50 protein-coding genes (1 of these 50 running past the window's edge) are annotated in these 57671 nt (G+C 65.8%); 23 read left to right on the forward strand and 27 right to left on the reverse strand.

Features of this window, described 5'->3' with window-relative positions:
* Window positions 1–111: 111 nt before the first annotated feature.
* Together ACZ60G_RS04545 and ACZ60G_RS04550 are read left to right on the forward strand one after the other, a co-directional pair.
* A complete protein-coding gene (locus ACZ60G_RS04545) occupies window positions 112–1401 on the forward strand; it encodes a sulfate adenylyltransferase subunit 1 (protein WP_465807249.1) in 1290 nt (429 codons plus the stop codon).
* A gap of 106 nt (window positions 1402–1507) precedes the next feature.
* Window positions 1508–2308 (forward strand): sirohydrochlorin chelatase, encoded by an 801-nt coding sequence (locus ACZ60G_RS04550; RefSeq protein WP_465807617.1) that lies wholly within the window; start codon window positions 1508–1510, stop codon window positions 2306–2308.
* Window positions 2309–2615: 307 nt separating this feature from the next.
* Here the strand turns inward: ACZ60G_RS04550 and ACZ60G_RS04555 are convergent, their stop codons facing one another.
* A complete protein-coding gene (locus tag ACZ60G_RS04555; RefSeq protein WP_465807251.1) occupies window positions 2616–3209 on the reverse strand; it encodes a PadR family transcriptional regulator in 594 nt (197 codons plus the stop codon).
* A gap of 114 nt (window positions 3210–3323) precedes the next feature.
* Between ACZ60G_RS04555 and ACZ60G_RS04560 the strand changes: the two genes are divergently transcribed.
* Genes ACZ60G_RS04560 through ACZ60G_RS04570 form a run of 3 tightly spaced genes read left to right on the forward strand, consistent with a single transcriptional unit; the run spans window position 3324 to window position 6373 of the window.
* On the forward strand, window positions 3324–3740 hold the full coding sequence (locus tag ACZ60G_RS04560) for a nuclear transport factor 2 family protein (RefSeq protein ID WP_465807253.1): 417 nt from the start codon (window positions 3324–3326) through the stop codon (window positions 3738–3740).
* Complete coding sequence (locus tag ACZ60G_RS04565; RefSeq protein WP_465807254.1) at window positions 3737–5224, forward strand: phytoene desaturase family protein; 1488 nt, start codon at window positions 3737–3739, stop codon at window positions 5222–5224. The genes ACZ60G_RS04560 and ACZ60G_RS04565 overlap by 4 nt, the downstream gene beginning before the upstream one ends.
* Window positions 5225–5236: 12 nt before the next feature.
* Window positions 5237–6373 carry a 2Fe-2S iron-sulfur cluster-binding protein gene (locus ACZ60G_RS04570; RefSeq protein WP_465807255.1) on the forward strand — a complete coding sequence of 379 codons (1137 nt, stop codon included), beginning with the start codon at window positions 5237–5239 and terminating at the stop codon, window positions 6371–6373.
* Between the two features lie 2 nt (window positions 6374–6375).
* Here ACZ60G_RS04570 and ACZ60G_RS04575 read toward each other — a convergent pair whose 3' ends face one another.
* Window positions 6376–7032, reverse strand: coding sequence for a TetR/AcrR family transcriptional regulator (locus ACZ60G_RS04575; RefSeq protein ID WP_465807256.1), 657 nt, complete (start codon window positions 7030–7032; stop codon window positions 6376–6378).
* Window positions 7033–7158: 126 nt separating this feature from the next.
* On the opposite strand from ACZ60G_RS04575, the gene ACZ60G_RS04580 reads away from it, so the two are divergent.
* The 4 genes from ACZ60G_RS04580 to mhpA are packed head-to-tail and all read left to right on the forward strand — an operon-like array spanning window position 7159 to window position 12662.
* A complete protein-coding gene (locus ACZ60G_RS04580) occupies window positions 7159–8292 on the forward strand; it encodes a VOC family protein (RefSeq protein WP_465807257.1) in 1134 nt (377 codons plus the stop codon).
* Window positions 8289–9227: a fumarylacetoacetate hydrolase family protein gene (locus ACZ60G_RS04585; protein WP_465807259.1), complete on the forward strand. Its 939-nt coding sequence runs from the start codon at window positions 8289–8291 to the stop codon at window positions 9225–9227. The genes ACZ60G_RS04580 and ACZ60G_RS04585 overlap by 4 nt, the downstream gene beginning before the upstream one ends.
* 2 nt (window positions 9228–9229) lie before the next feature.
* Complete coding sequence (locus tag ACZ60G_RS04590; RefSeq protein ID WP_465807261.1) at window positions 9230–11107, forward strand: acyl-CoA synthetase; 1878 nt, start codon at window positions 9230–9232, stop codon at window positions 11105–11107.
* 22 nt (window positions 11108–11129) lie between these two features.
* Window positions 11130–12662 (forward strand): bifunctional 3-(3-hydroxy-phenyl)propionate/3-hydroxycinnamic acid hydroxylase MhpA, encoded by a 1533-nt coding sequence (gene mhpA / locus ACZ60G_RS04595; protein ID WP_465807263.1) that lies wholly within the window; start codon window positions 11130–11132, stop codon window positions 12660–12662.
* A gap of 10 nt (window positions 12663–12672) precedes the next feature.
* Here mhpA and ACZ60G_RS04600 read toward each other — a convergent pair whose 3' ends face one another.
* Complete coding sequence (locus tag ACZ60G_RS04600) at window positions 12673–13287, reverse strand: TetR/AcrR family transcriptional regulator (RefSeq protein ID WP_465807265.1); 615 nt, start codon at window positions 13285–13287, stop codon at window positions 12673–12675.
* A gap of 104 nt (window positions 13288–13391) precedes the next feature.
* On the opposite strand from ACZ60G_RS04600, the gene ACZ60G_RS04605 reads away from it, so the two are divergent.
* Window positions 13392–14807: an MFS transporter gene (locus tag ACZ60G_RS04605; protein WP_465807267.1), complete on the forward strand. Its 1416-nt coding sequence runs from the start codon at window positions 13392–13394 to the stop codon at window positions 14805–14807.
* A gap of 8 nt (window positions 14808–14815) precedes the next feature.
* On the forward strand, window positions 14816–15502 hold the full coding sequence (locus tag ACZ60G_RS04610) for an SGNH/GDSL hydrolase family protein (protein ID WP_465807269.1): 687 nt from the start codon (window positions 14816–14818) through the stop codon (window positions 15500–15502).
* Between the two features lie 239 nt (window positions 15503–15741).
* Here the strand turns inward: ACZ60G_RS04610 and ACZ60G_RS04615 are convergent, their stop codons facing one another.
* Window positions 15742–16683 carry a helix-turn-helix transcriptional regulator gene (locus tag ACZ60G_RS04615; protein ID WP_465807271.1) on the reverse strand — a complete coding sequence of 314 codons (942 nt, stop codon included), beginning with the start codon at window positions 16681–16683 and terminating at the stop codon, window positions 15742–15744.
* Between the two features lie 98 nt (window positions 16684–16781).
* Between ACZ60G_RS04615 and ACZ60G_RS04620 the strand changes: the two genes are divergently transcribed.
* Window positions 16782–17180, forward strand: a complete 399-nt coding sequence (locus tag ACZ60G_RS04620) for a VOC family protein (RefSeq protein WP_465807273.1) — start codon at window positions 16782–16784, stop codon at window positions 17178–17180.
* A 647-nt stretch (window positions 17181–17827) separates the two neighbouring features.
* Here ACZ60G_RS04620 and ACZ60G_RS04625 read toward each other — a convergent pair.
* Both ACZ60G_RS04625 and ACZ60G_RS04630 read right to left on the reverse strand, forming a co-directional pair.
* Window positions 17828–18622: an HAD family hydrolase gene (locus ACZ60G_RS04625; RefSeq protein ID WP_465807274.1), complete on the reverse strand. Its 795-nt coding sequence runs from the start codon at window positions 18620–18622 to the stop codon at window positions 17828–17830.
* A 1484-nt stretch (window positions 18623–20106) separates the two neighbouring features.
* Entirely contained in the window at window positions 20107–22272 is a 2166-nt protein-coding gene (locus ACZ60G_RS04630; RefSeq protein WP_465807276.1) for an Hsp70 family protein, read from the reverse strand.
* 589 nt (window positions 22273–22861) lie between these two features.
* Between ACZ60G_RS04630 and ACZ60G_RS04635 the strand changes: the two genes are divergently transcribed.
* Window positions 22862–23623, forward strand: a complete 762-nt coding sequence (locus ACZ60G_RS04635) for an SDR family NAD(P)-dependent oxidoreductase (protein WP_465807277.1) — start codon at window positions 22862–22864, stop codon at window positions 23621–23623.
* Window positions 23624–23779: 156 nt separating this feature from the next.
* On the opposite strand, the gene ACZ60G_RS04640 is transcribed toward ACZ60G_RS04635, so the two are convergent.
* The 9 genes from ACZ60G_RS04640 to ACZ60G_RS04680 form a co-directional block, all read right to left on the reverse strand.
* Complete coding sequence (locus tag ACZ60G_RS04640; protein ID WP_465807279.1) at window positions 23780–25363, reverse strand: FAD-dependent oxidoreductase; 1584 nt, start codon at window positions 25361–25363, stop codon at window positions 23780–23782.
* 1 nt (window position 25364) lies between these two features.
* Entirely contained in the window at window positions 25365–26369 is a 1005-nt protein-coding gene (locus ACZ60G_RS04645; protein WP_465807281.1) for an AurF N-oxygenase family protein, read from the reverse strand.
* Between the two features lie 127 nt (window positions 26370–26496).
* The gene (locus tag ACZ60G_RS04650; protein WP_465807283.1) at window positions 26497–27609 is read right to left on the reverse strand and encodes an Hsp70 family protein; all 1113 of its coding nucleotides are present in this window, start codon (window positions 27607–27609) and stop codon (window positions 26497–26499) included.
* A 501-nt stretch (window positions 27610–28110) separates the two neighbouring features.
* A complete protein-coding gene (locus ACZ60G_RS04655; RefSeq protein WP_465807285.1) occupies window positions 28111–28821 on the reverse strand; it encodes a hypothetical protein in 711 nt (236 codons plus the stop codon).
* A 225-nt stretch (window positions 28822–29046) separates the two neighbouring features.
* Window positions 29047–30042 carry a sulfate/molybdate ABC transporter ATP-binding protein gene (locus ACZ60G_RS04660; RefSeq protein ID WP_387290903.1) on the reverse strand — a complete coding sequence of 332 codons (996 nt, stop codon included), beginning with the start codon at window positions 30040–30042 and terminating at the stop codon, window positions 29047–29049.
* Complete coding sequence (gene cysW / locus ACZ60G_RS04665) at window positions 30039–30845, reverse strand: sulfate ABC transporter permease subunit CysW (RefSeq protein WP_062991326.1); 807 nt, start codon at window positions 30843–30845, stop codon at window positions 30039–30041. The genes ACZ60G_RS04660 and cysW overlap by 4 nt, the downstream gene beginning before the upstream one ends.
* Window positions 30842–31642 (reverse strand): sulfate ABC transporter permease subunit CysT, encoded by an 801-nt coding sequence (cysT, locus tag ACZ60G_RS04670; RefSeq protein WP_157124980.1) that lies wholly within the window; start codon window positions 31640–31642, stop codon window positions 30842–30844. Before cysT ends, cysW begins: the two co-directional genes overlap by 4 nt.
* Before the next feature lie 208 nt (window positions 31643–31850).
* A complete protein-coding gene (locus ACZ60G_RS04675) occupies window positions 31851–32909 on the reverse strand; it encodes a sulfate ABC transporter substrate-binding protein (RefSeq protein WP_465807287.1) in 1059 nt (352 codons plus the stop codon).
* 164 nt (window positions 32910–33073) lie between these two features.
* Window positions 33074–33163: an Ms4533A family Cys-rich leader peptide gene (locus ACZ60G_RS04680; RefSeq protein ID WP_373864843.1), complete on the reverse strand. Its 90-nt coding sequence runs from the start codon at window positions 33161–33163 to the stop codon at window positions 33074–33076.
* Between the two features lie 72 nt (window positions 33164–33235).
* On the opposite strand from ACZ60G_RS04680, the gene ACZ60G_RS04685 reads away from it, so the two are divergent.
* A complete protein-coding gene (locus ACZ60G_RS04685) occupies window positions 33236–34306 on the forward strand; it encodes a M48 family metallopeptidase (protein ID WP_465807289.1) in 1071 nt (356 codons plus the stop codon).
* Window positions 34307–34324: 18 nt separating this feature from the next.
* On the opposite strand, the gene ACZ60G_RS04690 is transcribed toward ACZ60G_RS04685, so the two are convergent.
* Window positions 34325–36313 (reverse strand): glycoside hydrolase family 15 protein, encoded by a 1989-nt coding sequence (locus tag ACZ60G_RS04690; RefSeq protein ID WP_465807291.1) that lies wholly within the window; start codon window positions 36311–36313, stop codon window positions 34325–34327.
* 106 nt (window positions 36314–36419) lie between these two features.
* On the opposite strand from ACZ60G_RS04690, the gene ACZ60G_RS04695 reads away from it, so the two are divergent.
* Complete coding sequence (locus tag ACZ60G_RS04695) at window positions 36420–36707, forward strand: hypothetical protein (RefSeq protein WP_465807293.1); 288 nt, start codon at window positions 36420–36422, stop codon at window positions 36705–36707.
* 256 nt (window positions 36708–36963) lie between these two features.
* Here the strand turns inward: ACZ60G_RS04695 and ACZ60G_RS04700 are convergent, their stop codons facing one another.
* Together ACZ60G_RS04700 and ACZ60G_RS04705 are read right to left on the reverse strand one after the other, a co-directional pair.
* Window positions 36964–38763, reverse strand: a complete 1800-nt coding sequence (locus tag ACZ60G_RS04700; RefSeq protein WP_465807295.1) for a P-loop NTPase family protein — start codon at window positions 38761–38763, stop codon at window positions 36964–36966.
* Between the two features lie 85 nt (window positions 38764–38848).
* The gene (locus tag ACZ60G_RS04705; protein ID WP_465807297.1) at window positions 38849–41092 is read right to left on the reverse strand and encodes a hypothetical protein; all 2244 of its coding nucleotides are present in this window, start codon (window positions 41090–41092) and stop codon (window positions 38849–38851) included.
* Window positions 41093–41507: 415 nt separating this feature from the next.
* Between ACZ60G_RS04705 and ACZ60G_RS04710 the strand changes: the two genes are divergently transcribed.
* From ACZ60G_RS04710 to ACZ60G_RS04720, 3 genes are all read left to right on the forward strand, one after another.
* Window positions 41508–41885, forward strand: a complete 378-nt coding sequence (locus ACZ60G_RS04710) for a hypothetical protein (RefSeq protein ID WP_465807299.1) — start codon at window positions 41508–41510, stop codon at window positions 41883–41885.
* A 26-nt stretch (window positions 41886–41911) separates the two neighbouring features.
* Window positions 41912–42607: a response regulator transcription factor gene (locus ACZ60G_RS04715; protein ID WP_465807300.1), complete on the forward strand. Its 696-nt coding sequence runs from the start codon at window positions 41912–41914 to the stop codon at window positions 42605–42607.
* 109 nt (window positions 42608–42716) lie between these two features.
* The gene (locus ACZ60G_RS04720; RefSeq protein ID WP_465807302.1) at window positions 42717–44309 is read left to right on the forward strand and encodes a sensor histidine kinase; all 1593 of its coding nucleotides are present in this window, start codon (window positions 42717–42719) and stop codon (window positions 44307–44309) included.
* A 3-nt stretch (window positions 44310–44312) separates the two neighbouring features.
* Here the strand turns inward: ACZ60G_RS04720 and ACZ60G_RS04725 are convergent, their stop codons facing one another.
* From ACZ60G_RS04725 to ACZ60G_RS04735, 3 genes are all read right to left on the reverse strand, one after another.
* Window positions 44313–44921, reverse strand: a complete 609-nt coding sequence (locus tag ACZ60G_RS04725; protein WP_465807304.1) for a Uma2 family endonuclease — start codon at window positions 44919–44921, stop codon at window positions 44313–44315.
* A gap of 106 nt (window positions 44922–45027) precedes the next feature.
* On the reverse strand, window positions 45028–46890 hold the full coding sequence (gene lepA, locus ACZ60G_RS04730; protein WP_465807306.1) for a translation elongation factor 4: 1863 nt from the start codon (window positions 46888–46890) through the stop codon (window positions 45028–45030).
* A gap of 86 nt (window positions 46891–46976) precedes the next feature.
* On the reverse strand, window positions 46977–47630 hold the full coding sequence (locus ACZ60G_RS04735) for a DUF6304 family protein (protein ID WP_465807307.1): 654 nt from the start codon (window positions 47628–47630) through the stop codon (window positions 46977–46979).
* A gap of 65 nt (window positions 47631–47695) precedes the next feature.
* Between ACZ60G_RS04735 and ACZ60G_RS04740 the strand changes: the two genes are divergently transcribed.
* Window positions 47696–48424 (forward strand): hypothetical protein, encoded by a 729-nt coding sequence (locus ACZ60G_RS04740; protein ID WP_465807309.1) that lies wholly within the window; start codon window positions 47696–47698, stop codon window positions 48422–48424.
* A 72-nt stretch (window positions 48425–48496) separates the two neighbouring features.
* Entirely contained in the window at window positions 48497–49075 is a 579-nt protein-coding gene (locus ACZ60G_RS04745; protein ID WP_387290927.1) for a type II toxin-antitoxin system PemK/MazF family toxin, read from the forward strand.
* A gap of 6 nt (window positions 49076–49081) precedes the next feature.
* Here the strand turns inward: ACZ60G_RS04745 and ACZ60G_RS04750 are convergent, their stop codons facing one another.
* From ACZ60G_RS04750 to ACZ60G_RS04765, 4 genes are all read right to left on the reverse strand, one after another.
* Complete coding sequence (locus ACZ60G_RS04750) at window positions 49082–49870, reverse strand: aquaporin (protein WP_063046804.1); 789 nt, start codon at window positions 49868–49870, stop codon at window positions 49082–49084.
* A 165-nt stretch (window positions 49871–50035) separates the two neighbouring features.
* Window positions 50036–50878, reverse strand: coding sequence for a transglutaminase family protein (locus ACZ60G_RS04755; RefSeq protein ID WP_465807312.1), 843 nt, complete (start codon window positions 50876–50878; stop codon window positions 50036–50038).
* Window positions 50875–51849 (reverse strand): alpha-E domain-containing protein, encoded by a 975-nt coding sequence (locus ACZ60G_RS04760; RefSeq protein ID WP_465807314.1) that lies wholly within the window; start codon window positions 51847–51849, stop codon window positions 50875–50877. The genes ACZ60G_RS04755 and ACZ60G_RS04760 overlap by 4 nt, the downstream gene beginning before the upstream one ends.
* Window positions 51849–53435 carry a circularly permuted type 2 ATP-grasp protein gene (locus ACZ60G_RS04765; protein WP_465807620.1) on the reverse strand — a complete coding sequence of 529 codons (1587 nt, stop codon included), beginning with the start codon at window positions 53433–53435 and terminating at the stop codon, window positions 51849–51851. Before ACZ60G_RS04765 ends, ACZ60G_RS04760 begins: the two co-directional genes overlap by 1 nt.
* A 432-nt stretch (window positions 53436–53867) precedes the next feature.
* Here ACZ60G_RS04765 and rpsT point away from each other — a divergent pair, with 432 nt between their 5' ends.
* Both rpsT and ACZ60G_RS04775 read left to right on the forward strand, forming a co-directional pair.
* Window positions 53868–54128: a 30S ribosomal protein S20 gene (gene rpsT, locus ACZ60G_RS04770; protein WP_040687883.1), complete on the forward strand. Its 261-nt coding sequence runs from the start codon at window positions 53868–53870 to the stop codon at window positions 54126–54128.
* Window positions 54129–54490: 362 nt separating this feature from the next.
* Window positions 54491–54736, forward strand: a complete 246-nt coding sequence (locus ACZ60G_RS04775; protein WP_040687907.1) for a hypothetical protein — start codon at window positions 54491–54493, stop codon at window positions 54734–54736.
* A 49-nt stretch (window positions 54737–54785) separates the two neighbouring features.
* Here the strand turns inward: ACZ60G_RS04775 and ACZ60G_RS04780 are convergent, their stop codons facing one another.
* Window positions 54786–55640, reverse strand: coding sequence for a helix-turn-helix domain-containing protein (locus ACZ60G_RS04780; protein WP_465807316.1), 855 nt, complete (start codon window positions 55638–55640; stop codon window positions 54786–54788).
* 180 nt (window positions 55641–55820) lie between these two features.
* On the opposite strand from ACZ60G_RS04780, the gene ACZ60G_RS04785 reads away from it, so the two are divergent.
* Window positions 55821–56891 carry an aldo/keto reductase gene (locus ACZ60G_RS04785; RefSeq protein WP_465807318.1) on the forward strand — a complete coding sequence of 357 codons (1071 nt, stop codon included), beginning with the start codon at window positions 55821–55823 and terminating at the stop codon, window positions 56889–56891.
* Between the two features lie 272 nt (window positions 56892–57163).
* Here ACZ60G_RS04785 and holA read toward each other — a convergent pair whose 3' ends face one another.
* Window positions 57164–57671, reverse strand: partial view of a DNA polymerase III subunit delta gene (gene holA, locus ACZ60G_RS04790; RefSeq protein WP_465807320.1) — the 3' portion only. 464 nt of this gene lie beyond the right edge of the window; only the last 508 of its 972 coding nucleotides appear in the window; its start codon lies beyond the right edge, outside the window; the stop codon is at window positions 57164–57166.

Below are 57671 nucleotides of genomic sequence, written 5' to 3' on the forward strand. Positions count from 1 at the left end.
CCGAGTTACTCGCCGGACCGAGCGCGGCGCACAGTGTCCAATCCTGGGCGGGTGACGACCGAGTGTCCGAGGCCGCGATGGAAGACCGCAAACGAGAGGGATATTTCTGATATGTCCGACCTACTGAGGCTGGCCACCGCCGGTTCTGTCGACGACGGTAAGTCCACCCTGGTCGGACGCCTGCTCTACGATACGAAATCCGTACTGGCCGACCAGATCGACGCCGTCACCCGCGCGTCGGTGGACAAAGGTCTTGCCACGCCGGATCTTTCGCTGCTCGTGGACGGGCTGCGCGCGGAACGCGAGCAGGGCATCACCATCGATGTCGCCTACCGCTACTTCGCGACGCCCAAGCGGTCTTTCGTGCTCGCGGATACGCCCGGGCATGTGCAGTACACCCGCAACACCGTTTCCGGCGCGTCTACCGCGCAGCTGGTGATCCTGCTCGTCGACGCGCGCAAGGGCGTCATCGAGCAGACCCGTCGGCATGCCGCGGTACTCGCGCTGCTCGGCGTGCCGAAGCTGGTGCTCGCGGTGAACAAGATCGACCTGGTCGATGACCCGGCGACCGTATTCGCGTCGATCTCGGCCGAATTCAACACCCTCACCAGCACGCTCGGCTGGGCCGCAGAGGATGTGCTGGAGATCCCGGTCTCCGCACTGCACGGTGACAATATCGCCTCGCGCTCGGCGAACACCCCGTACTACGACGGGCCATCGCTGATCGAGCACCTCGAATCGGTGCCGGTGGACGCCGACAGCTCGGGCGAGCACGCGATCGGCCTGCGCTTCCCGGTGCAGTACGTGATCCGTCCGCGCACTGCCGAATACCCGGATTACCGTGGCTACGCGGGTCAGATCGCGGCGGGCTCGGTCTCGCCGGGCGACGAAATCGTGGTGCTGCCGTCGGGCATTCGTTCCACCGTCGAGCGGGTCGATACCCCCGATGGTGAGCTCGCCGTCGCACAGGTCGGCCGCAGCGTCACGCTGATCCTGGCCGACGATGTGGACATCTCGCGCGGTGACATCATCGCCTCCCCCGCCGATGCGCCGGAGCCGATCGACTCCTTCGACGCGACCGTCTGCTGGCTCGGCGATAAGCCGCTGCGTCCAGGCGCGCGACTGCTGCTCAAGCACGGCACCCGCACCACGCAGGCGATCGTCGGCGCGCTCGTCGAGCGGTTCGACGAGCAGAACCTGACCGCGCAGGCGAGCCCGGAGTCGTTGGCGCTCAACGATATCGGCCGCATCTCGGTGCGCGTCGCCGAGCCGATCGCGGCCGACGACTACCGCGTCAACCGGCACACCGGCAGCTTCCTGCTCATCGATCCGGCGGGCGGCAATACCCTCGCCGCCGGTCTGGTCGGTGACGTGCTGACCGCGGTCGAGGTCGGAGTCTGAGGTGAATTCGCCCGGTGGTATCGGCTCGGTGGCACGGCTACCGGGCGGATCCATGTGGGCGGAGCTGGAGCGATTGTCGGACCACGGACGCGGACCGAATAGACCGATGTTCGGGCCCGTCCGGGTCACAGCTGCCACACCGATCGGCGTATACGCGGAGCCCAGGCCTGCGCTCATCGCGGTGGCGCACGGCAGTCGGGATCCGCGCTCGGCCGCGACGATGTCGGCGGTCGTCGCCGATATCGCCGCCGCCCGGCCGGATATCGATGTGCGGCTGGCGTTCCTCGATCTGAATGCGCCGTCGGTCGAGAAGGTCGTGAATGCCGTTGCCGCGCAAGGGCACACGCATGCGGTCGTAGCGCCGTTGCTGTTGGGCAGCGCTTATCACGCGCGGGTCGATCTACCGGGACTGCTGGCTGCCGCCCGCGCGGCCCACCCCCAACTCATGCTGACGCAAGCCGACGTTCTCGGGCCGGACCCGCGACTCATCACCACCCTCCTCGACCGCAGCCTGGCCGCGCTGAGTCCGGCTGCGGGTGATGTACGGCCGCGGCAACGACTGGGGGTCGTCGTAGCCGCAGTTGGGGCGGCATCGACGGCGGCGAATGCGCGGACCAGCGCGGTTGCGCGACAACTCGCGGCGATGACCGGCTGGCTCACCGAGGTCTGCTTCGCCACCACCGAACCTTCTGTCACCCAGGCGATTTCGCGTCTGCGCGCCAGGGGTGCGGATCGGATACTCGTGGCGCCGTGGTTCCTCGCGCCGGGGCTGTTGACCGACCGCCTGGTGGCCGCCGCACCCGAGGTGGTGCATGCGCAGGTCATCGGGCCGGATACGGCATTGACCGAAATCGTTTGGGACCGCTACGACACCGCACTCTCCGGCGCCTTGAGCCTGTCTGCCTGATCTGCGGACGGCCTCCGAACAGTTCCACGCCTGAGGCGATTACCTGCCGAACGACCTAGCACCTCAGGTTGATCCGCTGCGCAGGCGGTTGGCAGCTCGGTGCGCCGTACCGGGCAATGTTCTGCAGGGCCACTACATTTCATTGATCGAAATTCGCCGCATAGCGCCTGCCGATATCGCTGCCCACCGCAACGTCGATCACGGGACTGCGCACCCGCGAATTCTGGCACACCGCGCCATGCGGGGAGGCCGCATCAGACTCGGGGGACGGACTGGGACGCGCTCACCGAATACGGTCCGGCGATCCTCACCGCGGGGTGATCGAGTCGGCCGCGGTCGTGGATCCGGAAGCGATGCGCCGGTCGATGGCGGCCAGTGCGAACTCCCCCCAGCGAATGTTCTCCTGCTCGAAGGAGATTCCGCGCAGCAAGGTCAGGTAGGGACCGATGCGCTCGGTCTCGGCCAGATACGCCTGCTCGCTGCGCTCGTCGAGCAGCCGGGCGCGCAAGCGTTCGTAGCGGGCTAGTTTCGCCCTGGACCAGTCCAGCTTCTCGGCCACCGCGGCGCGTACGGTCGGCGCATCGTCGGCGTCCATGCCCTGCACCTTGACCATCAATTCGTCGCGGACGGCGGTCGGCTTGGCGGGCTCGGCGATGAACGCGCGCAGCGCGGCTCGCCCAGCCGCGGTGATCGCGTGCAGGCGCTTGTTCGGACGACGTTCCTGCTGCACGACCCGGGTCTCGATCAGGCCTTCGGCGGCCATCCGCTCGAGTTCCTTGTACAGCTGCTGGGGCGTGGCCATCCAGAAGTTGGCCACCGAGGCATCGAAGCCTTTGGCCAGGTCATAGCCGGACGCCTCCCCTTCCAGCAGAGCGGCCAGTACCGCGTCACGTAACGCCACCCGCTCAGGCTACCAGTCTCGATGACTATTCAACTTCTTGTCTAGTCGACTATGGACACTCGGGTACATACACGGATAACGTTAGACAAATAATTGACTATGAAAGGTGGAGCCATGCATCCCTTCCGTGCAGCCGTGGAGGCCCGCGACGAGGCCGCAATCGAGGCGCTGCTGGCCGACGACGTGGTGTTCACCAGTCCGGTCGCGTTCAAGCCGTATCCGGGCAAGGCGATCACCGCGGCCATCCTGCGCGGGGTGATCCGCGTATTCGAGAACTTCCGCTACGTACGCGAGATCGCCGACGCGAATGGCCGCGACCACGCCTTCGTCTTCGAGGCCACCGTCGACGGAAAGCAGCTCACCGGATGCGACTTCCTGCATTTCGACGAGCACGGCAAGATCGACGACCTCATGGTGATGGTGCGTCCGCTCTCGGCCGCGCAGGCGTTGGCCGCGCGCATGGGCGAACAGTTCGAGCAGATCAAGGCCGAGGCCACCGAGCAGATTCAGCGTGCGGCGGCGCAGGCGTGACCGATTACGACGCCATCGTCATCGGCGCGGGCAATGCCGGGCTGACGGCCGCGGCCACCTTGCAGCGCGCGGGTGCGCGAACTCTGTTGCTTGAACGGCACAACGTTCCGGGCGGCTGCGGAACTTCTTTCCGCCGTGGACGTTTCGAATTCGAGGTTGCGCTGCATCAACTTTCGGGTGTCGGTGCCGAAGGGCAGCCGATGTCGTTGCGGGAAGGGCTGTTCCAGCAGCTCGGTATCGCCGGCAAGCTGGAATTCGTACAGGAGCACGACCTGTACCGCGCGGTGATTCCCGGGCAACTCGACCTCACGCTGCCCGCCGACTGGGATGCCGCGATCGACGCTATCGAAGCCGAGTTCCCCGGCAACCGCGACCGGACGGCGAAGTTCTTCGAATTGCTCAAACAGGTGACGTTCTGGCAGATCGCCGCCATGCGTGGGATGCCGGTCGAGCAGATCGATCCGGTGCTGTTCGAATACGGGCTGCGGCCGCTGAAGGCGGTGCTCGACGAGTTCTTCGACGACGACCGGATCAAGGTCGCGCTCGGCATGTACTGGACCTATCTCGGGCAGCCGCCGTCGAAGCTGCGGTTCCAGGATCTGGCGCTGACCTTGTTCGCCTACTTCGAATTCAAGCCATGGCATCTGCGCGGCGGCTCGCAAGCCATGTCCACCGCCATCCTCGACGCCTTCCTGCAGGCAGGCGGTGAGGTGCGGTTCAACACCGCGGTCGAGGCCATCCTCACCGATGCGGGCCAGATACTGGGCGTCCGGCTCGATGACGGCACCGAGGTCACCGCACGCGACGTGGTGTCCAACGCCTCGCTGCCGACCACCTACGGCATGCTCGAAGGCATCGATCTGCCCGCTGCGCTACGAGATGATCTGGCCACCAGGCGAATCGGCGTATCCGGTTTCGTGCTGCACATGGGCCTGGACGCCACCCCGGCCGAACTCGGGTTCACCACCAGCACAACCTTCGTCAATATGGACACCGACGACGACCGCACCTACGACGCGTGGCGCTCCTTCCAGCCCGCGCGCGGAATATGCGTCAGTTCTTACGATGTCGCGCCGATCGGATTCGCACCCACCGGCACCACCCATGTCAGCCTGATGACCCTGCAGTACGGCTATATCTGGCGCAATGTGGCACCGTCGGAATACGCGCGCACCAAGTTCGCCTATGCCCAAACGCTGCTCGACCTGTGCGAAACCATCACCCCCGGCATCCGGGATGCGATCGAAGAGGTCGATGTCGCAACACCGTTGACCATGATGCGCTACCTCGGCCACCCCGGCGGCACGATCTACGGCTACGACCAAGACGCCACCGAGAACTGGCTGTTCCGCAACAGCGAACGCGAAACCCACATTCCTGGACTGCATCTGGCCGGTTCGTGGGCAGGCATGGGCGGATTCCAGCCCACTCTCGAAGCCGGCGCACGCGTCGCGCGCCGGCTGCTGCGCGCCAAGTCCGCCTGAACGGAGCACATCATGAAACATCACCTCGCAGAACGCTTCGACGGCGCGGCACAGATCCTCGTCGAAATCGATTCCCGCATCCCCGACACCCGCGACCACCCCGCCGAAACCCGCGCCGCCATCGACGCCTACCACCCCCAGCGGCTGCGGCTGATCGTCAGCGAGATCATCGACGAGACCGCGACCACCAAAACCTTCCGGCTCCAGGGTGTCGACCAACTCGAACTGCCGCCGTTCCTGGCGGGACAGTACGTCAATGTCTTCGTCGACGGCACCAGCCGCCCGTACGCCATCTCCTCGAGCCCCACCATGCTCGAGCATTACGACCTGACCGTGCGGCGCGTTACAGGCGGACGCATCAGCAATCTGCTCATCGACGCGGTGCAGGTCGGGCAGGTCCTCACCACGACCGGGCCGATGGGCACCTTCCACCACAACCCGCTCTTCCATGGCGACGACCTGGTATTCCTCGCGGGCGGTTCCGGTGTCGCCCCGGCGATGAGCATGATCCGCGAGATCGTCGACCACGATCTGGACCGCACGGTCCACCTCGTCTACGGCTCCCGCTCCGCCGACGACATCATCTTCCGCGCCGAACTCGACGCACTCGCCACCCGATATCCCGGTGTCGTCGTCGACCACGTCATCACCGAACCCGACACCGACTGGACCGGGCCCACCGGATTCCTGACCGCCGACACGATCCGGGCTTCGACCGGCGAACTCGACGGCCGCATGGTCTACGTCTGCGGCCCGCAGGCGCTCTACCCGTACGCGCTCGGACAACTCCGCGCACTCGGCCAGCCACGCAAGCGAATCCGCTTCGAAGCCAATGGCGCACCGAGCGACCCGGCCGCCCAACCCCATTGGCCCGCCGACGTGGATCCCGCCGAGGAGGTGACCGTCACCATCGGCGGCACCAGCTTCCGTACGCCACGCAACCGGCCACTGCTGGATGCGTTGGAGGACAACGGTATTCGGCCCGAGGCCGCATGCCGATCCGGTGAGTGCAGCCTGTGCCGGGTGCGGATCGTCAAAGGCGAGGTACACACCGCCGAGGAAGCGAAACTACGACTGTCCGACGAGCAGTTCGGCTACACCCACTCCTGCGTGGCCTACCCGATCAGCGATGTGGAAATCGATCTGTGAACTCAGGCGGCAGTGTCCGGCAACGTGTCGATCGGCGGCAGCGGTCGCTCGCAGATCTCGCGCGCCTCGTCCGGCGGAATACCGAACATGCGCAGCAGATCCTCGGTGACCTCGTCCGCGGCCGCGGCATCGTCGCGTTCGGGATTGTCGTGCAGGAGCTGACCGAGGCATAGCGAGGCGCCGGCGACGATGGTCATCGCCAGCTCCACATCGCGGACCTGGAACCGTCCCGCGCGCACTGCGGCATCGATATCGCGGCGCGCGCGGGGCGCGAGGCCCTTCGTGGAGCTGACGAGGGCCAGACCGTGATTGAGCAGCACCTTGCTCAACGTGGGATTTTTGCGGTGCAGACGACCGGTCAACCGGAAGCTCTGCGCGAAGATATGCGCTGGATCGTCCATGCCCTCGGTCAGCACGTCGAGGGTTGAGCCATGTCGATCGAGCGCCTCCTCGATCGCGGCGCGGAACAAATCCTCACGACTTTCGAAGTGGTTGTAGAACGATCCCATCCCGACATCGGCGGCCTGGGTGATCTCCAGGATCGGCACATTCGGTTTCCCGGCGGCGAGGAAAGACTGGGCCGCGCTGACCAGCGCTGCCCGGGTACGTGCTTTTCGCCGCTCCAAACGATTGGGTTCGGCACCGGTTTGCTCGCTCATCACCTCTCCCTGGTCCATCTCGCAATCCTAACCTGTCGACTCAGTAATGACGAATTCCTCAGAAAATCTTGACTGAAGGCACCCTCGTAAGTGACGATATATTCAGTTACTTGAAGGGAGAGGCCGATGATCGACCAGCACGACCCGCACGCGGATCTGCACAGCGAGTTCGGCGCCGAGGCGGGTGAGCATCCAGGACGTGCCCGGAATCCGATCATCAAGGTGCACGATCTGGCGTGGCTGGAGTTCGAGAAGCCCGACCTGGCCGCCGCCGAAATCTTCGCTTGCGCTTTCGGTTTCACGACCGTGCTGCGCACCGCCGACGAATTGCAGCTGCGTGGCACAGACCCGGGCGCACCGTGTGTGGTCATTCGCCGGGGTTCGCGGTCGAGGTTCATCGGCCCCGCATTCCAGGCGGCGGCATCCACGGATCTGCTCCGGCTCGCGCAGGCCACCGGACCCGAGCCAGCGCCGCTGCCGGAGAGTATCGGCGGTTTCTCCGTCGACCTGTCCGACCCGAGCGGTTTGCGGGTGCGAGTGGTCGCTGATACGCATGTGCTCGCCGCCCTGCCCGCCCAGCGGCCACACACCCTCAATTTCGGCCACGAAACGCCGCGCATGAACCGGACCCAACGCCCGCCGCGGGAACCGGCACAGGTGCAGCGGCTCGGGCATGTGGTGGTCCAGACGACCCGCTATCGGAAGACGCTCGACTGGTATCTGAAACACCTGGGTCTGATCGTCAGCGATTTCCACTACTACTCGGGTCAACGCGACCGCGGCCCGGTCATGAGCTTCATCCGTTGCGACCGCGGCCGCACCCCCGCCGACCACCACACGCTGGCGCTGTCGCTCGGCCCGGTCAACCGGTATATGCACTCCGCCTATCAGGTCGCCGACCTCGATGCCCTGGCCGCGGGTGGTGAATATCTGCTCGACCACGGTTACCAGCGGTCATGGGGCATCGGCAGGCATATCAAGGGCAGCCAGATCTTCGACTACTGGCGCGATCCGGACGGGTTCTTGGTCGAGCACTTCAGCGATGGCGACATGTTCGACAGCACGCTGGAGCCCGGCTGGGCGCCGATGACCGCATCCGGGCTGGCCCAATGGGGACCGCCCGCCACCAAGGACTTCCTCGGCCTCAAACCCGGCCGGGAATCGGTTCGCGAACTGCGCGGCATATTCGACGCGCTGCGTGCGGACAACGAATTCGATCTACGCCGCCTGCGCGGTCTACTGAAAGTTGCCAAATCATGAGTATTTCCGTTCTCCGTACCGCCGATGCCTGGTGGGTGTCGACATCCGCGGGGGCCGCGCGGGTGGATACCGCTGCGACCACCACCGGTCAGTTGCTCGCCGACCGAGCAGCGCTGGCTGCGGCTGCGTCGAGTACCGAGATCGTCCCCGTCGAGAGCCTGGCGCTGATGTCACCGGTGACCGCACCGTGCCGGGTGGTCGCGCAGATGACGAATTTCGCATCTCACGTGCGGGATTCGGGCGGCGACCCCGAGACTGTGCCCTTGACGTTCTTCCGCAAATCCTCCGGTTCGATCAGCGGACCGCTCGACGATGTCATCCGGCCCGCGCACGTGCAGTTGCTGGATTACGAGGTGGAGATCGGACTGGTCTTCGGTAAGGAGATGCCGGTCGGCACCGCGATCACCGCCGACAATCTCGCCGAGTACGTCGCCGGACTCGTTGTCACCAATGATGTTTCGGCGCGCGATGTGCAATTGCCGAAAACCCAGTTCTACGAGGCGAAGTCGTATCCGACCTTCACACCGGTGGGGCCGGCGCTGGTGCTGCTGGATGCCGACGAGTTGAAGCGGTTCACCGATCTGCGGTTGCGGCTGTGGGTCAATGGTGAAGCGCGCCAGGATATGACGGTCGCCGATATGATCTACAGCCCCGTCGAGACGCTGCAGGCGCTGACCCGATTCCAGCGACTCGATGCGGGTGATCTGCTGCTCACCGGCACCCCGATCGGCACCGCGATCAGCGCCCCGCCGAAACCGGTCGAGATCATCGCCTCGCTGCTCCCGGCGACGACGAAGTGGAAGCTGTTCTTCAAGGGGCAGGCCAAGAACCCGAAGTATCTGCGCGACGGCGACATCATCGAGGCCACGGTGGCTACAGACGACGACGCGATCGATCTGGGTCGCCAGCGTACGGTTGTGCGGTACGCGCGGTGAACATGACGACAACGGATCTGCTGTGGCCGCGTTACTCGGGCCCCGGCGACCTGGCCGAGATCGAATCCCGGCCGCTGGCCGAGCGTGGTCTGCCGGAATCGACCTACGCATTGCTGGCCCGGGCCACCGAACTCTGGCCCGATCGAAACGCGCTCACCGTATTGCCGGAGGCGGCCCGGTGGCGAGAACCCTTGCAGCGCAGTTACTCCGAGCTCCTGTCCGACGTACACCGCTATGCGAATCTGCTGCACAGGCTCGGTATCCGACGCGACGACGCGGTCGCGTTGATGGCGTCCAACTGCGCGGAGTTGATCCCCGCGACGCTCGCCGCGCAGCTGGCCGGTATCGCCGCACCCATCAATGGTGCGATGTCCGGTCGGCATATCGCGGAACTGCTGCGCCGCTCCGGTGCCCGAGTGCTGATCGCGGCCGGTCCCGAACTCGCCACCGACACATGGGAATCCGCACTTGCCCTGGCGAATGACGGGCTGCTCGACGCCGTACTAGTGCTGCGCCCCACCGGCGCTGCCGAGCCGCACCCACTACCTGTGCTCGACGGTGTACATATTGGCTACCTGAATGAGCTTGCCGCCGAGGACGATTCGACCGCCTTCGCCGGACAGCTCCCGGCATCCGACGATCTGGCCGCGCTGTTCCACACCGGCGGTACCACCGACGTGCCGAAACTGGCCGCGCACACCCATTCCGGCGAGATCGCCAATGCGTGGATGATCGCCGCCAACTCCCTGCTCGACGCGGATGCGACGATCTTCGCCGCACTCCCCCTGTTCCATGTCAATGCCCTTGTGGTGACGCTGCTCGCGCCGCTGTTCAAGGGGCAGCCGGTGGTCTGGGCCGGTCCGCTCGGCTACCGCGATCTCGCGCTGTACGGCGAATTCTGGAAGATCGTGGCGCACTATGGCATTGCCGCGATGAGCGCGGTCCCGACCGTATATGCCGTCCTGGCGCAATGCCCCGTCGACGCCGACATCAGCAGTCTGCGCTACGCGATGGTCGGCGCGTCACCGCTGCCGTCCGCGGTGCGGACGAACTTCCAGACGCATACCGGTGTCACCCTGCTCGAAGGCTATGGACTCACCGAGGCGACCTGCGCGAGCGCCCGTAGCTATCCGGACCGGCCGCGACCGGGTGCGGTCGGGCAGCGGATGCCCTACCAGCAGGTGCGCGTGGTGCGCGCGGGCGACCGGGAGCCGCTGGCCGCCGGTGCGATCGGCGTGCTGGAGATCAGTGGCCCAACGGTTTTCGCCGGGTATGTGATCGGCCGAAATGAGCAGGGCCACCTTCTCGACGGGCTCGGCACCATGGTCGACGGCTGGCTCGATACCGGTGACCTCGCCCACATCGATGCGGACGGTTTCATCCATCTGCACGGCCGCGCCAAGGATCTCATCATCCGTGGCGGGCACAATATCGACCCGGCGCTGATCGAGGACGCACTGCTGTCACATCCGCAGGTGACCGGGGCCGGTGCCGTCGGACGTCCCGATGTCCACGCCGGTGAAGTACCAGTCGCCTATGTCACGCTCCAAGCCGATGCCGATGTCACCGAGTCGGAACTGCTCACGTGGGCCAGCGAACGGGCGCCCGAGCGAGCGGCCGTGCCGAAATCCGTTGTGGTCCTGGATGCTTTGCCGGTTACCGATGTCGGTAAGCCCTACAAGCTCGGGCTGCGCGCCGATGCGACTCGACGTGAACTGCAGGACGCACTCGAGCAGGTCGCCGGAGTGCACAGCGTCACAGCGGCAGTAGAAGACGGGGCGATCGTCGCGACCGTCGAACTGGACGCTGCCTCCGACGGTGTCGCCACCGCAATCCTCGGCCGGTATGCAATCCGCTGGAAAGTCGTGGTCCGGCAATGAATCTCGCGATCGGAGCGAGTCGATGAACTCGGTTCCGGTGGTGATCGTCGGTGCGGGCCCCTCGGGCCTCACCGCCGCGACACTGCTGGCCGAATACGGCATCGAAACCCTGGTGCTGGATCGCTGGGACGGCATATATCCGCAGCCACGGGCGGTACATCTCGACGGCGAAATCCGCCGGATACTTGCCCGTCTCGGCGTCGGGGACGACTTCGACGCGATCTCGCGTCCGGCGCTGGGCCTGCGATTGATCGACCCCGATATGCGGGTACTCGCCCAATTCGATCGCGATCCGGCGGGCGGCGCCAACGGCTACCCGGAGGCGAACCTGTTCGACCAACCGGAACTCGAAGCAATCCTGCGCGCCAATGTGCGGCGGTATCCCGGCATCACCCTCCGCGGCAACGCTGAGGTCGTCGGCGTGAAGCAGGAAAACGACTGTGTTCGTATCCATTTCACCGATCGCGTGACCGGTGCCACCGAGTCGGTTCTGGCCGAATATGTACTGGGTTGCGATGGCGCCAACAGCGTGGTCCGGTCCGCGATCGGAGCCACGATGCGCGATCTGAACTTCGCACAGCGCTGGCTCGTAGTCGATGTGGATACCGCTGCCGACTTCGGGGAATGGGAGGGGGTACACCAGGTTTGCGACCCGGTTCGAGCCGCGACCTACATGCGGATCGGAACGACTCGCTACCGCTGGGAATTCCGACTCCGCCCCGGCGAAGCCGCCGCAGATTACAGCGATTTGACGACCCTGCGGCCACTGATCGCGCCGTGGACCGGGAACACCCCATCCGAGGAACTCCGGCTCGTGCGCGTCGCCGAATACACTTTCCGCGCTCAACTCGCCGACCGCTGGCGTTCCGGCCGGATGTTCATTCTCGGCGATGCCGCCCACCTGACCCCACCGTTCATCGGCCAGGGCATGGGCGCTGGGCTACGCGATGCGACCAACCTGGCCTGGAAGCTCGCGGGCGTCCTCGCCCAGGACCTGTCGGCGAGCGTCCTGGATACCTACGAAATCGAACGAAAACCGCACGCGCACGCCATGATCCGGCTGGCCAAGTTCACCGGACGGGCCATGACCGACTGCGGTGAGTTCGGAAATCTGCTGCGCCGCCTCCTGGCGCCGCGGTTGCACCACCTGCCCGGCTTCGCCGAACTGGTCACCAACGGACAGACGCCGCCGCTGCACCGATCCGAACTTGTTGTGGCGCATCGCTTTTACCGTGGGCTGGCGGGCAAACTGGTCCCGAACGCACTCCTCGACGGCCATCGCTTCGACGATATCGCGGCGGGCCGTTTCGCGATCGTCACCGCTGTCCAGCCGACGCCGGCACAGCGGCGCGAGATCGAAAAGCGCGGCGGTGTCATCGTCATCGCTCAGGGTGCGTTGCGACGCTGGCTCAGGCGCGGACGCGGTGCCCTGATCCGTCCCGACGGCACAGTGCAGCGAACCAGCCGTCAGCTGTCCGACCTCATCGCCGACTTGCCGCGATTCAAGGCATCCGCTCCGGGTGATTCTTCACCCGTGCTGAGTCCCGACGCGTAAGCAGCGGATCTCAGCCCAGCAGCCCGTTCACGATGGTGTGCGCGGTGGCGACACCGCGATCATCACCCATCTGCAGGGCGGTATTGGCCGCGCTGATCACCGCGTCGAATTCGAAAGCCATGGCATCGGCGTCGCGACCGGTGAGATCGCCCTGTTCCTGTGCGTGCCGAATCTGCTTGGCCAAGAAGTCGAGCCATTCGCTGCGATCCTCGGCGATGGCATCGCGGACCGGGCCGGGCTTGCTGTCGAATTCGGCGATGGTAGCCACCCGGAAGCAGCCGCCCGGAAATGTCGGGTCGGTGATGTGGTCGAACCAGCGGTCCATGATGGCGCGCAGGCGGGGTAAGCCGCGCGGTTCGCTGAGGCTGGGCGCGATCACTCGTTCGACGAAGGCCTCCCGGGCCACCTTCACCGCGGCGACCTGCAGCGCTTCCTTGGTGCCGAACAGGGTGGCTATGCCGCTTTTGCTGATGCCGAGATCGGTCGCGAGACGGCCGATGCTCAGGCCGGTCAGCCCCTCGATGGAGGCCACGTCGGCGGCATGTCTGGCGATCGAGGCCCGGGAGCGGGCGCCCTTGGCGAGGCGCTGATCGGTGCCCTGCGCGGTGGTTGTCGACTCGGCCATGACGCCATTCTTCCACTTCCGGGTTGCAAATACGAACGTACGGTCGTACGTTTATTGCACGAACGGTCGTACGTTTAGATTTCGCCTCACCGAAGGATCTCCTCATGACCGAAGTGTCCGAGCGGACCGACAGTCCGCCGACCTCGAAGGCCGCCGTGCGCACGCTCGTCATCGCCTGTGGCGCAGCGTTCATCGCCTTCCTGGATCTGTCCGTCGTCAACATCGCGTTTCCCTCGATCGCCCGCGACTTTCCCGGTACCGCGACAACCACGCTGACCTGGGTGGTCAGTGGGTATGCCATCGCCTTCGCGGCACTGCTCACCCCAGCGGGCCGCTTCGCCGACACCCTCGGACGGCGCAGGCTGTTCCTGATCGCACTGGCCGGTTTCGCCGTGACATCCCTGCTGTGCGGACTCGCCCCCACCGCGGGTTGGCTCATTGCCGGACGCCTGCTGCAAGGCGCGACGGCGGCGCTGATGGTGCCGTCCGCACTCGGACTCGTCCTCACCGTCACCCCGCGCGAGAAGATCGGTGCGGCCATCGGAGCCTGGTCTGCCGCAGGCGGTTTCGCCGCGGTGGTCGGTCCGGCGATCGGCGGCGCGCTGGTCGAGACCTTCGGCTGGCGAGCGGTATTCGTCGTCAATATCCCGGTGGCGATCGTGCTGATCGCGCCGGGGCTGCGCATTCCCGTGCCCGATATCCGTCAGCCCGGCAGCGCGCTGCCAGACCCTGTCGGGACCATCGCCATTGCCGTTGGACTCGGCGGCGTGGTCGCCGGGGTGACCGAGGGACAGCGATGGGGCTGGACCGCACCCGGCACACTCGCGGTACTCGGCGTCGGCGCACTGCTGATCGTGGCCGCGCTGATTCGCTCTGTGCGCCACCACAATCCGGCCATCGCGGTCGAATTGTGGCAGAGCAGGCCGTATGCGCTGGCCAACGCCGCCTCGTTCGTGTTCGGTGCGACCATGTTCGCCTGGCTGCTCGCCGGACCGCTGTTCCTCGATGCGATCTGGCAGTATTCGGTGCTCGGCTCGGCCGCGGCATTGACGGTGGGCGCGGTGTCCTCGATGGTGACCGCGACGATTGCCGGTCGTGTCACGGCGGCGAGCACGCGGCGCTGGCTCGGTGTTCTCGGGGCGCTGATGTACACCGGCACCAATGTGTGGATGAGCACCGATGCCTTCGGGCCGACACCGGCTCTCTGGTCCGCGTGGGTACCGGCCGGGCTGTTCGGTGGCGGTGGCGTCGGGATCGTCGTGACGGTGCTCGGTACCGCCGCCGCGAGTTCGCTGCCGCCGCAACGCTTCGCGGCCGGGATCGGGATGAATCTGACCGCCAGGCAGGTGGGCGGTGCGCTCGGTGTCGCGGTGCTGGCCGCGGTCTTCGCCGCCAATGCCGACGATGCGCTGGCGGCCTTCCACACGCTGTTCGCAGTTTGCGCGGGCATCGGTATCGCGTCCGCAGTGGTTATCGCGATTCCGGCACGCATCCCTGCTGCCGTTCCTACCCAGAGCTAGGAGTCACCGTGACGCACAACGATATTCGTACCGAAGCCAACGACCCGATGCTGTTGTCGAACACCGCCGCACTCGAACTGCTCGCCGACGCGCCCTGGCAGCGCTATGCGGTACTCGGTGATTCGATCGCGCATGGCGTCGGCGATCCGAGCCCCGGGTACGACACCGCCGCATGGGCAGATCGCGTCGCCGCGGTATTGACGGCGGCGAATCCCGCACTGGCATATCTGAATACCGGCCGGATCGGCGCGACGTCCGCGCAGGTACGCGCCGATCAGTTGCCGCAGGTGCTCGAATTCGCACCGGACCTGGTGCATATCAGCTGCGGCGGAAACGATCTGTTCACTCCCGGCGGCAATCTCGACGAGTTGCGCACGAATCTCGATGCGATCTTCGGCGCGCTTGCCCGCGGCGGGGCACAGGTGAGCACCTTCACCCTCGCCGATGTGTGGGAGGCGGAACGGATGGCGCCGATGCGACCGATGCGGGACCGGATGTCGGCGCTCAACGACATCACCCGCGAATTGGCCGCTCGTTACGACGCCGTGCTGGTGGAGTTCTGGGACCATCCGCTGCGGCTGCGGCCGGATGTGATGAGCGCCGATCTCATTCACTTCACGATGAGCGGTCATGCGGTGGTGGCCACCGAAATGCTGCGCGCACTGCACGGACTGCTGCCCGAACCCGCGCATTGATCGAAACCCGGCACCGGGCCGCGTTCGAGCTGATCTGCGTACGCGGCCCGGTGGTCTTCTCCTCGACGTCTGCGACCGCCGAGGGCGGCATCTTCTCGGCGCTGACAAACCGCCGAGCCGGATACCTGATCGGCGTTCGCAAACGCCGAATCCCCTATCACGATTTCGGTCATCAGGAAGCACGCATCACGATCATTCGCAATCCACGAACCGAACGCAAGATTCAGTTCGCCGTGCGGTCACTCACCGTATCGATCGACGAGCTCGGCACCGAGCAGGGCCAACTCGGCCTGCACCGATTGCGGTGCCAGCACCTCGATTTCGGCACCCCAACCCGCCAATTGTTGGGCGATCATGCGCGGTGTCGGTGCGGTGATGCGGACCTGAACGCGACCGTCGGCAACCGGACCGTCCACCTCACAGTGCCGCCCCTGCTGCTTGCGCAGGACCGGAAGTAGTTGCGGCGCAATGAGTGCGGTGGCGGATGTGGCGGCACGACGTTGTTCGACCTCGCCGACCACCTCCGCCCAGGCGGTGGACAGATCGAAATCCGCAGGGCGGCGGGCAATTTCGTTGGTGATCGTGGCATCTACGATGCGATCGATGCGGAAGGTGCGCCTGCCACGATCGGTGCCTGCGATGAGATACCAGATGGCGTCCTTGTCGACCAAGCCCCACGGGTCGACGACGCGCCGGGTGCGCTCCCCCGCCCGCTCATATGTCAGCTGCACTTTGCGGCGTTGGACTACCGCGCGCTGCAGCAATGCGACGAGCTGCGGCCGGGTCTGATCGTGCTCACCCCAGCGCGCGGGATCGATCACCACCGCGTCGGCCGCGGCCTCCGCATCGGTGCGGAAGGTCTGTGGGAGCGCGCGCACCAGCTTGCGCAGCGCCGATTTCACCTCGGGCACCGCGCTCGCGGACGGGCCCGCCAACAGGAACAGCGCGCGAGCCTCCGGTTCGGTGAGGCCACTGAGATCCGTGCGCGCGCCGCCGACCAGCGACCAGCCGCCGCCGCGGCCCGGCTGCGGATAGACCGGAACTCCCGCGGCCGAGAGCGCCTCGAGGTCGCGGCGCGCGGTTGCGACCGATACCTCGAGTTCGGCGGCGATCTCGGAAGCCGTCACCCGGCCGCGGGTTTGCATCAGCAACAGGGTCGCCACCAATCGGTCTGCTCGCATGAGCACAATTCTGCCCAAAAAAGTGCTCATTCGGTGAGCACTTCAAGCGGAATCATGGATCGCACAACCAAGGAAGACCCCGATCAGAGGAGCCAAAGATGTTGCGAGGAATGGCCACCGTTTCGTTCTATGCCGACGACCTCGAGGCCGCGAAGGACTGGTACACCGAGGTCCTCGGCCTCGAGCCCTACTACGCGGTGTCCGGCGGATACTACGAATTCCGCATCGGCGACTACCAGCACGAACTGGGGATCATCAATCGCAAATTCGCCCCCACAGGCGCACAGAACGCACCCGGCGGAGCCATCCTGAACTGGCACGTCGACGATGTGCAGGCAAGTTTCGACCGGCTTTTGGCCCTCGGCGCCAAGGAATACGAGCCGATCACGCCACGCGGCAACGGAGACTTCATCACCGCCGCGGTAGTAGACCCCTTCGGCAACGTCCTCGGCATCATGCGGAACCCCCACTACCTGGAAATCCTCGGCCGCGCCTAAAGCACCCGCCCCGGTCGCGCTTTGCCCGAGAATGCAATGGTGGCGGCGCGTTCTCGGGTCTGCCCGCCCCTTTCGCGCGCCGGGAGCATGCCTTCCCACGAGAAGGCCTGGCGGTGGGATGCTCTCGGGGTCCGCCCACACTATCGCGACCACACCCAAGGCATACGTTCCCGCGAAAATGTTTGGTGTTGGGATGCTCCCGGATTCGCTCGCCCTTTCGCGACCCCTCCCGCGATTCGCCTTTCGCTCAGAATGCGATGCTGCCGGGGACGCTCGCAGGGTCCCGCCCGCCTCATCATGACGCCACCCGAAGCATGCCCAGTCCCGAGAATGCGGCGATGGCAGCGCCGGGTTAGCCCCTTCACGACGCCACCCAAGGTATGCCTTCCCCCCGGGAATGCCTTCCCCCCGGGAATGCCTTCCCCCCGGGAATGCCTGGCAGCGGGGCGCTCTCGGAGTCTGCCCGCACTCACGGACCGCATCCCGACGTTCGCCATGCTCTGAGAATGCAATAGCGGCCGGGCCCTCACAGAGCCCACCTGCCCCCTCGCGACGCCACCCAAAGCATGCCCTGCGCCGAGAATGCGTTGGTGGAGAGGCTCTCTCGATGTTTGCCTCCACTAGCGCATGGTGATCATCGGTCCAGGTCAGTGGCCGAACCAGCGCTCCAGGATTTTGGCGACGCCGTCGTCGGCGACATCGTCGGCGACTTCGTCCGCCCAGTTGCGGACTTCGTTCGGTGCGTTCGCCATTGCTACGGAATGTCCTGCCCAGTGCAGCATTTCGCGGTCGTTGTAGCCGTCGCCGATGGCGAGGGTGGCGGCACGGGGGATGCAGAGTGCGGTGCGCAGTCGCTCCAATGCCCAACCCTTGGAGACGCCCCGGCGCGAAACGGTAAGCCACGGGCCGAATTCGCCGTGTACCCAGCTCGCACCCGGTACCCGCAGTCGGGTGAGCAGGCGCAGCATCTCTTCCAGGGAACCGTCGGGCCACCAGCCGTTCAGTCGCGGGGTCGGCTCGCTGCTCAACGCGCCGTCATCGACGAGAACGTATTCGCCGATAGAGAATTCGCCCGGACTGGCACCCGTGGCCCAGGTGCCGATGCCGACCTTCTCCACCGCGAAGATCATCTCCGGAAACAGAGCCCGCAAGGCGACGACCGCCGGCCCCGGATCGAAGGTCTGCACCGCCACCGGCTCTCCCTTCGCTACATCGATGTGCACCGCACCGTTGGAACACAACGCATGTCCATCGATTAGCCCGAGCTCCTGCAGCACCGGTCGCGTCGTCATCAACGTCCGTCCGGTCGTCACAACCACATGTGCCCCCGCCGCCACCGCCGCCCGCACAGCACCGATCACCCGTTCACTGACCGGCGATCCCGTCTGCAGTAACGTTCCATCGACATCCAGCGCGATAAGCTGAGGTCCCCCGTGTACCACCAACCCATTGTGCATCGCTATGGCACTCGGCGTCATCGAAATTCGACCGGTCCGAATGTGCCCATCACTCGCTGACAGACCAGCGAAACGAACAGTCGCACTCCTTCATCGAACCCGCGCCCCTCATCAGCGCCCAGAAGAAGTGCGAATTCTGACAAACGGAGCGGATCTCTGCCCGGGCATGACAATCCACCTCGTAACCAACAGCCATGCGGACCAGCGACTTTCACCCAACCGCCGATGCTGCAGCAGTGACTACTCGCAGGCGCTGCCCCGTCGCTACGCTGCGGTCTCCACCCCTCAGCCAGGGCCCACCCACTAGAGCCGCCACCCACTGATCCGCCAAAGGATCTCGGCACGAAGTGCCACCTGCACCGGTGCAGCCAAAGCAGCGATGCCGGCCGCGCACCGACAGCACGCACAGCAGCACTCCATCTCGGGGTCTTGGCGTCGAAGCGGGGGGCGCCACCGTCCTCGATCGGCATGGTGTCGAGGTCGGTGCTGCACGCGCAGCTTCGTATTCGACTCTGTGGCAGGCGAAGAAGTCCACGACCATGTCCCGAACGCGCGGTCACGCTGAATATCGGCGTGACCACGAATGTCACGCCAACTCCGACGGTAACCCGCACTTACCAACGCTAGGAGTGCGAACCCAAAGAGTGCAGATCCGTGCACGCACGCGGCGGTCGGACGCAGCACCAGTGGCCGTGCGTATCAACGACTTTCACCACTCCGCCACCTCAACCCTCGCCGCTGCCGCCACACGGCGAACCCGGGCAACCAAGTTCGCCACGAGATGCTGCCGGATCTGTTACTGCCACGACATTCGCAACCGGTCGGCTACGAACCGGCGGCCCGAATGCCGCACTCCGTCTGGGAATCGCGCCCCGCACGGGCACGCCCCGAGGAGTGCGAATGCCGAGAATCCGTGACACTCAACGATCACGACCCGGTCGTGCTGCCCCCGCACAGACCTGCGCGCTACTGATACACCCGAAAGTCCCTACCAGATGATCACCTGCGGCCACCGCCCACCGCCGATGCCGTTCCACCGACCGTGCAATCGCAAGCTAAAACTCCGGCCCGCGCTCAGTAGACGATCGCGGTCCGCCGCCAACCTCCATGCTGGCGAGGCGCCGCGGGCCGCCCCGAGGAGTACCACCACGGACTACCTACGGGCACCGCCCACAATCGGCCAACACCATTCCACCGACCCGTGCAATCGCAAGCCCCTCACCCCGGCCCACGCTCAGTAAACGATCGCGATCCGCCGCCAACCTCCATGCTGGCGAGGCGCCGCGGGCCACTCGAGAAGTACTACCCGGACTGCCCGCGGGCGCCCGCCCACGAACGGCCGACACCATTCCACCGACCCGTGCGATCGCAAGCTCTCACCCCGGCCCGCGCTCAGTAGACGATCGCGGTCCGGGGTGAACCTCCATACTGGCGAGGCGCTGCGGCCCATCGAGGAGCACTACGGCGGACTACCTGCGGGCACCGCCGCCGCCGAGGCCACCCGAACCGTGTGAGGAGATACCACCGGAGGAGGCGCCGCCAGGGCTGGTGCTGCCGCCGGAAGTGGTTCCGCCGGAGAACTTGCCGCTGGAGGAGGGGCCTCCGGTCGAACCGCCGACCGTGCCGCCGCTCGTCGAGCCGCCCGGCCTACCACCGCCCGTCGAACCACCTGACATACCACCGCCCGTCGAACCACCTGACATACCACCGCCCGTCGAACCGCCCGAAGTACCACCGCCCGTCGAACCGCCCGAGGCACCACCATTCGTGGAACCTCCCGAAGCACCACCATTCGTGGAACCTCCCGAAGCACCACCATTCGTGGAACCTCCCGAAGCACCACCATTCGTCGAGCCACCCGACGCGCCACCCCCCGTCGACCCCGATCCACCACCGCTCGCGGAACCTCCCGAAGCACCACCATCCCCAGAACCGCCCGAGGTGCTGCCGTCGGTCGAACCACCTGAAGCGCCAGTGCTTGTCGAGCCGCCCGAGGTACTACCCGACGAACCGCCGCTGTGGGAATTTCCCGACGTCGAACCGCTGGTGCCCGAAGTCGTACCGCCGGACGCATCACCTGTGCTGCCATTCGAGGTGGTTCCGCCCGATGGCGCAGTTCCGGTGGATGTTTCGCCGGTAGTCGTCCCCGGTACACCACCGCCCGTCGAGGCGCCGCCGGTCGCCGGGGTCCCGGCCCCCGGAGTTGTTGCGGTGCCAGCTGGAACGGCGGGAGTCGAATTAGCCGGGGCGGGAACGGAACCCGGAAGGCTGACGCTCGGGATCGGCGTACCAGCAGGAGGCTGGTTGGGCACGGCGGGGATCGTCTGCGGACTTTGGATGAATGGCAGCGGGTTCAGGAACTGGGCGGGGTTGGCGTAGGTGACGCCACCGGAATGTGCTGTTCCACCGCGTGGTTCGCTGTGTCTGCCACCGTGTGCCTCGGCCACGGACGGGCCGATCGTTGGTCCGATCGGCGTCGTATTGGCGACGGGAGCGATCCCGTAGGCCGGTCGCCCGGAATAGCCGAAGCCCGCCGTCGTGGTCGCCCAACCAACCGCCGCGGATCCGGCCTCCGCGAGCGCTTCGACATCGGGCTCGAGCAGCAGGTTGTCTATCGGGAAGCTGCCCGGCAAGGCATCCACCAGGGACGGCATCTGCGAAATGTTCGGGCCGCCGAATACCGTGACGGCCGATACGGCAACCGCGGAAGCCACTGCGGCACTGGAGAATACAGCGACCTTCGGCGCTCGATGCCGGCCACCGGTCGACAGCGGTGCGAAGCTGCGGGCCGCATAGCCTGCGGCGCCGACGGCGACGGTCTGCCCCGGATCGCTCGACATCACCACCGGTCGGCCGAGTTCGGCAAGAATGCGCGCGACCTCGACGGGCCGGGTGGCGCCACCGACCAGCAGGATGCAGCTGATATCGGACAGGCACCGTCCCGTCGACTCCACACATTCGTGGACCACATCGAGGGAATCCCGGATGTGCTGGGCACGCATACTCGTGATATCGACAATCGAGGTCATCTGCAGCATCGACCCGTTGTCGCCGGGTTCGGCGACCCGGGCATATCGCGCGATCATCGAACCGAGCGGCCGACCGCCGAAGTCGTATGAGCGCACGGACTTTCCGACGATCGGGTGATCGTCCCAGTCCGGTCCGACCCGCACCATCGACACATCGAGACTGGACCCGCCGAGGTCGTACACCAGTACGAAGCCGGACTCCAGCGGTCCGCGTTCCTGTTCGAGCCACTCCGCGGCCGCGACCGGTTCGGGTACGAGCAGCACATCCGCGGCACCGGCCAGATTCAATGCCTGCCGCAGCAGCGACAGCTGCTTGTCGGAATAGCATGCGGGATAGGTGGCCACGGCTCCCGCGGTCGGTGGGAAGGATTCGAGCAGGCCGTTCACCACGGCGGCGACCAGGTTCGCGGGTGACCAGAGCCGACCGCCCACGACGACCGACTCCGGGTCGCGCGCCAGATCGGCGAAATCCGTTACAGCCATGTCGAATTGGGGAATTCCCCCGATTCGGATGCCGCCCGCACTGTCGAAGGTCACTGCCGTGCGGCGCGACCGCACCGACGACAACGGTCGCTCGCCGGTCACCATTGCGGATACGGAGTTCACTGAACCGATGCTGAAACCCAGACCTGTAGTCATTCGCTATCCCGTCAACGCACCGAGACCACGTCCATCACACAGGAGATCCATGTGGCCGCGGTCGCTTCCCAAACAGCACCCACAGGTTAGCTGCTGCCGGATCGATTCGGATGTCGATTTGATATGAAACGTTTGGCTTCCGTTGACCCTGTTTAAAACTCCCAGCTAGATCGCATGAGAAAGATTCATCCAGACCCCTGGACGTTCGGCGTTTCGCGACCGAAGGCTCGATTTCACTGCGGTAAGCCAGATTCCGCTACCGCACAGTAACTCGAATCGAGCCCCAGATCTGCCATACCGAACAGAACCACCCAGAACCGACAACACACACCGACTGGTCGGTAACCAAACCGTAGCCAGCGCTACAGGTTTCATAGTACGAGCGTCCCAACCGACGGAATATGACGCGTCAAACGCAACGGCTGATTTCCGCCAGCAGCACCATTCCCCGACCGCTTGACTGGATTCAGCGATGAGCAAGCGCTCGAACGAACCGAGTTCCCGAGCCGCCTCATCGCTCATGAAATCTGAAGAACGAGAAGGGAATTCGAAGACGATGTCGACACGTTTCGCGGACAAGGTCATGCTCATCACCGGGGCCAGCTCGGGCGTCGGCAAGGCGGTGGCCCTGCGGGCGGCGACCGAGGGTGCGGCGGTGGTGCTCGGCGCACGTGGTAAAGACGCGGGCGAGCAGGTCGCGGCCGATATCCGCGCGGCGGGTGGCCGGGCGATCTTCATGCCGACCGATGTCACCGTCGAGGACGAGGTCGCCCGGCTGACGCAGGCGGCCCTCACCGAATACGGTCGGCTGGACGCGGCATTCAACAATGCGGGCGCCGTCAATGCCTTCGGCCCGATCGAGCAGATCGACGAGGCGGGCTGGCGCGCCGACCTCGAACTCAATCTCACCAGCGTGTTCTACGGTCTACGCCACCAGGTTCCGGCGATTGTCACCTCCGGCGGCGGCGCGATCCTCAACAACGCCTCGAACCTCGGCGTGGTCGGCATGGGTTCGGTGGCACCGTATGTGGCGGCCAAGCACGGCGTCGTCGGGCTGACCCGCGCGGTGGCGCTCGAGGCCGCTGAACAGGGGGTTCGTGTCAACGCGCTGGTCTCCGGCGCCGTCGATACGCCCGCTTTCCGCAACTCGATGGGTGCGACGCCCGAGGGTGAAGCGGCCATCGCCGCACTGCATCCGCTCGGCCGGATCAGCAAGCCGGAGGAGATCGCGTCGTTCTGCGCCTACCTGCTGAGCGATGAGGCCAGCTTCATCACCGGCGCGGCGCTCGCGATCGACGGTGGGTTCACCGCCAAATAGTCGCCAATCGGCACCTCGGCCCGGCATTCGCCCTCATCGCGTCGCCGTGCGCCGAGGTGCCGACCGTCGTCACGGACCCTACCGCGCACACACCATGTCGGCGGAAGGCGAAAACCGTTACACAGCACGAATAAGACATGGGCGCGCTTGCGCCGCTCAGGCGCGGGCGAGCAGGCGGCGCACGATACCGGTTCGCGCCGCGCTGCGGCGGGCCAGGACCGAGGGCCGGCGGCGGTGCACCAGGTGATCGAAATCCGCCGCCGTACCTGCCGGTTCACGTAACCGACCGGCGTTGAAATCATCGGCCAACTGCCGAACCGTCTCCTGCGCGCAGGATTTGTTGGTACCGATGAATCCGGTGGGACCACGCTTGATCCAGCCGGTGACATACATTCCGGGCAGCACCGCACCACCGGAATGTTCCAGCACGCGCCCGTGCAGATTAGGAATCACGGCGGCCTGCTCGTCGAATGGCAAGCCCGGCAGGGCAACACCGCGATAACCCACCGAGGTGAGCACCAACCCGGTATCCAACCGCTCGGTCTCCCCCGTCGCTACCGCACGAACGCGACCATCCGGATCGGTGACGAGTTCATTGCGGCTCAGCTCGATGCCGGTTACCTCGTCGGTGCCCAGAATCGCGGTCGGCGCGGCCAGATACCGGAACACGATCCGCTTACGCGCACCGAACGGCCGCTCGGCTACGGAGTGCAGCAGCCGCAGCTTCTGCTCGACCCGATACGGCAGTTCGTCGGTCACCGGGGGCAATTCACCCTCGATGGCGATATCGACATCCGCGCCGAGCAGTCCAACGAACTCCGGTACCGTGAAGGCCGATTCGGCCGGACCTCGCCGACCGAGCACTACCACTTCCTCGATCTTGCTCTCCCGCAAGGCCTTCAGCGCATGTGGTGCGATATCGGTGCCCGCCAACGCTTCCGGATCGCTGGCCAGGATGCGCGCTACATCGAGGGCCACATTGCCATTGCCGACGATGACGGCCCGGCGTTGCGACAGATCGAAGGTGCGCCCGGCATGATCCGGATGCCCGTTGTACCAGGCGACGAAGTCGGTGGCAGATACATTGCCCGCCAAACCTTCTCCAGGAATGTCCAGCTTACGATCCGAGGACGCACCGACCGCATAGATCACCGCGTGAAAGTGTGCGAGCAGCTCCTGGTGCGAAATATGTTTGCCCACTTCGATATTCAGGTACGACTCGAAACCGGGCTGCGCCGAGATGATATCGAAGAGCTTGTTGACCTGCCGGGTCTTGGCGTGGTCCGGCGCGACGCCGTACCTGGCGAGTCCGTGGGGTACCGGAAGCCGGTCGAAGACCGTCACAGTGACGTCGGGCTGGGTCAGCAGTTCATCGGCCGCGTACATGGCCGAGGGGCCGGATCCGATGATCGCCACCCGCAACGGCTGACGCTCGGTGTGGATCTCGGCCGCGGGCACCGGCTTCGCCAGCAGCGGCCGCGGCCGCGTCTGCCGATAGAAGTCGGCATTGATCTCGATGAACGGCCGCTGCTCGTCGGTCAGCTTCTTCGATGACGTGATGGCATCGACCGGGCACGCACTCGCACATGCGCCGCAGTCCACGCACGCCTGCGGGTCGACATACAGCATCTCCGCCGTCAGAAAATCGGGTTCGTCGGGCGTGGGATGGATGCAGTTGACCGGGCAGGCGTAGACGCAGGACGCGTCGCTACAGCAGGACTGCGTGACGACATACGGCACGTCAGCCGGCCTTGGCCGTGCGCAACGGCTCGGAGCGGTAGCGGGTGGTGTGGCCGTCGATATTCAGCAGCTTCCAGACCGCCTTACCGATGGGGTTCATCAGGCCGATGTCATTGGCCAGCGTGCGCACATCGCCGAAGAAGTCGCTGAACTCCTGCTTGGCCTGCTTCGAACCGTAGAACAGCTCTTTGCGCACCTCGTCCGGAATATCGAATTCCTTGAAGAACGACCGGGGCGGGGTGTAGATGGAGCGGCCGAGGATGAACATGACGATCGGCATGACGATCGAGAGCACCAATCTATTGGCCGCATTCTTCTCGGGCACATGCTGCTTCAGGAATTCGTGCGCGAAGGAGATGTGGCGCGCCTCCTCGGCGACGTGAATCGCCATTACGCCGCGCATGATCGGATGCACGTCCTCGCCCGAGCGCAGGATCGCCTTCTGAATGTGGTCGATCGGCTCCTCACCCGCGAGCACGGCCATGAAGAACAGATTCGGGAACAGGGCAGCCACTGGTGCGCCGATGTACTTGAACTTGCGCACGAGCGGGCCCATACCGGGGACGTCGATGCCGATCCGGTTGACCATCTCCTGGAACATCAGGGTGTGGTTGTGCTCCTCGATCATTTCGTGGGAGCAGTAACGGAATTCGGGCGAACCGTTGGGCAGGCCGAAGCTGTGCGTCACCATGCCGCTGATCAGGATGGATTCGAACTGCAGACCGACCTTGGCGACATTGGCTTGGCGGTACTTGCCGATCGCGATCTTCCGTTCCAGCGGCAGCGCCCGGTACCAGGGGTGGCGACCGAGCGCATCGCCGGATACCGGGAGCACCCAGCGCTCTTCACCGGCGTCGGCGGCGAAATCCGGGTTGTCCCAGTCGATGTCCTCGAAGGGGTCGAAGTGCTTGTTCACCGAACCTTCGGAGAGCAGCAGCAGCTTGGCGGCATACTCCTGCGCCTTCGCCAGATCGGGATCGACTGCGGGCGTCACGGCTGTAGACATCGTCGTCACTGCCTCTCCTCGTGGGACACATTTACTGTATCCCATAGTTACACCTACGAGGAGTCACGTCAACCTGGCACATGATCGGCATTCCCGGCGACGATCCGGTGCGCCGCCGGGTCCGCCTTTACCGCAGCCCGAGTTGCGACAAGCCCGCGACCACCGTGTCGGCGGGCAGCGCCAGCGCGAGCGCCACTCCAGCGGCCGACATCCCCGCCGCGATCGCCACCCGGGTCAAGCGGCGCTTGGTGCGCCGTGAAAGTAGGAGAGCGCGCGTCGTCGCTCTGCGCGGTTTGCGCCGATGGTGATGTCCGGTCGGCTCCTCGTCCGCGGCGGCGGCGCGACGCGCCATGATGGCGGCACCGTCGGCGATCGTCCGTTCCGGATCCGGGGCCGTGATCACCGGACGCGCCAGTTCACCGGCGAGCACCTGGGCCACCTCGACCGGCCGGGCCGCGCCGCCGACCACCAGCACGCAGTCCACATCGGCCATGGTCACATCCGCCGTCCGCAGACAGCGATAGATCAGCTTCAGCGACGATCGGATATGGATGGTGCGCAATTCGTCGGCGGTGACACCGGTGACCGCTCCGGAGATGGAGGCGGGCACGGTCCCGTTCCCGGCCCGCGCGGCGACCAGCGCTCCGAAGGCCCGCCCGCCGAATTCCGTCGAACGGATCGGTACGCCGACAATCGGATTGCGCGGGCAGCCCGCGCCGACTCGCACCAGGGTGATGTCGAGGCTGGCTCCACCTAGGTCATAGACCAAGGCCAGGCCCGGCATCAGCGGTCCGCGTTCGACCTCGAGCCAGGTGGCCGCCGCGACAGGTTCGGCGACCAGCGCGACATGCGTCAGGCCGATCGCGTCCAGCGCCGCGCGCAAATCCCCCAACTGGCCTTCGGTATAGCCCGCCGGATGCGTCAGCATGACACCCGCATCGACCGCCCGGCGATCACGACGCGCCTCGGTGATCAGACAATCCGCGACGACCGCGATCAGATCGGCCGCGCTCAGCGCGCGGTGCCCGACCCTGGCCTGCTTGGTCTTACGTTGGCTCAGATCAGCGAACTCGGTGATGGCACGCCCGTGCCGCGGAATCATGCCGACCCTGGCCATTCCGGTGCTGTCGAAGGTGAGGGTGGTGCGGCGGGTGACGGCGGGCGAGCGTTCGGCGGCGGAGCGGCGACCGGGTGGAGCCTTGGCCGAACCCTCCTCCGCCAGAGCGGAAACCGTGTTCACCGTGCCTATGCTCAAACCGAGACCAACCGCCATCGCAATCCTCTGATCGCCGAGCCGATTTGCTTCGAACCTTGTTCACGCAACCACTCCGCGACCGGCCTGCCAACCACCGGACACACGATTGTCCGCATGCCGCCGCTACTGACACAGGTTGCATAGCGACAGCACCGATCCCGGCTCACCTGGCACGGGAGGTGACGCGCCGATCTCGTGGCCAGATCTTCTTACGGCGCGCCGGAATTCAACGATGCCCTGTTGCCGTTTGCCAGCAGGCAGCCAGCTCGCCACTCCCGCTTCTTACATGCGAAAACAGCCCCTGATCAGACCCCATCGAGGTTGCCGAATACGCCGCAACAAGCCGATCCCGAGCCGTATCGAAACCGACCAGTCCGCCACTGGACGGATGGGCCCGCTCCGGCAACGAGTTCCGACTCCCCGCACCGGAATTCGCGAGCGATTCCGGTGCGGGAAATCAAAACCATTACACCCATTGGCAACTCATCAGCAACAGCCCAGCACCGCTTGGGCACTCGCCGCCCGCCGCACCGGTCCCTGCCGTGGTCCGAGCAATCGCGACACCATCTGCGCGGCCTGCTCCTGCCACCGCGCATACGCCGTCGGAAGGCCCGAGCGCTGTGCGGCCTGCGCCGCCTGCCATAGCGGCAGCGCCTGGTACTCAGGCGTTGCGACCAGCAGTGCGTCCAGGAATCGCTCGGTCGCGTAGCGCGGATCGGTGAGCTGCTCGGGTGTACCCCAGCCCGCGGACGGCCGCTGCTGGAACACCCCGAGCGAGTCGTGATCGACCGCCACGGTCACGTTGCGCAGCAGCGATTCCTGCATTGCGGTGGCCAGCGCGACCACCGCCGCATAGGCGGGCAGATCACGACGCAGGACCACTTCGACAATCGTTCGCGCGTTATCCCATTGCTCCGGATTCGGCGTGAAATGCCGTTGCTCGCCCTCGATTCCGTGCGGCATCAACTGCGCCGGAGTGAGACCGGCATAGGAGTTCGGGATCGGCTTCCCCACCGATTCCGGACCGATTGCGGCCACTTCGGGCGAGTCCGCGGGAACCTCGGTGATAACCGGGCCATCCGGTGCGCGGACCGCCGGCGTTCCGGGTGGTGGTGCGGCGAACGCCGGACCGGATTGCATTATCACCGCGACGCCGGCAACGGCCAGCGCCAGAAATATCTGTCTTCGAATCGACATGGTGATCGTTCAACTTCCCGCCGCCCGCATACGGGCCGCGTTCGACGACCATTGCGAATGCTCACATCGGATTACGTTCCGATAATTCACCGGAACCCACTAGCGGGTGTTTCGCATTCAGCACAATATGACGTGGAAACCGGAGTTCGGTTTCGACACGCCAGGAATGGCCACGGATTTCGCAAATGCGGAATCCGCAGCCATAAAGCGGAGTCGAATTCGCCCTTATCCCGCAGGCAGTTCCGGAATACGGGTTGCGCGGGCGTAGACGGTTTCCCCGTCGCTGAGCTGCAGCGCCTCGGCGTCACCGCGGGTCACCTGGGCGGCGAACAGATCACCGGTGGCCGCATTGCGCAACTCGACGCGCACCTCGAATCCGAGGTGCACAACGCGTTCCACGGTGGCGCGGGTGACGCCCGCCGATTCCGCGGTGCCCTCGTCCTTGGCCAGCGCCATGCTGGCGTCGCGGCCGACGCGAATATCGTGCGGACGCACCAGATGTCCGTTGAGCCGGGCCACCGCGCCGAGGAAGGACATCACGAATTCGTTGGCGGGCCGGTCGTAGACGTCCTCCGGGCTGCCGACCTGTTCGATGCGGCCCTTGTTCATCACCGCGATCCGGTCGGCGACGTCGAGCGCCTCCTCCTGGTCGTGGGTGACCAGCACGGTGGTCACGTGGACCTCCTCGTGCAGCCGGCGCAGCCAGGTGCGCAGATCGGCGCGCACCTTGGCATCGAGCGCGCCGAACGGCTCGTCGAGCAACAGCACCTGCGGGTCGACCGCGAGCGCGCGCGCCAGTGCCATGCGCTGACGTTGACCGCCGGAGAGCTGAGCCGGGTATCGGTGCTGGAAGCCGTCGAGGCCGACGATGCCGAGCAATTCGTCGACGCGCTTGGCGATTTCGCTCTTGGGACGCTTGCGGATCTTGAGTCCGAAGGCCACGTTATCGCGCACGGTCATATGCTTGAACGCGGCGTAATGCTGGAATACGAAGCCGATATCGCGCTTTTGCGGCGGTACGTGGGTGACGTCATTGCCAGCGATGGTGACGATGCCGGCGTCCAGCGATTCCAGGCCCGCGATCGAGCGCAGCAGCGTCGACTTGCCCGAGCCCGACGGGCCGAGCAGGGCGGTCAGCTCCCCCGACGGGATCTCGATGCTGACATCGTCCAGGGCGGCGAAGGAACCGTAGTTCTTCTTCGCATTGGTCACGGTGATCACTTGGTGCCCCGCTTACGTTCGAGGAGGGTCATCAACAGGAGGACTACGAGGGCAAGGCCCATCAGCAGGGTCGCGGCGGCGTAGGCGCCGAAGGTGTTGTGGTCGTTGATGTATCGACCGTGTACGAGCAGGGTCAGCGTCTGCGATTTACCCGGTAGCGCGGAGGACACCATGATCACCGCGCCGAATTCGCCGAGCGCACGCGCGACGGTCAGCACGACACCGTAGGTCAGGCCCCAGCGGATCGCGGGCAGGGTGATCCGCCAGAAAGTCTGCCAGCGGGACGCGCCGAGGGTGGCCGCGGCCTGCTCCTGATCGTCGCCGATCTCGTGCAGCACCGGCTCGACCTCGCGCACCACGAACGGCAGCGTGACGAAGATCGTCGCGATCACCATGCCGGGCAGATTGAAGATCACCTTGAAGCCGACGTCTTCGAGTCCGCCGAACCAGCCGTCCGCACCCCACAGCAGGATCAGCGCGACGCCGACCACGACGGGCGAGACCGCGAAGGGCAGATCCACGATGCCCTGCACCAGCGTGCGGCCCGGAAACTTGCCGCGCACCAGGGCGATCGCGGTGACGATGCCGAAGATGACATTCACCGGGACCACGATCGCCACGATCAGGATCGACAGTTGGAATGCCGAGATCGCCGCGGGCGTGGAGATCGAGTCGATGAACGCGCCGATCCCCTTCTCGAAGGTGCGCCACAGAATGATGATCAGCGGCAGCACCAGCAGGATGAACAGGTAGCCGAGCGCAACCACGCGCAACGAAATACGAGTCGGCCAGGACAGATTCATCGCGCCTCCTCCTCCTTACGCGCCGTGCGCTCGGCCCACAGCCGCAGCACCAGCAGCGTCGCGAACGAGATGACCAGCAGTGCGACCGACACCGCCGCCGCATTGACCGGCCGATCGATCTCGATCTGCTTCTGGATGTACTGCGAGGCCATTTCGGTCTTGCGCGGAATGGCGCCACCGATCAGCACCACCGAACCGTATTCGCCGATGGCGCGGGCGAAAGCGAGCCCGCCGCCGCTGATGATGGCGGGCGCGAGGGTCGGCAAGACGATGCGGCGGAAGGTGGTCCAGTTGTCCGCGCCGAGGGACAGCGCGGCCTGCTCGACCTCCCGGTCGGCCTCGATGAGCACCGGCTGCACCGAGCGCACCACGAACGGCAGCGTGACGAAGGCCAGTGCCACCACGAGGCCGGGCTGGGTGGCGTTGAGGTGGATATCGATCGGACTCTGCGGACCGTAGAGCGACAGCAGCACGATGCTCGCGACGATCGTCGGTAGCGCGAACGGTAGGTCGATGAGCGCGTTGACGATGCTCTTGCCCGGGAACTGGTCGCGGACCAGCACCCAGGCGATCAGCGTGCCCATCACCACATTGATGACCGCCACCACCACGGAGACGAGCACCGTGATGCGCAGCGAGTCGATGGCCGCGGGTGCGGTGATCGCATCCCAGAACCCGGACCAGCCGTCATCGAATGAGGTGACGGTCAGCGCGGCCAGCGGTAGCAGCACGATGATGCTGAGCCAGAGCACCGCGGTGGCGATGCCGAGCGGACCCACCGAACCGGTTACCCGCAGCCACGACCAGGTGCGACCGACGGCCTTGGGTGTGGCGTTTTCGGAGCCGCCGGGAGCGGGCGCATGCCCGATCCCGGCGCTGCTGCTGTCAGTCACGATCGTCCAGTATCCTGCTTCGATTTGCGGCGTGCGCGGTGCCCTTCGTGGTTACGCAAGCTGCCTCCTCCGGGCCCGTCGCACACACCGCGGGGTGTTTCGGATCACCGACTTACTTGGTGGCCTTGTCGTAGATGACCGCGACGGAACCGGTGTTCGCGGTGAACAGGTCCTTGTCGACGGTCTTCCAGCCACCGAGATCGGCGATGGTCCACAGCTTCTGCGGGGTCGGGAAGTCCTTGGCGTAGTCGGCGGCCACCTTCGGGTCGACGGGGCGGAATCCCGCCGAGGCCCAAGCCTTTTGGCCCTCGGTGGTGAACAGGAAGTCGCGGAAGGCATTCGCCGTATCCAGATGCTTGCTGTTCTTGAGGACCGCGACCGGATTCTCGATCTTGAAGGTGGTCGGCGGCACGATGTGCTCGATCGGATCGCCGTTGCGCTCGGAGAAGATCGCCTCGTTCTCGTAGCTCAGCAGCACGTCACCGGTGCCCTGCAGGAAGGTCTCGGTGGCTTCGCGGCCCGACTTCGGCTGCACCTGCACATGCTCCTTGGAGATGAGCTGGCTCAGATAATCCAGACCCGCCTGCGGATTTTTGCCGCCGTCGCTCTTGGCCGCGTACGGCGCGAGCAGATTCCACTTGGCCGAGCCCGAGCTGAACGGGTTCGGGGTGACGACCTGGATGCCCGGCTTGAGCAGATCGTCCCAGTCCTTGATGCCCTTCGGATTGCCCTTGCGCACCACGATCGCGACGACCGAGCCGAACGGAATTCCCTTGGTGGCGTCGGCATTCCAGCTCGGATCGACCAGACCGGCGTCGACCAGGCGGGTGATATCGGGCTCGACGGAGAAGTTGACGATATCGGCCTCGGCGCCGTCCTTGACCTTGCGGGACTGATCACCCGACGCGCCGTAGGAGCCGTTGATCTGGACGCCCTTGCCCTTATCGGTCTTGTTGAACTCGGGGACGACCTTGTCGAAACCGGGCTTCGGGACGGCGTAGGCGTAGAGGTTGAGGGTGCCGCCGCTGCCGTCGGGCCCACCTCCGCCCACGGTGTCACTCGCTCCACCACCGCATGCGGTGAGCACGACGGCGGCGACGGCCGCTAGCGCGGCGATCACCGGGCGACGGTGCGATCGGGAGGATCCGAGGAGTAAGGACCTGGGTGACATGGGTGGAACCTTTCCTATGCGCTCCGCCGCGACATGGACTAATTGTCGCGGCGGTAGAACTGCGGCGCGACTTGTCGACCGAAGGTCGGGGTACGGACACTGCTGCGAAAAAGTTTGCGCGCCAGTCTAGAGAAAGATGGGTGCGCAGCAGCGCCCGGCGCCGATCAGCGACAGAGAATGTCCGCGACCGCGAGATTGCCGACAGCGATCAACGCCAATTCATGGCGGACCTGCGGGACGGCAATCGAAGACACGGGCAGACTGTATCAGAGGAAATGCCACCAGCTCGAATCAACAGAGTTCCAGGAAGAGGGGGGTTTCATCCCATGACTACCAGCCCGGACCGCGTGCGCACCGTATTCCCTGATATCAGCACTCGCGCGTGGGAGCATCCCGCCGACCGCACGGCGTTGGTGACGCTGCGCTCACTCACCGGGTTCGATACCGTTTTGCGAACCATGTCCGGATTGCTGCAAGAACGCCAGCACCGGCTGCTGTACCTCGCGACCGCGGTCCGAGTGGACGAGCGCCAGTTTCGTTCGCTGCACCAGTTGCGTCAGGACTGTGCGGAAATCCTGGACGCGCGCATCACACCCGAGATGTTCGTCCTGCAGAGCCCGCACGTGAATGCCTTCACGATCGGTATGGACCAGCCGTTCATCGTGCTGACGACCGGTCTGATCGACCTGATGGATACCGAGGAGCTGCGCTTCGTCGTCGGTCACGAACTCGGGCACGCGCTGTCCGGGCATGCGGTATACCGCACCATGCTCATGCATCTGCTGCGGATCTCGGCCAATCTGGGCTGGATGCCGGTCGGTGGCTGGGCACTGCGCGCGATTGTTGCCGCACTGATGGAGTGGAGCCGCAAGTCCGAGTTGTCCGGCGACCGGGCCGGGCTGCTGTGCGGTCAGGATGTCGATGCGTCGGTGCGGGTGCATATGAAGACCGCGGGCGGCGCCTGGATCAAGGAGATGAACCACGGCGCGTTCCTGCAGCAGGCCGATGACTACGAGCGCTCCGGCGATCTGCGCGACGGTGTACTGAAGCTGCTCAATCTGGAACTGCAGAGCCATCCGTTCTCGGTGCTGCGAGCCGCGGAACTGCGCCGCTGGATCCAATCCGGCGAATACAACCGGATGCTCGGCGGCGACTACCCACGCCGCGAACACGATAAGCACACCAAGATCAGCGATGAGATCAAGGAGGCCGCGCGCACCTATCGGACGAACTTCGACCAGTCCGAGGATCCGCTGATCCGCACCGTGCGCAATCTCGGGCGCGATGTCGGATCCGCGGTGAGCACCGTCGGTCAGGAGGTCGGCGAGACCGTATCCAAGATCGGCAAGCGGTTCAATGACTGGCGCACCGGCGCGGACCGGGAATCGGACGAGTAGCAACCGCTCTCGCCGGCCTCAGGTCCGAATGCTCGGCGGTGTGTGTGCCGGCTGGAACGCGCCGGAGGTGTGCGACTGCTCGGCCCTGATCACGTGCGTCACCGCATTGATCAGCGCCAGATGGGTGAAGGCCTGCGGGAAGTTGCCGAGGTGACGTCCACTGCGCGAATCGATCTCCTCGGCATAGAGCCGCAGCGGACTCGCATAGCCGAGCAGCCGTTCGCACAGATGCCGGGCCCGCTGCAGTTCGCCGATCTCCACCAGTGCGGACACCAACCAGAACGAGCAGATGGTGAAGGTGCCCTCCGCGCCGGTCAATCCGTCATCAGTGGTTTCGGTCCGGTAGCGCAGCACCAGACCGTTCTCGGTGAGCCGGTCGGCGATCGAAAGCACGGTGGCACGCACCCGATGGTCGGTGGGCGGCAGGAAGCGGTTCAGCACCACCAGCAGCAGTGACGCGTCCAGGGTGTCGCCGCCGTAGGTCTGGGTGAAGACACCGTCGGCAGTCACGCCGTTGGTGAGGATATCGGCCTTGATCTGGTCGGCGATGGTGTACCACTCGGTGGCCCGCTCGTATTCGCCGTGCAGTTCGGCCAGCTTCGCACCGCGGTCCAGCGCCACCCAGCACATCACCTTCGACGAGGTGAAATGCTGTGGCTCACCACGCACTTCCCAGATGCCGCGGTCGGGCTCCTGCCAGCGCGCGATGGTCGCCTCGACCTGGCGCTCCAGCAGTGGCCACAGCGACTCCGGCACCTGTTGGCGGGATTTCACGTGCAGGTACACCGCGTCGAGCATGGTGCCCCAGATATCGTGCTGGTCCTGGTTGTACGCGCCGTTGCCGATGCGCACGGGTTTGGCGCCGTCGTAGCCGGTCAGGTTGTCGAGTGTGGTCTCGGTGAGGTCGCGTTCGCCGCCGATACCGTAGAGCACCTGCAGCGGGACGGGTTCGCCGTTGTCGCCGGTGGTGGCGTCGTTGAGGAAGGCGAAGAAGTCGTTGGCCTCGCGGTCCAGACCGAGGGTGTACAGACCCCACAGCGCGAAGCTGGAATCGCGCACCCAGGTATAGCGGTAGTCCCAGTTACGTTGTCCACCAGGTGTTTCCGGCAGTGAGGTGGTGGCGGCGGCCATCAGTGCACCGGTCGGCGCGTAGGTGAGTCCCTTCAGCGTCAGCGCACTGCGCTGGAGGTAGTTGCGCCACGGATGATCCGGGAAATCGCCGAGGGTGATCCACTGCCGCCAGCATTCGGTGGTCTGCCACATCTTCTGCGCCGCCTCTTCGAAGGTGCGCGGTGCGGGCAGTTCCGACCAGGTCAGCGCGACGAACACCTCGTCGCCCTCCTTCATCCTGGTCCGGGCGCGAGCTTCGCGGCCCTCGAGTCCGAGCCGCAGGTCGGTGGTCAGCACCAGCGTCGGGCCCGCACTCGGATCGGTGGAGCGCACCGCGGTGGCCTCCTCGTACACCTTGCCGGTGTACTCCCAGCGGGCCGGGGCGCGGTGGTAATCGAAGGCGGGTTCGCAGCTCATCTCCAGTTCGACCGTGCCGTTCACGCACTTCACCGTGCGCAGCAGGACGTGCTCGGCGTCCCAGTCCATCGGCGTGCGGCGGTGGGTCTTGCTGCGCTGATCGTTGTTGTGCCAGGGGCCGAGTACCAGTGCGTCGCGCACGATCAGCCAGCCGGTCTCGGACTGCCAGGTGGTCTCGAGGATCATGCCGCCGGGCAGGTAGCGCCGCGCCGCGGGCACATTGACCCCGTACGGGCCGATCCGGAAATGACCGGCACTGCGATCGAGCATCGCGCCGAAGATGCTCGGCGAATCGGGCCGTGGCACGCACATCCACTCGACACCGCCATTGCTGGCGATCAGACAGCTGGTCTCACAGTCGGACAGGAATGCGTAATCGTCGATCGGCGGAAAGGTGGCATGCTGACGCATGTCACTCAGCTGACTGAGCGCGGGCAGGCCGGCAGGTTCTTCTACGGTCAGATCATCGGAAGACGCCATACCTCATCTTCGGTCCGTCTGCCCGTGTCGTCCACCGAGCGCGCCGAAACCCGGCCCCCACGCGGTGCCGACGGCGCGGCGAATTCAACACGGCTAGGCTGGTGCCGTGCATCAGATTGCAGGGTGGTGGGACGGCTTCGAGCTGTGGGTCGCGGGATTGCCGTTTATCCCGCAGTTCATAGTGGTGTTGGTCGGCATGGTTCCGGTCAGCTTCGCCATCGCCTACCTGCTGGACCGGCTGCTGCGGGTCTCGCTGCAACTGCTCGGCCGTAATCGCGCGACCTCGACCGCACTCACCGCCGAGGATGTCGTGGGCCCCGAGCCCGTCCTGATGCCCGAGCCGATCGCACCGCCGGTGGTGGTGCGCGAGACCGCGCAGAGCGGGGCACGTTGATGCCGCGTTCCCGCGTTCAGCTCGCCTTGATCGCCCTGCTCGTGCTCGTCGTCATCGCCTGGCTCGTCACCCGCTAGTCGAGTCGTCCGCACCGGTCGTTGACTTCTTTGCCGATCTCGAGGCGGGCTCGCCGACCTCAGCCCATCACGAAGCCTTCTCGCGCTCTGGATTGCGTGCGGTCGTACCGATGTGCTGCCACCCTCGATCTGCTCACGCGGCTGCGCTGCGTCCTGCCAACGCGCGCGCCGCGACTTGCTTACGCGGCCGCGCTGATCCCATCTGCCTCGGCGCGCAGCCCGCGCAACCGGCCGAGTTGGACATCCAGGTCAGCGATGCGTTCCTCACGATGATCGCCGTATTTCCCGTAAGCCACCTCCGCGACGCGCAACCGTTCGTCGGTGGCGCGGAGTACATCGGTGGCAATATCGGTGAAGTGGTCGCGCAGTGTGCGCTGCATGGCGCGCAACCGATTTCGCGATTCCTTACCGACCTGGAAGATCACATCGTCCATGAGTCTGGCCACCGAAACCTTGGCCTCGGCCTGACGGCGCTGCTTGCGCGCCTTGCGGTCGTCCCACAGCGCATTGGCGCCGAGCAGCAGCGCGGCGGCGGCCGAATACCAGTTCACCAGTGGCATTTTCAGCAGACTGGTGAGCACACCGACCATCAGCAGACCACCGTAGGACCCGCGCATGACGGTCAGAAATTGGCCGAGCACACCGGCTTTCCCGCTGGTCAGCGGATCCAGCGGCGCGACATGGTCGAGTACTTCACCAGGATTTTCCAGGCGTAGGTCCGGTAGCGGCGGGGTGCGGTGATCGGCGGGGAATTTGGCGGCCACCTGTTCGGATAGTTCCACCGCCCGATAGTGCGCCACCACGAAATTCTCTTCGACGGCCTCGCAGATGCGCGCATCCAGATCCGCGCCGAAATCCTGCCAGCGGCGGGCCGGATCGGTGTTGGCGATCTCGGCCTCGGCATCGCGCACCAGACTGCGCAGCCGGTGCCGCAGGTCGTGTTCGATATCGGCCATCAGCTCGGTACTGCCGTCACCGAGGGTGACCTGCCAGTTGGCCGAGCGCTGCCGCAGTTGGTCGGCCTGGTCGCGGGCGGCGACGAGTTGTTCGGTGATCTCCACCCGGCGGCGCGGATCGCGCAGCGCCTCGGCCTCGGTCCGCAGGGTCACGGCCAGGTGGTCGGTGACCAGGCGGATGTCGTTGGCCGCGGCTTCCAGCACCAGGCTGTCGGCCCTTGCCAGCACATAGTCGCGCAGGTGGTCGACCAGTTGGGGCACACCGGATTCGATATCGCGCTGGTAATTGCCCGCCTGCAGGTGCAGCAGCGCGGAGACCGGCGCCACCGCGAAACCGAGACCAGCCGCGTCCAATAGCTCGCGATTGCGCTGCTGGGTGTGCTGCCAGTGCGGGTGCAGGTCGATCTTGTTCAGCGCGCAGATGACCGTCGGACAGAGCTGCTGGATGCGCTCGAGGTAGCCGATCTGTTCCGCACTGAACTCGGATCCGGCGTCACCGACGTAGAGCACGGCATCCGCGGCGGCGATCATCGACCAGGTGGTGTGATCGTCGCCGTTGCCGCCCGGTGCGTCCATCAGGACGAGGCCCTCGGCGAGCAGCGGGCTCGGCTCGGTGAATTCGGCGCGGATCACCCCGTCGGCGGCCAGCGCGGGCCCGGGGTCGAGCGGATCGACGGGCTGGCGTTCGATCCGGCCCGCGCCCAGCGATTTCACCAGTACGGCGGTCGGCTCCGGCCCGAACTCCGCGATCACCGGCACGCTCAGCGCACTCTCGGTGGCGCTCACCCGCGCCCCGATCAGACCGTTGACCAAGGTGCTCATACCGTTCTTCGCGGCGCCGACGACTACGAGACGCAGCCGTGTGTCACCGACCCTGGCCCGGACCATACTCAGTCGGCCACCCAGGTCTTGCCGGCCCGCGGAGCGGGTCATCTCCTGCAGTTGATCGAGAATTCCGATCACTGGCGCCATCGCCGCCGGATGTTTCACCGTGGCGGCCTCCAGCCCAGCTGCGGCAGACAACCGCTCCTCCTAACTGTCGTACGAATATCGCGTTCGACGATGACATGCGCCGGCGCGACGGATGCGCGCGACCCCCGTGCGGCTCCTAGAACAGGGTGATATCCAGTCCCGCCACGAAGTGGTGGCCGTCGTCCACACCCGGATCGGGCAGCAACGGGGTGGACAGCCCGGCGGCCATGAGGGTCAGTGCCGTGTGATCGGGCTCGTATACCGGGTGCGCGAAATCGGCCGGATCGCCGAGGTCGGCGGCGATCGGGTGCGCGGGCGGCTTCATCGGGGTGACCGGTGCGGGCATCGTCGGCGCGGGCACGTGCGGCTGCTGAGTCGGGATCGGCGCCGGGGAATTCGCGGTCGGGATATCGATATCAGGGGTCGGCGGGACCGTCGGTGCGGAGTGGGTCATCGTCGGCACCGAGACGGTCGGGACGTCCACGGTCGGGTCGTCGATGTCCGGCTGGGTGGTGTGTGTGTTCGGGACCGAGTTGCCGCCGTTGACGGTGCTCGGGGTGGTGCCGCCGTTGTGACCTGTGCTGGTTCCGCCACCGTTGCCGGTGCTCGGGATCGTCACATCGTCGTCGTCCGGAATAGTCGGCGTCGCGGTGTGGGTCGGCGCGTGCGTGGTGGGAGCCTGTGTGGTCGGCGCGTGAGTCGCCGTCGGGATCTTCGTCGTCCCGGTGGCATCCGTGTCCGGAACAGTAGGGTGGCCGGGCTTGGTGCTGCCCGTATCGGGGGTCTTGGTCGGATGCCCGGTGGTGTTGTCGCCGGGGATCGGCACCGTCTTGGTGACGGTGGTCGGAGTATTCGTCAGCGGCGTCGTGGTCGAAGACGAATCGTCGACCACGACCGGATGCTTAGCCGGAACGGGCCTCGGCTCGAACAGCGCGGGCACCGTCGCGGCGGGCGCGGTCAGCGGCGACGGACCCGCCGGGGCGACAAGGACGTTGGCGACCGGGGTGCTCGCCACATCCGGCTGAATCGTGGTCTGCAGCGGAGTGGCCGCAACCGGCGCTGCCACCGCAGCGGGCGCGACGACCGCGGGGGCCACCGCTGCGGGCGCGACGGCCGCGGCCGGAGCGGGCAGCGGCGCCGCGAACGGCTGCACGGGCTGCACCGCGACGGGCTGCACGGCCGAGTACTGCGGGACGGATCCACCCACAGGCTGGGTGCCGACCGGGTTGACCGTGCCGTTCGGGCCGGCATTGTCGAGGCCGGAACGTCCGGTGGTGCCGGGGGTCTGGCCGAGCCAATCGGAGTACCTGTCGATATTGTCGCCGACCCGGCCCGCGCCGACCTCGACCTTCAGCGCGCCCTCGACCTCGATCTTGGACTGCGTGGCGAGGTACACCCCGTTCGGGCCGGCACTGAAGTCCACTTGGAGTTCGGTGTGCACGCTGAAACCGGCTTCGGCATTGATGAATACGCCGAAAGCATCCGGGCTGCCGACACCGTGGTACATGTCGGCGCCGTGGAATGCGTCGCCACCGTGGAGCGCATCGTTGCCATGGAACGCGTCGTTGCCATGGAACAGCTCACCGCTGCCCCCGGTCGCGCCGCTGTGAAACATGTTGCCGCCGTAGAACGGGATGTTGCTCGCGACCGCATCGCCGTCGTCGGCGCTTTCGGCATCGCTGCTCACCGACTCGCTGATGGCCGTGCCCGACGTCGGAACACGGGGCAGGGTAAAGGGATTCGAACCCGGAGCGAGGAAGCCGTTCGGGCTGGGGAGGTTCGGGCTGGGGAGGTTGAAGCCGTGGCCGCCCTGACCGAAGTCGAGTCCGGGCACGTTACCGAGGCCCGGCACGTGTCCGGTACCGAGATCGAGTCCGGACTGCGGGGAGTCGCTGTGCAGATCGAGTCCGGACCGTTCGCTCTCGGTTCCGAGCGCCAGGCCGGGCTGATAGCTGCCGTACCCGGTGTTCTGCCATGGTTGCGGTGAATGCTGCTGCGGCACAGGCCCGATGTACACGCCCGAATTGGGCACATTCGGAATGGTGAACGGCGCGTTGACGCTCACATCGCGCGGGGTCGGCGTCGACGAATGCAGTGGTGCGGGCGGTGTCGAATTCGGGTCCGGATCCGGGAAAGTGACCACGGGGCTCGGCGCATCCGCATCGGGGTCGCGGGTGTAGGCCGAAGTCCAGCTGTCGAGCCTTTGCCCGCCGGGATGTACGGGTGCGGTACCGCCATTGGCGGCGACCAGCGCGCCGCCGGTCACATACGCGCCCGCCCTCGCTACCCGCGCGACGCCGGTGGCAACGCGATAGGCGGTGTCGCCCGCACGGTCGTCAGCGTCGGTGGCATCGCTGTCGAAGGGCAGGTCACTCGTCATGCAAGCTCCACTCTCAGGTTTCCAGCATCCTCACCACGCCGGGCAGACCGAGTGAAGATCACCTAACGATATTCCGGAAAACCCAACTGTCACATTCTGCAGGTCCGCAGAGCATACGACTGTGACGAGCAACATAACCTTGCCATTGGAGAAACCAGAACGGAAGCCCTGTTTCTGCGGGCATCCGAATCGGGGCCGGTGTTGCCATCGGACCTGCTCGAGCGTTCCGAGCCCGCGCCACGCGGCGGCCCCGAAACCGTGTCGACGAGACTAACTCGTCGGCGGCCACGCGTACAGCCCGAAGTTCGATGCGCCGCAAGAGATCTCTAATGATTGCTCAAGAGATGGTGAAGTTCGGCTCCCTAACGTCGGTCTCGCCGGGACGAACCCGGACCGACGCGAAGGAGATCGCATCATGACCGCAACCCTCGGACGCGGCCGAGCCCGCATTGTCACCATCGCCACGGGTACCGCATTCGCCGCCACCGCGGCGGCGCTGGTCGCGGGAGTCGCCTCCGCCCAGCCGCCGCTACCTGGCGACGGGGACGTGACGGTGACATGCGTGGTGCAGGGCCCCGGCGAACCCCACGTGGTGATCATGGAGCGACCGGGTCGGCTGCCCGGTGCTCCGGCGGCACCGCTGCCGCCGGACCTCGCGCTGCCGGGCTGCCCGGATATCGATCCGTCCGGACCGGTCATCGTGGCGCCTGGCCGGCCCGGCGCACCTGGTGGGCCCGGCGTCTTGCATGTCCAACCCGCACGTCCGGCGCCGACCGGCAGTAGCGGCAGCTGACCGAGGTCCGGCTCTATGGTGGCCCCATGACCGGACAACGCATCTTGGTCGTTGACGACGAGGTTCGAGTTCTCGCGTCGCTGCGGCGCGGGCTCGAACTCTCGGACTTCGAAGTGGTCACCGCGGGAGACGGCGCCGAGGCGCTATCGATGGTCCACAGCGCCGACCCGGACGCCATGGTGCTCGATGTGAATATGCCGAATCTCGATGGGGCGGGCGTGGTTACGGCATTGCGCGCGATGGGCAACGACATTCCGATCTGCGTGCTGAGTGCCCGCACCGCGGTCAGCGATCGCATCGCGGCCCTGGAGCGCGGCGCCGATGACTACCTGACCAAACCCTTCGACCTCGGCGAACTCGTCGCCCGCCTGCATGCGTTGCTGCGCCGTCGGCCCGCGCTGATCCGGCCGTCCGGCGATGACCAACGCCAGGTCGGACAGGTGCGCATCGATCGGGCCGGGCATCGGGTGTTCGCGAGCGGACAGCAGGTGGAGCTGACCAAACGGGAATTCGAGGTGCTCGCACTGCTCGCCGGGAACATCGGGATCGTGCTCAGTCGCGAGCAGATCCTTTCCGCGGTCTGGGGTTACGACTTCACCACCGACACGAATGTGGTGGATGTGTTCGTCTCCTATCTGCGGCGGAAGTTGGAGGCGCACGGTGCATCTCGGGTGATCCACACCGTGCGCGGGGTGGGATTCGTACTGCGGGAGGAAGCATGAGCGTTACGGAGGAACCGTGAGCGAGCAGAGGAATCGCGAGCGAGTATCGGCATCGGCATCGGTTCCAGCACAACGACCCGAGCGTCGACGAGTCGGGTGGAGCCGGGCTGTGAAGTCTCCGAAAGGCAAAGTGTCCCTGTCGTTGCGCACTCGTGTGGCGCTGGTGTCGGGAGTGGTCGCGGCGCTGGTCGCGGTCACGCTCGGCATCGCCTACACGGCACTGCTCGACGCCACCGGTTCCCGTCAGTTCGACGAGACGGTCTCGACCATGGGCGTCGCCATCGCACCGCCGCTGGATACGCCACCGCACGTGGTGATTCGGACGCTTCTCGATCCACCGCCCTTCCCCGCCCCCCAACTGAATCCCGACCCCGAACCACAGCCCCTCCCCACCCGGCAACCCGGTCCCGCAATCCCAGCCCCGCAACCCGGTCCCGCAATCCCAGCCCCGCAACCCGGTCCCGCAATCCCAGCCCCGCAACCCGGTCCCGCAATCCCCGGCCCGCAACTGGGTCTCGACATCCCCCTCCCCCAACTAGATCCCTCCCTACCTGGGCGGGTGATCGTGGGCCCCGGTGATGTCCGCACCGCGGTCGCAGGCGCGCCCGGTTTAGTAGTGCGGCTCGAACCCGATCGCGCACTGGTAGATTCGGCCATCCGCCGCAGCCAGCTGATCGGCGTCGGGATCGGCATCGCGGGCGTGCTGCTCGCCGCGCTGCTCGGCTGGTTCCTGGCCGGTTATGCCGCGCGGCCACTGCGCAGACTGGCCACCGCGACGCACGGCATCGACACCCTCGAACAGCTCCCGCCACTGAGCGGCCGCGGAGCCCGTGAGGCCGAAGAACTCTCCGACGCCATCACCCGCATGCTCGCCCGGCTGGAGGCGGCGCACGGCGCCACCAATCGCGCGCTCGCCAGTGCCAGGGACTTCGCCGCGGTCTGCGCCCATGAACTGCGCACACCACTCACCGCGATGCGCACCGACCTGGAAGTCTTGGCCACCAAGGAATTACCCCCCGAACAGCGGCGCGCGGTCCTCGCCGACGTCCTGCTGGCCGAGCGCCAGATCGAGAACACGCTGACCGATCTGGAACAACTCGCCGTCGGGGAACTCACCGAATCCGACGCCTTCGAACCCTTCGAACTCTGCGAAACCCTCGACCGCGCAGTGCAAGACGCCCGCCGCAGACACCCCGAGGTCAGTATCGATCTCACCGAGTGCACCCCGACCACGGTGACCGGTCTGCCCGGCGGGCTCATGCTCATCGTCACCAACGCGGTCACCAACGCCGTACAGCACGGTCACGCGCACACCATCACGGTCGCCGCGCGCCGCTGCGATCTGAGCGATTCCGACGCGAAACCCGCCGGGGCAACTGCGGATTCCGCCCCTCCGAGCACCACCGGTCCAACCACTGACGGTCCGAATACCCAAGTACACGCGGCCGATCCGAACACACGCCGCAACAACTCCGCCGCTGTCGAAATCATCATCGACGACGACGGCACCGGCATCCCCGAAGCCCTCCGCCCCACTGCCTTCGACCGCTTCGCCAAAGGCCCCGGCTCCCCCGGCTCCGGCCTGGGCTTGGCCCTGGTCCGCCAGCAAGCCGAACTCCATTCGGGTACAGCCGAACTGGACTCCAGCCCATTGGGCGGCGTGCGCCTGCGCGTCCGAATTGCCGCCTTGGACCCCCGCTGAAGCTCAGTCGCCCATATCTTTGAGCGACTCGGTATCGAACGTGATGCTCACCGGCTCCGGGAGACTCACCGCGCTCCCGAATGGATAGCGATGCAAGTCCTGATAGCCATCCTCGTCCGGCTGGCTGTGCACGACAATCTTGCCGGCCTCGCGATCGATGAGCAGATAGATCGGAATCCCAGCCTGCGCGTAGGCGAGCGGCTTCTCGATTCGGTCACGTTGATTGGTGTCCGAATCATGTGAAGTAACCTCCACTGCCATCACTACGGCGTCAGGCGATGCCCACTCACCGGCCCCCGCGAATGAATCGGGGGGCGCCAGAATACCGTCCGGACGTGCTCGCCCCTTGCGATAAGACCCAACTGCCAACCCCTGCCCGATGACGTGCAGAAACAACTCAGGGTTCAACGGCAGCAGCAGCAGGAGCAGCCAGTTGAGTATCCGGCCATGATCGCCATCGGGCACTCGTTTGACCCCCAGTCGTCCGCCGATAAGTTCAACCTGCACGCCTTCGGTCTCGCGCTCGACGGCGCGAGCGATCGACTCGAACTCGGTTGTAAAAATGGGACCATCCTCCGACGCAAGAGCCGGGTCCTTATGTACCGCAGTCACAGCCCGCCTCCTCGGTTTCTGCCCACCAGACAATGGATCCTGCCTCATAGTCGTTCCCTATGAGGCATTATCCCGCAGTTCGGCGACAACCGCCGGAGTGGCGAACCTATTTCTGGCCCTTGGGTTTGTCGGAGGCCGCGTCGGACGACAGGGCGGCTACGAAGGCTTCCTGGGGGACCTCCACGCGACCGATGGTCTTCATGCGCTTCTTGCCCTCCTTCTGCTTCTCGAGCAGTTTGCGCTTACGGCTGATGTCACCGCCGTAGCACTTGGCGAGCACGTCCTTGCGGATGGCGCGAATGTTCTCGCGGGCAATGATTTTCGAGCCGATGGCGGCCTGGATGGGCACCTCGAACTGCTGGCGCGGAATGAGTTCGCGCAGTTTGGTGGTCATCTTGTGGCCGTAGGCCTGGGCGGCGTCGCGGTGCACGATCGCGCTGAACGCGTCCACCGCTTCGCCCTGCAGCAGAATATCCACCTTGACCAGTGCCGATTCCTGCACACCCGACTCCTCGTAGTCGAGGCTGGCGTAACCGCGGGTGCGCGACTTCAGCGAATCGAAGAAGTCGAAGATGATCTCGGCCATCGGCATGGTGTAGCGCAGCTCGACTCGGGTCTCGGACAGATAGTCCATGCCGCCGAGCTCACCGCGCCGCGCCTGGCACAGCTCCATGATCGAGCCGATGAATTCACTGGGCGAGATGATGGTGCACTTGACCACCGGCTCGTACACATGCCGGACCTTGCCCTCGGGCCAGTACGACGGATTGGTGACGACGTGCTCGGCCCCGTCCTCCATCTCCACCGTGTAGACCACGTTGGGCGCGGTCGAGATCAGGTCCAGATCGAATTCGCGCTGCAGGCGCTCGCGGGTGATCTCCATATGCAGCAGGCCGAGGAAGCCGCAGCGGAATCCGAAGCCGAGCGCCACCGAGGTCTCCGGCTCATAGGTCAGCGCGGCGTCGTTGAGCTGGAGCTTGTCGAGCGCGTCGCGCAGGTCCGGATAGTCCGAGCCGTCGACCGGGTAGAGACCGGAGTACACCATCGGGCGCGGCTCGCGATAGCCGGTGAGCGGTTCGCTCGCACCGCCGCGCGCGGAGGTCACGGTATCGCCGACCTTCGACTGGCGCACATCCTTCACGCCGGTGATCAGATAACCGACCTCGCCGACGCCGAGGCCCTGGGTGGGCTTGGGCTCCGGGGAGACGATGCCGACCTCGAGCAACTCGTGTGTCGCGCCGGTGGACATCATCTTGATCTTCTCGCGCGGAACGATCTTGCCGTCCACCACGCGGACGTAGGTGACCACGCCGCGATAGGTGTCGTAGACCGAGTCGAAGATCATGGCGCGCGCGGGCGCGTCCGGATCGCCGACCGGCGCGGGCACCTGCTTGATGACTTCGTTCAGCAGCTCCGTGACGCCGACACCGGTCTTACCGGAGACCCGCAGCACGTCATCGGGTTCGCAGCCGACGATATGTGCGATCTCGGCGGCGTAGCGGTCCGGATCGGCGGCGGGCAGGTCGATCTTGTTCAGCACCGGGATGATCGTCAAATCCTTGTCCAGCGCCAGGTACAGATTCGCCAGCGTCTGCGCCTCGATGCCCTGTGCCGCGTCGACCAGCAGCACCGCACCCTCACACGCCTCGAGCGCGCGCGACACCTCGTAGGTGAAGTCGACGTGGCCGGGCGTATCGATCAGGTGCAGCACATAGTCGGTGCCGTCGACCTGCCAGGGCAGCCGCACATTCTGTGCCTTGATGGTGATGCCGCGCTCGCGCTCGATGTCCATCCGGTCCAGGTACTGGGCGCGCATCGCCCGCTCCTCGACCACACCGGTGAGCTGCAGCATGCGGTCGGCCAGCGTCGACTTGCCGTGGTCGATGTGCGCGATGATGCAGAAGTTCCGGATCCGGGCGGGATCGGTGAACGTCGTATCGGCGAAGCTGGCGGGCACTCCACTCCTCATGGGTATCGGCAAACTGCTGTCCATCGTCCCATGCGCGAGGTAGCGGCACTGTCAGCGGTTCACCGTTGCGCGGTCCGTACCACTTTTCAGCCGCGGTAGCCGGTGCCTGGGATGCGGAGCGTGTAGTCGGCGCACAGGTAGGTCTCGGGTACCTGCTCGGTCACCGGCACCTCGAAATAGTCGTCCTTGGTGCGGACCGCGAGGTACTGGTCCTTGGCATCGCGATGACACCACATGCCGGTGAGGCCGTGGCCGTACGGCGAGTAGTCGGAGAACAGGCAGGTAATGCAGGAAAGCAGGCGGATGTCGTCCGGGAACTGTTGTCCGAGCCGGAACAGCGCATCCTCGAAGTATCTGTCGGTGCCCTGGTAGGTCAGCCCGTCGATCTCGATGGCGAGTTCGAGCGACTCACCCGCCCCGCCGGGCGGCAGTGTCAGCCGGAACTGGATCACACCGGGTCGGCGCTGGTCGTGCAGCTGCACCGAGCAGGGCAGTTCGCCGGAGAATGCGCAGCCCGAAAGGACATCCCACTGGTCGACGGGCAGTCCGACCCGAAGTGCGGCGCCCTTGTCATAGGGGCCGAGCGCGTCGAAGTCTGGACCCGCCAACGGAACGCCACGGATCACCGTCCGGATATCGAACCGGTTCGCACCCCAGTGCCGCGATGGTCCGAGCCGCCACATGATGTGCTCGGTGCCGTGATCGTCGGTGTAGGTTCCCGGAAAAACCTGCGGCTGCACAGCTGGATCCTTCTTCCACGACGAATTGCCCGACTCTAACGGAGAATTCGCCGTACTTTCGGCGGGTGGAGAAATTGGTTTTCGTCCTGCGCCGATCCGATGCCGAGGCGACCGAGTCGTGGTGCGAATCGCTGCGCACCACCGTGGCCGCACAGCTGGTCGACCTCGGGGTTGCGGGTGTCACCGTCTATGTCCGTGATGCGGCGGTCCAGGCCGCGCTGATGCGAATGGTGACGCTCGACCCGCCGATCGCCGCGGCGGTCACGGTCTGGGTCGAGCAGAGCTACGGTCCCGAGGCCACGGCCGCGGCGGATATCCTCGCCGAATTCGCGACCGCGGCACACGGCTACCTGGTGACCGAGTCGGTGCCGCTGCGGCTCGACGATTCGGTCCCGACCCGCACCGAGGGCTTCGGCAACCTCGCCTTCCTGCGCAAGCCCGCCGAACTCACACAGGCGGAATGGCTGAGTGACTGGCAGGGACGGCACACCGCCGTGGCCATCGAGACGCAGTCGACGTTCGGCTACACGCAGAACGTGGTGGTCCGGGCGATCACTTCGGACGCGCCCGCCATCGATGCCATTGTCGAGGAACAGTTTCCGGCCGCGGCGCTCACCGACCCGCTGGTCTGGTACGGCGCGCGCGACGCGGCCGAGTTCCAGGATCGGGTGCGGCGCATGTTGGACTCGGTCGCGCGGATCGGCGCCGATCGCGACCTCGATACCGTCTCCGCCAGCAGATATCCGGTGCTGCAACCGTTTTCGACACGGACCGAGCAGCGAACCGGCGCGTGATGCGCGAACTCGTCCTACCGGGCGGTAGGCAGTGCTGATGAGAACGCGAGATCGCGCCGTTACCATCCAATGATGGCCCGAACTTGGAACACGATCGGCAAGCAGCTAGGCCTCATCGCGAAGGAGCAGGGTCCCAAGATCGTCAAGCAGCAGGGACCGAAGCTGGTGGACAAGCTGCAGCGCTCATCGCTGCTCGAGCGCGCGGTCGGGTCGCTGGCGACACGTAAGGCGCCCGCGGTCGCGATCCGGCCGACCGCCTCGACCCCGGTACCGACCGCCGAGCGGGCCAGGCAGATCGTTTACTGCCCGCAGCTGGACGGTCGGGCCGATCCGGGCGAGATCGTGTGGACCTGGGTGCCCTATGAGGAGGATCCGAATAACGGCAAGGACCGCCCGGTGCTCGTCGTCGGGCGCGACCGACGGACCCTGCTCGGGCTGATGCTGTCGTCGAATCCGGAGCGCGCGCACGACCGCGACTGGGTCGGAATCGGCAGTGGCAGTTGGGATCACGAGGGCAGGCCGAGCTGGGTCCGCCTCGATCGAGTACTCGACGTCCCGGAGGACGGCATCCGTCGCGAAGGCGCGATTCTCGCCCGCAAGACCTTCGACCTGGTCGCCCACCGCCTGTGCGCCGAATACGCCTGGCACTGACCGGAATCAGGACACCATTTCGCGGGAACGGCCGAAGAGCAGACCGTAGACCAGCGCGCCCAGTACGCCACCGATGAGCGGGAACACCACGAAGACCCAGACCTGGGGTCCCGCACCGTTCTGATAGAAGGCGACGGCGAGGCTGCGGGCCGGATTCACCGAGGTGTTGTCCACCGGGATCGAGATCAGGTGGATGACCGCGAGCGTGACGCCGATCGACAGGCCGGCCAGCGGAATATCGGAGATCTGGTCCGTGGAGGCCAGCACCACGAATACCAGCAGCGCGGTCAACATGACCTCGATGATGATCGTCGCGGACAGGCCGTATCCGTTCTCGATCACCACCTGTCCGAGCGGACCGCGCACCGCGGACGGACTGTGCTTACCCCAGCCGTTCGCCCCGAGCCCGTCGACCGCGCGATCGTAGGACGGCAGATTCTTCGCGATCGCGAACAGCACGATTCCGGCCAGGAATCCACCGATCAGCTGCGCGATCACATAGCCGACCGCGGAGATCACCGAAAGCCTGCCGAGCAGCAGCTGCCCGAGGGTCACGGCCGGATTCACATGGCAGCCGGAGATCGGCCCGATCGCGTAGACCAGGAACAGCAGAGACAGGCCGAAGGCCAGTGCCACACCCAGCGGCCCGACGCGCTGACCGGCCAGTACCGCGGTGCCGACACCGCTCATGACCAGAACAAATGTGCCGAGCGCCTCGGCGGCCCACTTCTTGGCCTCCGGCGTCGGCTCCAGTTCGGTGACTTCCTCGACGACTTCCTGAGCAGTGGGAGACATACGCGCCACCTTCCGAGAGGATCTTCCCCGTGTGCACGGGGTTTTGCCTTGGACCTGCTACGAAAATCACGGCTGATGTGAAACTGGACGTTACGCGAGACGGGTGAGCACTACAACGCTGGCCCTTCCGAGCGACCCGCAAGCGATCGCTACGGCTTGGCTTGGCTAGGCGAGCCGGGTTATCTCCACGACAACCTCCAGATCGGTCGAACCGCCGCCGGAGAAAATGCCCTTCAGCGGCGGCACATCCGCATAATCGCGGCCGACGCCGACGGATATGTGCTGTTCGTTGATGGCGATATTGTTGGTCGGGTCGTAGCCCCACCACGCGCCGGTCCAGGCCTCGATCCAGGCGTGCGACTGCCCGGCGACCGTCGTATTGATCTCGGCGGCCGGATTGGGATGCAGATATCCGGAGACGTATCGGCTCGGAATCCCCATGCTGCGCAATAGAACCAGGGTCAGATGCGCGTAATCCTGGCATACGCCTTGACGTTCGGCGAAGGCCTGCACGGCCGATGTATGCACCGAGGTGGTACCCGCGATGTAATTCATTTCGCGGTGCACCCATTCAGCCGCGCGCACAACAGCTTTCGCGGGCGGGACACCGCGCGCGAGCTGTTTCGCGAGCGCCGCCAGCTTCTTGTCCTGCGGCACATAGGCGGTGGGCGAGAGCATTTCGTCGAAACGGTCACCGATGTGATCGGAGTTCAACTCCTCCCAGGACAGCTCTTCGGCCGGACCGGCGAACGGTTCGGTCTCCACCACCGATGATCCGGTGACCTCCAATTCGGTATGCGGCGCGTGCAGATCGAACGAGGTGACCGCGGTGCCCCAGTAGTCGGTGTAGCGATAGGACCGGGTGGATGGCACCGTCTCGACCCGATTCAGGATGACGTTCTGCCTGCTGTCCGCGCGCGGAGTGAGCCGAGCCTCGTTGAACGACCGGGTGACCGGGGCGTCGTAAACATAACCGGTGGTGTGCACCACCCTGATCCGCCAGCTCACAGCTCTCCCTCCACCTGCGCATGGTTGTCGTGACTGCTGCGCAGATCGGTCCAGGCCACCCACGGCGCGGCGTGGAAGTACTGCAGCGAGACCGCCTCGCTGACCTCGCGACAAGTCTTCTGCAGCGAGAGCAGGCGATTCTGCAGATCCTCCAGCAGCACGCCGGGCGGCAGGAATTCGAGTTCGCTGCGGGCCCTGCCGAGCAGCCGCTGCGCCTCGTGTCGCGCGCCGACCCGGCTGCTCGGGCGCTGATCGAGTTCGGCGAGGCAGGCCTCGGCCACCCGCACCGAATGGAAGACCGAACGCGGAAAAAGCCGGTCCAGCAGGATGAATTCGGCGACCAGATTGGCGTCGAGCGCGCCGCGATGGGTGCGAAGATAGGTGTCGTGCGCGCCGGCCGAGCGCAAGACCGTCACCCAGGCCGGTGACGAGGTGCGGTCACCCGCGCGCGAAAGCAGCAGGCGCACAGTCATATCCACGCGTTCGATGGAGCGACCGAGCAGCAGGAAGCGGTAGCCGTCGTCGCGGCTGAGGGTGGAATCGGAGAGTCCGGCGAACATCGCCGCCCGATCCTTGATGTAGTGGAAGAACTCGTGCGGGCCGAGACCGCGGGCGGCCTTCTCGGTGGCCGTTAGCCCGATATAGGTGGCGTTCAGGCACTCCCACATCTCGCTGGAGGTGACTTCGCGTGCGCTCCTCGCATTTTCGCGTGCATTGGCGATCGAGTCGACAATGGAGTTGCCATGGTCGTGACTGAAGGCGACCAGGTCGGTGACCGACCAGACATCGAGTTCGACATCGGGCGGTTCGATACCGAGCACCCGCAGCAGGACCCGCGAGGTTCGGTCCGGATCCACCGTGGCGTCCTCGAGCAACTGATGCACCGCGACGTCGAGGATGCGGGCGGTGTCGTCTGCGCGTTCGACGTATCGTCCGATCCAATAAAGGGATTCGGCGTTGCGGGCCAGCATCAGCGCGTCACCCCGCTCTGCTGCTGACCCCGACCTAGTCGCTGACTCTGTCGCATCGATCCCAGCCGCTGCTCCTGTTGTTGCTGCTGCTGTTGCTGATTCGACTGCGCCGCGGTCAATTCCCGGCCGAGTTCCTGCTGATCGGATTGCGGCGGGTCGCTCACCAACTCCTCGCCCGCGAGCTCGCGGTCGGCGGGTGAGGCGCGCCCGGCCAGCACCCAGGTGTCCTTACTGCCGCCGCCCTGACTCGAATTGACGACCAGCGAACCCTCCGGCAGTGCGACCCGCGTCAAACCGCCCGGCAGCACCCAGATGTCATCGCCGTCATTGACCGCGAAGGGCCGCAGGTCGACATGACGCGGCACCAGCTCGTTACCGATCTTGGTCGGCACGGTTGACAGCTGCACCACCGGCTGCGCGATCCAACCCCGCGGATCCGACTTGATCTTGCGCCGGATCGTCTCCAGTTCCCGTGGCGTGGCCACCGGACCGATGACGATGCCGTAGCCGCCGGACCCCTCGACCGGTTTGATCACCAGCTCGGCGATGCGGTCGAGCACCTCCTCGCGCTCGTCGTCGAGCCAGCAGCGATAGGTATCGACATTGGGCAGTATCGGTTTCTCGGCGAGGTAATACTCGATGATCGTCGGCACATACGCGTAGGTCAGCTTGTCGTCGCCGACGCCGTTGCCGATCGCGCTGGAGATGACCACATTGCCCGCCCGCGCGGCATTCACCAGTCCGGCGACGCCGAGCACGGAATCGGGCCGGAAGTGCATGGGGTCGAGAAAGGTGTCATCGATGCGGCGATAGATCACGTCGACCTGACGCTCCCCCGCCGTGGTCCGCATGTAGACGACATTGTCGCGGCAGAACAGGTCGCGCCCCTCGACCAGTTCCACCCCCATCTGCCTGGCCAGCAGCGAATGTTCGAAATAGGCCGAGTTGTAGACGCCGGGCGTGAGCACGACGACCGTCGGATCGGCCTCGTTCGGCGCGGCCGAGGCGCGCAGCGCGGCCAGCAGATGCGTCGGATAGTCACCGACCGCACGCACCCGGTGCGAGGAGAACAGATCCGGGAAGACCCGCGCCATAGTGCGCCGGTTCTCCATGACATAGGAAACCCCGGACGGTGAGCGCAGATTGTCCTCGAGCACCCGGAAGTCGCCGCGCTCGTCGCGGATGAGATCGATTCCCGCCACGTGGATGCGCACCCCGTTGGGCGGCACCAGTCCGGCGGCCTCGCGGTGGAAGTGCTGACATGAGGTGACCAGTCGCTTCGGGATGACCTCGTCGCGCAGGATGTTCTGCTCACCGTAGACATCGGCGAGGAACAGCTCCAGCGCCGTCACCCGCTGCTTGATCCCGCGCTCCAGCTTGGCCCATTCGGCGGCCGCGATCACCCGGGGCACCAGATCGAGTGGGAAAGGCCGCTCCTGTCCGGAGAGCGAGAAGGTGATGCCCTGATCGATGAAGGCGCGGTCGAGTGCGTCCGCGCGGGCCGCGAGATCGGCCACGTCGATCGGCGCGAGCGCCGAGAAGATTCCCTTATATGGCTGACGCACCCGCCCCAGGCCGTCGAACATCTCGTCGAAGGCATCCGCGTACCGGCCGGGACGGTAGCCCTCGAATAGTCCGGATGTGGTTGCTCTGCCATTGCCATTCGCATGCCCGTTCGACCGGACACGGGTCGGCGCAGGTGATCGTGCCGAACGTGGCGGCGAGGCGGGAGTCATGCAAAAATCGTGCTACACGCAGCGTCGATGCTGTGTGAGACACAGGTAAATTTCTTGCATCACTCCGGGTTTACGCCCCCTTACAGCGGTCGGTAGCGTTGCCGGTCGAGCCGTTCGCGCGGTGGCGATTTCGCGTGCCGGGGTGGTGATGATTTCGTGTGCGACGCGGCGGCTGGTACCCTCGATCTTCGGCGTCGCGTTACCTGATTACTCCGGTTTCCAACGCGCGCTCGCGAACTTTTCAGCACAGTCCACCAGCGACAGGAACACGAGGAAACAGGCGTGGCCAACATCAAGTCCCAGATGAAGCGGATCCGTACCAACGAGGCGGCGCGCCAGCGCAACCAGTCGGTCAAGTCCGAGCTGCGCACCGAGATCCGCAAGGTCCGCGAGGCCTTCGCGGCCGGCGACAAGGCGAAGGCCACCGATCTGGTCGTCAGCGCCAGCCGCAAGCTGGACAAGGCCGCCTCGAAGGGCGTCATCCACGCCAACCAGGCCGCCAACAAGAAGTCGGCCCTCGCGCTGGCGCTGAACAAGCTCTGATCGCACCGGTACCGCCCGCGGTACCACCCGTACGTTGACGCAGCCGCCGTGGCCTCGATGACCACGGCGGCTTTTGTCGTCGCCGATCGACTATTGCGAGGATCACTTTTTCGGTCCGGCAGCCTGAATTCAGGTATTTCTTCAGCAATATTTCAGCAATCTCCCGCTTAGGTGCCGATGCGGCCCTCTGGGCGTTGAGCGGAGCCGTCCGGACAGATCCCAGGTCATCGAGACTGCCCAGGGCAAATCGGCAGGAAAGTGGCGTCCCCGCCGACATCCCCAGGTCATCCCCCGCGTCCCATTCCTCGAGCCGAATTCTGATCGGGCACCACATGTCGGAGGTTCCCGCTACGATTCGGCGCATGGTTACCGTGTACGCCAATCAGACGCCGGTTCGCTCCGAAGATCTGCCGGACATCATCCGCGCAGCCGAGGTCCTAGGCATCGGACTGAAGATCGAGAACGTCATGGTCCCCGATGAGGAAGGCGGCTACTCGCTGGAGTGGATCGTCACCCGGGACGAGGAAATTCCGGTCTACGAGGAGTGGGAGGGCCGGTACGAGGAGTCCGAAGAGGACATCGAACTGGTTCTCAGCTCGGTCGAATAGATCCCTGTGAATCCGCACCCGCGCCGAGCGGGTGCGGATCTCTGAGTGCTCAATCCAGGTCGGGGTTCAACCGATCCAGCGCGGCCTGGGACTCCGCATCGGCCGCGCGATAGATGATGATGCGCTGGTCCGGATCCTGTAGCGGCATGAGCACTTCGAAATTGACCACCAGCGGCCCGACCTCCGGGTGGCGCAGCGGCTTCCTCCCGCGCCCCTGCACCCGAACGTCGTGCCTGGCCCACCCCTGCGCGAACTCCTCGCTGCATGCGGTGAACTCGGCGACCAGATCGGCCAGTTCCTGATCGTCCGGATGGGCCGCCCACGCGGCGCGCAGATCGGCGATGCCTTCGCGAATGATCCGATCCCGGTCGCAGTAGAAATCGCGCATGGCGGGATCCAATAGGCACAGCCACATGGAGTTGCGCTGCCGCGGTGGTAGCGCGCCGAAGTCGACGACCAACCGCGCCATTTCCGGATTCCACGCCAGGATGTCGTAGCGGTGGTTGATCAGCATCGCGGGCAATGGCGACAGATCGTGCACCAGCAGCTCCAGTGCGGGCGCGGGGACGGTGCTCGGTTTCCCGGCATTCGGCTGGCGCTGCTGGGCCAGATCGAAGAGGTAGGCGCGCTCGTCGGTATCGAGGCGCAGCGCGCGTGCGAGCGCCTCCAGGACGTCAGCGGATGGGCGCAGGCCGCGCCCCTGTTCCAGCCGCACGATGTAGTCGGTGCTCACCCCCGCCAGCTCGGCGACTTCCTCACGGCGCAAACCGGGGGTGCGCCGAGCCTGTTTGCGCGGGGGCAGCCCTAAGTCGCCAGGATTCAATCGCTCGCGCCGAGCGCGCAGAAAGGCCGCGAGTGCTTGTGCCCAATTCGCGGAGCTCCCTGGCCCTCCGTGGTCACGCAAGCTACCGCCTCCAGGCCTGAGCTCGCTCCGCTGTGTCGCATTCACCGTGCTCGTCATCGCCCACGATCTTACGGCTGACTAGGACTGGCCTTCCCAGGAAAAACCTTCCCTTACCCATGCTCTCGCGCCGTTCCACACTCGATGACACCGGAAACGAAGTACGAACGACAGGAGCACGACATGTCCGGAGCCCGCACCCTCGATACCTACCGGTTGCTCGGCCGCTCGGGTCTTCGGGTGTCTCCGCTGTCCCTCGGGACCATGACGTTCGGCGCCGATTGGGGTTGGGGCGCCGATAAGGACGAGGCCCGCAAGATCTTCGACACCTATGTCGAGCGCGGCGGCAACTTCATCGATACCGCGAGCCAGTACACCAACGGCACCTCCGAGCAGCTGCTCGGCGAGTTCAGCGCCGCCAACCGGGAAAGTCTGGTGCTGGCAACGAAGTACACGATGCTGCGACGGCCGACCGATCCCAACTCCGGCGGCAATCACCGCAAGAGCATGGTCGGTTCGGTGGAGGCCAGCCTGCGTCGGCTGAACACCGACTACATCGACCTGCTGTACTTGCACGCCTGGGACTTCCTGACCCCGGTCGAGGAGATCCTGCGCGCCATGGACGATCTGGTCCGCGCCGGGAAGGTGCTCTATGTCGGCATCTCCGACGCACCGGCCTGGCAGGTCGCACGCATGCAGACCATCGCCGACCTGCGCGGCTGGTCCCTGCTGATCGCGCTGCAGATCGAGTACAGCCTGATCGAGCGGACCGTCGAACGCGATCTCATTCCGATGGCGCAAGAACTCGGCCTCGGCGTGGTGCCGTGGTCGCCGCTGGCCAGCGGGGTGCTCACCGGCAAGTACAGCCGCGCCGATTTGGCGCACGACGCGGCCAGCTCACCCGAGGGCACCCGCAAAAACGTGGCGGCCGCCAACGGAGCGCTCACCGAACGCGGCCTGGTGATCGCCGACGTGGTGAAAGATGTTGCGGCACAACTGGGTAAGACGCCGTCACAGGTAGCGCTCGCCTGGACACTGCAGAATCCGGGCGTCAGTGCACCGATCATCGGTGCACGCACGGCCGCACAGTTGGAGGACAACCTCGGAGCGCTCGAGGTCGAATTCGACACCGCGCAGCTGGACCGGCTGCAGCAGGCCAGCGCGATCGAGTTGGGCTTCCCCCACGACATGCTCGCCCGCCCGATGACCCGCGGCGTGACCTTCGGCGACCTGAAAATCGAAGGCCGCAACTGAGTTTCACCCGATGAGGTGGTGCGAGTCCGGCTCGCACCACCCCATCAGCGCGTCCGCCACCGATCAGCCGGAATTCCGCCGAACTCGACCCTCGGCGATATCGTGGGTAATACCATCACCGGGCGCCTTCGGTCGAGAAGTTACGCCGGATTCCGGTTCGGCTCAGTCGCCTATTGCGCCCGCGCTGACCCTTTCGCGCACGGGCGGTGAACTGTCGCCGTCAACCTGCGCTCGGTAACCCTCCGCTGCGCTACGGCATTCGCGGCACCCACTCAGCTTGCGGCGTGCAGGTCCAGGATCTTCGTTAGTGCGTGTTCCAAGGCGTAGTTGGCGTCGGCGGCACCGCCCTTTACGTCGGCATTCAGGGTGGCGACGACTTGCAGGGCCGTACCGATGCTGGCCTGATTCCAGCCCCGCGCTTGGGCCTGGGCCTTCTTCACCTTCCAGGGCGGCATGCCCAATTGCTGGGCAAGCTTGAACGGGTCGCCGCGGCCCGCGGATCCGACGCGGGCAATGGTGTGGACGGAGTCGGCGAGTGCGTCGGCGAGCAGTACATGCGGTACGCCGCGGTCATTGGCCCAGCGCAACGCCTCCATGGCACCGGGTCGATCGCCGGCCACCGCCAGTTCCGCGACATCGAAACCGGAGATCTCGGCCTTGCCGGAGTAGTAGCGGCGCACCGCGGCGATATCGATCTTGCCGCCGGTATCGGCGGCCAATTGCGAACAGGCGGCGGACAATTCCCGCAGATCCGAGCCGACCGCCTCCAGCATCACCTGC

This window comes from Nocardia sp. NPDC102475, from assembly GCF_055584605.1.

Bases quoted from the DNA above. Each gene is read 5' to 3' on its own strand.
- ACZ60G_RS04590 (WP_465807261.1), top strand. From the start codon at position 9,230: ATGACGACAACGGATCTGCTGTGGCCGCGTTACTCGGGCCCCGGCGAC.
- ACZ60G_RS04690 (WP_465807291.1), bottom strand. From the start codon at position 36,313: ATGGCGTCTTCCGATGATCTGACCGTAGAAGAACCTGCCGGCCTGCCC.
- ACZ60G_RS04760 (WP_465807314.1), bottom strand. From the start codon at position 51,849: ATGCTGGCCCGCAACGCCGAATCCCTTTATTGGATCGGACGATACGTC.
- ACZ60G_RS04550 (WP_465807617.1), top strand. From the start codon at position 1,508: ATGTTCGGGCCCGTCCGGGTCACAGCTGCCACACCGATCGGCGTATAC.
- cysW (WP_062991326.1), bottom strand. From the start codon at position 30,845: ATGAATCTGTCCTGGCCGACTCGTATTTCGTTGCGCGTGGTTGCGCTC.
- ACZ60G_RS04675 (WP_465807287.1), bottom strand. From the start codon at position 32,909: ATGTCACCCAGGTCCTTACTCCTCGGATCCTCCCGATCGCACCGTCGC.
- mhpA (WP_465807263.1), top strand. From the start codon at position 11,130: ATGAACTCGGTTCCGGTGGTGATCGTCGGTGCGGGCCCCTCGGGCCTC.
- ACZ60G_RS04615 (WP_465807271.1), bottom strand. From the start codon at position 16,683: ATGCGAGCAGACCGATTGGTGGCGACCCTGTTGCTGATGCAAACCCGC.
- ACZ60G_RS04620 (WP_465807273.1), top strand. From the start codon at position 16,782: ATGTTGCGAGGAATGGCCACCGTTTCGTTCTATGCCGACGACCTCGAG.
- ACZ60G_RS04575 (WP_465807256.1), bottom strand. From the start codon at position 7,032: ATGAGCGAGCAAACCGGTGCCGAACCCAATCGTTTGGAGCGGCGAAAA.
- lepA (WP_465807306.1), bottom strand. From the start codon at position 46,890: ATGAGGAGTGGAGTGCCCGCCAGCTTCGCCGATACGACGTTCACCGAT.
- ACZ60G_RS04750 (WP_063046804.1), bottom strand. From the start codon at position 49,870: ATGTCTCCCACTGCTCAGGAAGTCGTCGAGGAAGTCACCGAACTGGAG.
- ACZ60G_RS04545 (WP_465807249.1), top strand. From the start codon at position 112: ATGTCCGACCTACTGAGGCTGGCCACCGCCGGTTCTGTCGACGACGGT.
- ACZ60G_RS04635 (WP_465807277.1), top strand. From the start codon at position 22,862: ATGTCGACACGTTTCGCGGACAAGGTCATGCTCATCACCGGGGCCAGC.
- ACZ60G_RS04705 (WP_465807297.1), bottom strand. From the start codon at position 41,092: ATGACGAGTGACCTGCCCTTCGACAGCGATGCCACCGACGCTGACGAC.
- ACZ60G_RS04785 (WP_465807318.1), top strand. From the start codon at position 55,821: ATGTCCGGAGCCCGCACCCTCGATACCTACCGGTTGCTCGGCCGCTCG.
- ACZ60G_RS04765 (WP_465807620.1), bottom strand. From the start codon at position 53,435: ATGTTCGACGGCCTGGGGCGGGTGCGTCAGCCATATAAGGGAATCTTC.
- ACZ60G_RS04655 (WP_465807285.1), bottom strand. From the start codon at position 28,821: ATGTCGATTCGAAGACAGATATTTCTGGCGCTGGCCGTTGCCGGCGTC.
- ACZ60G_RS04715 (WP_465807300.1), top strand. From the start codon at position 41,912: ATGACCGGACAACGCATCTTGGTCGTTGACGACGAGGTTCGAGTTCTC.
- ACZ60G_RS04745 (WP_387290927.1), top strand. From the start codon at position 48,497: ATGGCCCGAACTTGGAACACGATCGGCAAGCAGCTAGGCCTCATCGCG.
- ACZ60G_RS04570 (WP_465807255.1), top strand. From the start codon at position 5,237: ATGAAACATCACCTCGCAGAACGCTTCGACGGCGCGGCACAGATCCTC.
- ACZ60G_RS04645 (WP_465807281.1), bottom strand. From the start codon at position 26,369: ATGTCTACAGCCGTGACGCCCGCAGTCGATCCCGATCTGGCGAAGGCG.
- ACZ60G_RS04710 (WP_465807299.1), top strand. From the start codon at position 41,508: ATGACCGCAACCCTCGGACGCGGCCGAGCCCGCATTGTCACCATCGCC.
- ACZ60G_RS04685 (WP_465807289.1), top strand. From the start codon at position 33,236: ATGACTACCAGCCCGGACCGCGTGCGCACCGTATTCCCTGATATCAGC.
- ACZ60G_RS04775 (WP_040687907.1), top strand. From the start codon at position 54,491: ATGGTTACCGTGTACGCCAATCAGACGCCGGTTCGCTCCGAAGATCTG.
- ACZ60G_RS04560 (WP_465807253.1), top strand. From the start codon at position 3,324: ATGCATCCCTTCCGTGCAGCCGTGGAGGCCCGCGACGAGGCCGCAATC.
- ACZ60G_RS04600 (WP_465807265.1), bottom strand. From the start codon at position 13,287: ATGGCCGAGTCGACAACCACCGCGCAGGGCACCGATCAGCGCCTCGCC.
- ACZ60G_RS04605 (WP_465807267.1), top strand. From the start codon at position 13,392: ATGACCGAAGTGTCCGAGCGGACCGACAGTCCGCCGACCTCGAAGGCC.
- ACZ60G_RS04585 (WP_465807259.1), top strand. From the start codon at position 8,289: ATGAGTATTTCCGTTCTCCGTACCGCCGATGCCTGGTGGGTGTCGACA.
- ACZ60G_RS04580 (WP_465807257.1), top strand. From the start codon at position 7,159: ATGATCGACCAGCACGACCCGCACGCGGATCTGCACAGCGAGTTCGGC.